Source organism: Actinomadura luzonensis, assembly GCF_022664455.2.
Taxonomy (GTDB): Bacteria; Actinomycetota; Actinomycetes; order Streptosporangiales; family Streptosporangiaceae; genus Nonomuraea; species Nonomuraea luzonensis.
The window spans coordinates 2,195,898-2,253,568 of the sequence record NZ_JAKRKC020000002.1; the positions used below are offsets into that span (position 1 = coordinate 2,195,898).

At 73.1% G+C, this 57,671-nt stretch carries 46 protein-coding genes and 1 pseudogene (2 of these 47 cut by a window edge); 24 read left to right on the top strand and 23 right to left on the bottom strand.

Annotated elements, in window-relative coordinates; genetic code table 11:
* The 5 genes from MF672_RS40620 to MF672_RS40640 form a co-directional block, all read left to right on the top strand.
* Window positions 1–1,878 carry the 3' portion of an elongation factor G gene (locus MF672_RS40620; RefSeq protein WP_242378729.1) on the top strand. The gene continues 141 nt to the left of window position 1, outside the view, so 1,878 of the gene's 2,019 nt are visible here — the last part of the coding sequence; its start codon lies off the left edge, out of view; its stop codon occupies window positions 1,876–1,878.
* Window positions 1,879–2,090: 212 nt separating this feature from the next.
* Complete coding sequence (locus MF672_RS40625; protein ID WP_242378727.1) at window positions 2,091–2,852, top strand: family 43 glycosylhydrolase; 762 nt, start codon at window positions 2,091–2,093, stop codon at window positions 2,850–2,852.
* On the top strand, window positions 2,849–6,082 hold the full coding sequence (locus MF672_RS40630; RefSeq protein ID WP_242378726.1) for a discoidin domain-containing protein: 3,234 nt from the start codon (window positions 2,849–2,851) through the stop codon (window positions 6,080–6,082). The genes MF672_RS40625 and MF672_RS40630 overlap by 4 nt, the downstream gene beginning before the upstream one ends.
* Before the next feature lie 116 nt (window positions 6,083–6,198).
* On the top strand, window positions 6,199–8,319 hold the full coding sequence (locus tag MF672_RS40635) for an ATP-binding protein (protein ID WP_242378725.1): 2,121 nt from the start codon (window positions 6,199–6,201) through the stop codon (window positions 8,317–8,319).
* A gap of 123 nt (window positions 8,320–8,442) precedes the next feature.
* Entirely contained in the window at window positions 8,443–9,660 is a 1,218-nt protein-coding gene (locus tag MF672_RS40640) for a cytochrome P450 family protein (RefSeq protein WP_242378724.1), read from the top strand.
* A 4-nt stretch (window positions 9,661–9,664) separates the two neighbouring features.
* On the opposite strand, the gene MF672_RS40645 is transcribed toward MF672_RS40640, so the two are convergent.
* Together MF672_RS40645 and MF672_RS40650 are read right to left on the bottom strand one after the other, a co-directional pair.
* On the bottom strand, window positions 9,665–10,051 hold the full coding sequence (locus MF672_RS40645) for a RidA family protein (RefSeq protein WP_242378723.1): 387 nt from the start codon (window positions 10,049–10,051) through the stop codon (window positions 9,665–9,667).
* A 23-nt stretch (window positions 10,052–10,074) separates the two neighbouring features.
* The gene (locus MF672_RS40650; protein ID WP_242378722.1) at window positions 10,075–12,327 is read right to left on the bottom strand and encodes a pectinesterase family protein; all 2,253 of its coding nucleotides are present in this window, start codon (window positions 12,325–12,327) and stop codon (window positions 10,075–10,077) included.
* A 194-nt stretch (window positions 12,328–12,521) separates the two neighbouring features.
* Between MF672_RS40650 and MF672_RS40655 the strand changes: the two genes are divergently transcribed.
* The gene (locus MF672_RS40655) at window positions 12,522–15,437 is read left to right on the top strand and encodes an endo-1,4-beta-xylanase (RefSeq protein ID WP_242378721.1); all 2,916 of its coding nucleotides are present in this window, start codon (window positions 12,522–12,524) and stop codon (window positions 15,435–15,437) included.
* 31 nt (window positions 15,438–15,468) lie between these two features.
* On the opposite strand, the gene MF672_RS40660 is transcribed toward MF672_RS40655, so the two are convergent.
* Window positions 15,469–16,728: a C39 family peptidase gene (locus MF672_RS40660; protein ID WP_242378720.1), complete on the bottom strand. Its 1,260-nt coding sequence runs from the start codon at window positions 16,726–16,728 to the stop codon at window positions 15,469–15,471.
* 115 nt (window positions 16,729–16,843) lie between these two features.
* Here MF672_RS40660 and MF672_RS40665 point away from each other — a divergent pair, with 115 nt between their 5' ends.
* The 4 genes from MF672_RS40665 to MF672_RS40680 all read left to right on the top strand — a co-directional run bounded on the left by MF672_RS40665 (window position 16,844) and on the right by MF672_RS40680 (window position 20,222).
* Window positions 16,844–17,524 carry an adenylate kinase family protein gene (locus tag MF672_RS40665; RefSeq protein ID WP_242378717.1) on the top strand — a complete coding sequence of 227 codons (681 nt, stop codon included), beginning with the start codon at window positions 16,844–16,846 and terminating at the stop codon, window positions 17,522–17,524.
* Between the two features lie 57 nt (window positions 17,525–17,581).
* A complete protein-coding gene (locus tag MF672_RS40670; protein ID WP_242378715.1) occupies window positions 17,582–18,217 on the top strand; it encodes a hypothetical protein in 636 nt (211 codons plus the stop codon).
* Between the two features lie 44 nt (window positions 18,218–18,261).
* Window positions 18,262–19,197 carry an alpha/beta hydrolase gene (locus tag MF672_RS40675; protein ID WP_242378714.1) on the top strand — a complete coding sequence of 312 codons (936 nt, stop codon included), beginning with the start codon at window positions 18,262–18,264 and terminating at the stop codon, window positions 19,195–19,197.
* 398 nt (window positions 19,198–19,595) lie between these two features.
* The gene (locus MF672_RS40680; protein WP_242378713.1) at window positions 19,596–20,222 is read left to right on the top strand and encodes a hypothetical protein; all 627 of its coding nucleotides are present in this window, start codon (window positions 19,596–19,598) and stop codon (window positions 20,220–20,222) included.
* Between the two features lie 71 nt (window positions 20,223–20,293).
* Here MF672_RS40680 and MF672_RS40685 read toward each other — a convergent pair whose 3' ends face one another.
* A complete protein-coding gene (locus MF672_RS40685) occupies window positions 20,294–21,433 on the bottom strand; it encodes an acyl-CoA dehydrogenase family protein (protein ID WP_242378712.1) in 1,140 nt (379 codons plus the stop codon).
* Window positions 21,430–24,804: an indolepyruvate ferredoxin oxidoreductase family protein gene (locus tag MF672_RS40690; protein ID WP_242378711.1), complete on the bottom strand. Its 3,375-nt coding sequence runs from the start codon at window positions 24,802–24,804 to the stop codon at window positions 21,430–21,432. Before MF672_RS40690 ends, MF672_RS40685 begins: the two co-directional genes overlap by 4 nt.
* A gap of 173 nt (window positions 24,805–24,977) precedes the next feature.
* Here MF672_RS40690 and MF672_RS40695 point away from each other — a divergent pair, with 173 nt between their 5' ends.
* A complete protein-coding gene (locus MF672_RS40695) occupies window positions 24,978–25,439 on the top strand; it encodes an Lrp/AsnC family transcriptional regulator (protein WP_242378710.1) in 462 nt (153 codons plus the stop codon).
* 5 nt (window positions 25,440–25,444) lie between these two features.
* On the opposite strand, the gene MF672_RS40700 is transcribed toward MF672_RS40695, so the two are convergent.
* Window positions 25,445–26,494: a DUF11 domain-containing protein gene (locus MF672_RS40700; RefSeq protein ID WP_242378740.1), complete on the bottom strand. Its 1,050-nt coding sequence runs from the start codon at window positions 26,492–26,494 to the stop codon at window positions 25,445–25,447.
* A 602-nt stretch (window positions 26,495–27,096) separates the two neighbouring features.
* Between MF672_RS40700 and MF672_RS40705 the strand changes: the two genes are divergently transcribed.
* A complete protein-coding gene (locus MF672_RS40705) occupies window positions 27,097–27,816 on the top strand; it encodes a class I SAM-dependent methyltransferase (protein ID WP_242378709.1) in 720 nt (239 codons plus the stop codon).
* Here the strand turns inward: MF672_RS40705 and MF672_RS40710 are convergent.
* Window positions 27,807–28,040, bottom strand: coding sequence for a hypothetical protein (locus MF672_RS40710; RefSeq protein ID WP_242378708.1), 234 nt, complete (start codon window positions 28,038–28,040; stop codon window positions 27,807–27,809). The genes MF672_RS40705 and MF672_RS40710 overlap by 10 nt on opposite strands.
* A gap of 383 nt (window positions 28,041–28,423) precedes the next feature.
* Here MF672_RS40710 and MF672_RS40715 point away from each other — a divergent pair, with 383 nt between their 5' ends.
* Together MF672_RS40715 and MF672_RS51625 are read left to right on the top strand one after the other, a co-directional pair.
* Window positions 28,424–29,302, top strand: a complete 879-nt coding sequence (locus MF672_RS40715; RefSeq protein WP_247815670.1) for a helix-turn-helix domain-containing protein — start codon at window positions 28,424–28,426, stop codon at window positions 29,300–29,302.
* A gap of 47 nt (window positions 29,303–29,349) precedes the next feature.
* Window positions 29,350–29,574 carry a DUF397 domain-containing protein gene (locus MF672_RS51625; RefSeq protein ID WP_302893361.1) on the top strand — a complete coding sequence of 75 codons (225 nt, stop codon included), beginning with the start codon at window positions 29,350–29,352 and terminating at the stop codon, window positions 29,572–29,574.
* Window positions 29,575–29,630: 56 nt separating this feature from the next.
* Here the strand turns inward: MF672_RS51625 and MF672_RS40725 are convergent, their stop codons facing one another.
* The 9 genes and pseudogenes from MF672_RS40725 to MF672_RS40765 form a co-directional block, all read right to left on the bottom strand.
* The gene (locus tag MF672_RS40725) at window positions 29,631–30,521 is read right to left on the bottom strand and encodes an alpha/beta hydrolase family protein (RefSeq protein ID WP_407654797.1); all 891 of its coding nucleotides are present in this window, start codon (window positions 30,519–30,521) and stop codon (window positions 29,631–29,633) included.
* A 97-nt stretch (window positions 30,522–30,618) separates the two neighbouring features.
* The gene (locus MF672_RS40730) at window positions 30,619–33,099 is read right to left on the bottom strand and encodes a helix-turn-helix transcriptional regulator (protein ID WP_247815671.1); all 2,481 of its coding nucleotides are present in this window, start codon (window positions 33,097–33,099) and stop codon (window positions 30,619–30,621) included.
* A gap of 169 nt (window positions 33,100–33,268) precedes the next feature.
* Window positions 33,269–33,589, bottom strand: a pseudogene (locus tag MF672_RS40735) (ATP-binding protein); the annotation flags it as partial.
* Window positions 33,590–33,599: 10 nt separating this feature from the next.
* The gene (locus tag MF672_RS40740) at window positions 33,600–33,746 is read right to left on the bottom strand and encodes a hypothetical protein (protein WP_242381154.1); all 147 of its coding nucleotides are present in this window, start codon (window positions 33,744–33,746) and stop codon (window positions 33,600–33,602) included.
* Window positions 33,747–33,771: 25 nt separating this feature from the next.
* Window positions 33,772–34,770: a branched-chain amino acid ABC transporter permease gene (locus MF672_RS40745; RefSeq protein ID WP_242381153.1), complete on the bottom strand. Its 999-nt coding sequence runs from the start codon at window positions 34,768–34,770 to the stop codon at window positions 33,772–33,774.
* Window positions 34,767–35,627, bottom strand: coding sequence for a branched-chain amino acid ABC transporter permease (locus tag MF672_RS40750; protein ID WP_242381152.1), 861 nt, complete (start codon window positions 35,625–35,627; stop codon window positions 34,767–34,769). Before MF672_RS40750 ends, MF672_RS40745 begins: the two co-directional genes overlap by 4 nt.
* The gene (locus MF672_RS40755) at window positions 35,624–36,283 is read right to left on the bottom strand and encodes an ABC transporter ATP-binding protein (protein ID WP_242381151.1); all 660 of its coding nucleotides are present in this window, start codon (window positions 36,281–36,283) and stop codon (window positions 35,624–35,626) included. Before MF672_RS40755 ends, MF672_RS40750 begins: the two co-directional genes overlap by 4 nt.
* Window positions 36,280–37,035, bottom strand: a complete 756-nt coding sequence (locus MF672_RS40760; protein WP_242381150.1) for an ABC transporter ATP-binding protein — start codon at window positions 37,033–37,035, stop codon at window positions 36,280–36,282. Before MF672_RS40760 ends, MF672_RS40755 begins: the two co-directional genes overlap by 4 nt.
* Window positions 37,036–37,038: 3 nt before the next feature.
* Window positions 37,039–38,232, bottom strand: coding sequence for an ABC transporter substrate-binding protein (locus tag MF672_RS40765; protein WP_242381149.1), 1,194 nt, complete (start codon window positions 38,230–38,232; stop codon window positions 37,039–37,041).
* A 104-nt stretch (window positions 38,233–38,336) separates the two neighbouring features.
* Between MF672_RS40765 and MF672_RS40770 the strand changes: the two genes are divergently transcribed.
* The 3 genes from MF672_RS40770 to MF672_RS40780 are packed head-to-tail and all read left to right on the top strand — an operon-like array spanning window position 38,337 to window position 41,793.
* Complete coding sequence (locus MF672_RS40770; RefSeq protein WP_242381148.1) at window positions 38,337–39,179, top strand: PaaX family transcriptional regulator; 843 nt, start codon at window positions 38,337–38,339, stop codon at window positions 39,177–39,179.
* A gap of 21 nt (window positions 39,180–39,200) precedes the next feature.
* A complete protein-coding gene (locus MF672_RS40775) occupies window positions 39,201–40,676 on the top strand; it encodes an acyl-CoA synthetase (RefSeq protein WP_242381147.1) in 1,476 nt (491 codons plus the stop codon).
* A 10-nt stretch (window positions 40,677–40,686) separates the two neighbouring features.
* Complete coding sequence (locus MF672_RS40780) at window positions 40,687–41,793, top strand: 5-methyltetrahydropteroyltriglutamate--homocysteine S-methyltransferase (RefSeq protein ID WP_242381146.1); 1,107 nt, start codon at window positions 40,687–40,689, stop codon at window positions 41,791–41,793.
* Between the two features lie 77 nt (window positions 41,794–41,870).
* Here MF672_RS40780 and MF672_RS40785 read toward each other — a convergent pair whose 3' ends face one another.
* Window positions 41,871–43,202 (bottom strand): glycoside hydrolase family 30 protein, encoded by a 1,332-nt coding sequence (locus tag MF672_RS40785; RefSeq protein ID WP_242381145.1) that lies wholly within the window; start codon window positions 43,200–43,202, stop codon window positions 41,871–41,873.
* Window positions 43,203–43,348: 146 nt separating this feature from the next.
* Window positions 43,349–43,933 (bottom strand): SRPBCC family protein, encoded by a 585-nt coding sequence (locus MF672_RS40790; RefSeq protein ID WP_242381144.1) that lies wholly within the window; start codon window positions 43,931–43,933, stop codon window positions 43,349–43,351.
* A 130-nt stretch (window positions 43,934–44,063) separates the two neighbouring features.
* Here MF672_RS40790 and MF672_RS40795 point away from each other — a divergent pair, with 130 nt between their 5' ends.
* On the top strand, window positions 44,064–45,551 hold the full coding sequence (locus MF672_RS40795) for a bifunctional aminoglycoside phosphotransferase/ATP-binding protein (RefSeq protein ID WP_242381143.1): 1,488 nt from the start codon (window positions 44,064–44,066) through the stop codon (window positions 45,549–45,551).
* 140 nt (window positions 45,552–45,691) lie between these two features.
* Here MF672_RS40795 and MF672_RS40800 read toward each other — a convergent pair whose 3' ends face one another.
* From MF672_RS40800 to MF672_RS40820, 5 genes are all read right to left on the bottom strand, one after another.
* A complete protein-coding gene (locus MF672_RS40800; RefSeq protein WP_242381157.1) occupies window positions 45,692–46,471 on the bottom strand; it encodes a hypothetical protein in 780 nt (259 codons plus the stop codon).
* Between the two features lie 846 nt (window positions 46,472–47,317).
* Window positions 47,318–48,577 (bottom strand): lamin tail domain-containing protein, encoded by a 1,260-nt coding sequence (locus tag MF672_RS40805; RefSeq protein WP_242381142.1) that lies wholly within the window; start codon window positions 48,575–48,577, stop codon window positions 47,318–47,320.
* Between the two features lie 70 nt (window positions 48,578–48,647).
* Complete coding sequence (locus MF672_RS40810; RefSeq protein ID WP_242381141.1) at window positions 48,648–49,301, bottom strand: GOLPH3/VPS74 family protein; 654 nt, start codon at window positions 49,299–49,301, stop codon at window positions 48,648–48,650.
* Window positions 49,298–50,701: an APC family permease gene (locus tag MF672_RS40815; protein WP_242381140.1), complete on the bottom strand. Its 1,404-nt coding sequence runs from the start codon at window positions 50,699–50,701 to the stop codon at window positions 49,298–49,300. Before MF672_RS40815 ends, MF672_RS40810 begins: the two co-directional genes overlap by 4 nt.
* A gap of 176 nt (window positions 50,702–50,877) precedes the next feature.
* Entirely contained in the window at window positions 50,878–52,272 is a 1,395-nt protein-coding gene (locus MF672_RS40820) for a multicopper oxidase family protein (protein WP_242381139.1), read from the bottom strand.
* A gap of 309 nt (window positions 52,273–52,581) precedes the next feature.
* On the opposite strand from MF672_RS40820, the gene MF672_RS40825 reads away from it, so the two are divergent.
* The 6 genes from MF672_RS40825 to MF672_RS40850 all read left to right on the top strand — a co-directional run.
* Window positions 52,582–52,926: a DUF6223 family protein gene (locus MF672_RS40825; RefSeq protein WP_242381138.1), complete on the top strand. Its 345-nt coding sequence runs from the start codon at window positions 52,582–52,584 to the stop codon at window positions 52,924–52,926.
* 197 nt (window positions 52,927–53,123) lie between these two features.
* Window positions 53,124–54,125 carry a LacI family DNA-binding transcriptional regulator gene (locus MF672_RS40830; protein ID WP_242381137.1) on the top strand — a complete coding sequence of 334 codons (1,002 nt, stop codon included), beginning with the start codon at window positions 53,124–53,126 and terminating at the stop codon, window positions 54,123–54,125.
* Window positions 54,126–54,148: 23 nt separating this feature from the next.
* Window positions 54,149–55,435, top strand: a complete 1,287-nt coding sequence (locus tag MF672_RS40835) for a sugar ABC transporter substrate-binding protein (protein WP_242381136.1) — start codon at window positions 54,149–54,151, stop codon at window positions 55,433–55,435.
* Window positions 55,432–56,304 carry a carbohydrate ABC transporter permease gene (locus tag MF672_RS40840; protein WP_242381135.1) on the top strand — a complete coding sequence of 291 codons (873 nt, stop codon included), beginning with the start codon at window positions 55,432–55,434 and terminating at the stop codon, window positions 56,302–56,304. Before MF672_RS40835 ends, MF672_RS40840 begins: the two co-directional genes overlap by 4 nt.
* The gene (locus MF672_RS40845; protein ID WP_242381134.1) at window positions 56,304–57,110 is read left to right on the top strand and encodes a carbohydrate ABC transporter permease; all 807 of its coding nucleotides are present in this window, start codon (window positions 56,304–56,306) and stop codon (window positions 57,108–57,110) included. Before MF672_RS40840 ends, MF672_RS40845 begins: the two co-directional genes overlap by 1 nt.
* A 12-nt stretch (window positions 57,111–57,122) precedes the next feature.
* Window positions 57,123–57,671, top strand: the beginning of a protein-coding gene (locus MF672_RS40850) for a sulfatase family protein (protein WP_242381133.1). Its footprint extends 810 nt past the window's final position; the window shows 549 of its 1,359 coding nt (coding positions 1–549); its start codon is at window positions 57,123–57,125; its stop codon lies beyond the right edge, outside the window.

The window sequence follows — 57,671 nt, forward strand, 5'->3', positions numbered from 1 at the left end:
CTGGAACGCCGGCGCGGCATCACCATCAAGTCCGCCGTGGTCTCCTTCGGCGTCGGCGACACCACGGTCAACCTCATCGACACCCCCGGCCACCCCGACTTCATCGCCGAGGTGGAGCGGGTGCTCAACGTGCTCGACGGCGCGGTGCTCGTGGTCTCCGCCGTGGAGGGCGTGCAGGCGCAGACCCGCGTCCTCATGCGGACGCTGCGCAGGCTCGGCATCCCCGCGCTGGTCTTCGTCAACAAGATCGACCGGCGCGGCGCGCGGCCCGCCGGCGTGCTCGCCGAGCTGGGCGGCAAGCTGGGGCTGCCGGTGGCCGCCATGGGGGAGGTCGCCGGGGCGGGCACGCCGGGGGCGGCGTTCGTGCCGTACGAGGGCGGCGGGCCGGGGCTGCTCGACGTGCTGGCGCTGCGCGACGACGCGTTGCTGGCGGCGTACGTGGCGGGCGGCGCGGCGGCCCTGCCGCCCGCCCGGCTGCGGGCCGCGCTCGCCGCGCAGTCCCGGCGGGGCCTGGTGCACCCGGTCTTCTTCGGCTCGGCCATCACCGGGGCCGGGGTGGACGAGCTGATCGCGGGCCTGCGGGAGCTGCTGCCCGCCGCCGAGGGCGACCCGGGCGGGCCGGTCTCGGGCGCGGTGTTCAAGGTCGAGCGCGGGCCGGCGGGGGAGAAGGTCGCCTACGCCCGCCTGTACTCGGGGACGCTGCGCGTCCGCGACCGGCTCCGCCTGCCGGGCGGCGGCGAGGCCCGCGTCACCGCGATCGACCTGCCGAACGCCGGCGACACCCCCAAAAACCCCGCACGCCGCGACGGCCGCCAGGGCCGCGAGGACCGGGACGGCCGCGACGGCCGCGTGGTCGCGGCCGGGCAGATCGCCCGGCTGCGCGGCCTGGACGCCGTCCGGATCGGCGACCCGCTGGGCGAGCCGCCGCCGCACGCCGCCGAGGGCCACTTCGCCCCGCCCACCCTGGAGACCGTCGTGCTCCCGGCCCGCCCCGCCGACCGGGGCGCGCTGCTGCTGGCCCTGACCCGCCTCGCCGAGCAGGACCCGCTCATCGGCCTGCGCCAGGACGACGCCCGCGGCGAGATCTCCCTCACCCTGTACGGCGAGGTCCAGAAGGAGGTCATCCAGGACACGCTGCGCGAGGAGGCAGGCCTGGAGGTCGCCTTCCGCGAGAGCACGACGATCTGCGTCGAGCGCCCGGCCGGCACGGGGGCCGCCGCCGAGCTGATCGGCAAGGACCCCAACCCGTTCCTCGCCACCGTCGGCCTGCGCGTCGAGCCCGGCCCGCCGGGGAGCGGCGTGACGTTCGGGCTGGAGGTGGAGCTGGGCTCGCTGCCGTACGCGTTCACGCGCACGATCGAGGAGAGCGTGCACGAGACGTTGCGGCAGGGCCTGCGCGGCTGGCAGGTGATCGACTGCGTGGTCACGCTGACGCACTCCGGCTACTACGCCCGGCAGAGCCATTCCGGCGGCGTCTTCGACAAGAGCATGTCGAGCACGGCCGGCGACTTCCGCAACCTGACGCCGCTGGTCGTCATGGAGGCGCTGCGGCGGGCCGGGACCGTGGTGTGCGAGCCGGTGCACCGCTTCACGCTGGAGCTGCCCGCCGGCACGGCGGGCGAGGTGCTGCCGGTGCTGGCCCGGCTCGGCGCGGTGCCGCGCGCGCAGGGGACGGGCCTGGTGGAGGGGGAGATCCCCGCGGCGAAGGTGCACGAGCTGGGGCAGCGCCTGCCGGGCCTGACCCGGGGCGAGGGCGTGCTGGAGACCGCCTTCGAACGCTACCGTCCGGTGCGCGGCCCGGCGCCCGCCCGGCCGCGCCTCGGCCCCGACCCGCTGGACCGCAAGGAGTACCTGCTGCGCGTGCAGCGCCGGGTGTAGCACTACCGAAACCCTTTTCGGTAAGATCGAACCGTAACCGCCCGCCCGCTCGCTGATCAGCGCCCGTGCTTCCGTGAACAACCACGTCATCCCGTATGCACCCCCGAACAGCGGCGCATTGACAGCCCCCGCTTTCTCGTTTACGTTCCCGAAAACCTTTTAGGTAGGGCTGGAAAGGCTGTTAGCGCTAACACGACAGGGAGCACACCCCCATGAGACGACGACGGGCGGCGGCCCTCGCCGCGGCACTCCTGCTCCTCCTCCTGACCACCGCGCGTCCCGCGCTCGCGGGCGCGCCGATCACCACCGCGATCTACACGGCCGACCCGGCCGCGCTGGTCGACGGCGACACCCCGCTCGGCCCCTTCCGCGACGCCAAGGGCGGCCCGCTGATCAGCGACAGCACCCCCGGCTCGTCGCCGCTCGACATCGACCCCACCGTCTTCACCGACGACGACGGCCAGGTCTACCTGTACCGGGGCTCCTCCTACGGCCTGCGCGCCGTCCGCCTCACCGCGAACATGACCTCGACCATCGGCTCCGTCATCACCCCGAGCGGCGTGACGAACTTCTGGGAGGCCCCCTGGATGTTCAAGCGCAACGGGGTCTACCACCTCGCCTACGCCGCCAACGACTCCGGCTGCTCGACCCCCGGCCACGCCTGCGTCCGCTACGCCACCGCGAGCGGCTCGTACGTCTCCCCGTGGGAGACGCCGGCCGCGGTCAACGACGGCCACACCCCGGCGAGCTCGGCCGACCACAGCCACGGCGCCTACGGCAACTGGAACCACCAGGGCACCGAGTGGGTCGAGTACCGCTGGCCCGCCGCCCAGACCGTGTCCCGCTCCGGCACCGCCGCGGACACCTTCAACGCCGTCACCTTCCCCCAGCTCACCACCACCCGGCTCCGGCTGTCCGTCACCTCGAGGACCGGATACTCGACCGGCGTGCTCGAATGGAGGGCCTTCTCGTGAGACGCGCAGTCCCGCTCGTCCTGGTGCTGGTCGCCGCCCTGCTCGTGGCGCCGGCCGCGCACGCCGACCAGACCATCGGCTACCCCGCCTTCAGCGGCCCCGCGGTCCCCGCGCCGCCCGCCGCGTTCACCGCCGGCGACACCATGCGGGCCATCTACGACGCCGAGAGCTCCGGCACCGACTTCTGGATGGACCGGCTGCTGGCCCGCCCCGGCAACGACCCCGCCGGCGCCTGGCTGATGACCCGCGGCCGGGCGCTGTTCATGAAGACGCACACGCCCGGCACGCTCGGCTTCGCCGGGCAGGTCGCGTACTGGGAGAGCATCAGCGACGACAACGCCTTCACCGTCGCCGTCACCCCCGGCACCTTCACCGAGCAGGTGGGCTCCCGCCGGCAGGCGCCCAGCCACTGGAGGAGCCGGCACACCAGCGGCTCGGTGACGATCGACCAGACCAAGTTCATCACCGGCGACAACGTGGCCGTGGCCAACCTCGCCATCACCAACGGCGGCTCCGCCTCGACCACGCTGCAGCTCCGCGTCACCTCGCCGTACGCCACCACCGGCAGCGGCGGCGAGCTGACCGGCCAGGTCAACGCCCGCAACAACCTCACCACGCTCTACCCGAGGCTCACCGGCGACGGCTTCACCGCCTCCAGCGGCGGCCTGAACCGCTCGGTCACCGTCGCCGCCGGCGCGACCGTCACGGTCAAGGTCGTCATGGGCTTCGTCACGAACGAGATCCCCGCCTCGCGCACCGAGTACGACGCCTACGCCGGCTACTCGCCCGCCACGGCCTTCGCCACCCACGTGCGCGCCTACAACCGCTGGTGGGCGGAGAACGTCCCGTACATCGACGTGCCCGAGCCGGGCATCAAGAAGAACATCTACTACCGCTGGTGGCTGATGCGCTACAACCACCTCGACGCGGACATCCCCGGCCAGACCTTCCAGTTCCCGACGTCGATGGAGGGCGTGCTCGGCTACAACAACGCCATCGTCCTGACGCAGCCCATGCACATCGACGACCTCAAGTACCTGCGGGACCCGTCCTACGCCTACGGCGACTGGCTGAGCGTCGGCCAGGTCTCCAAGAACGGCCGCTTCCTGGACAACCCGGGCGACCCGGAGAACTGGTCCAACAGCTACACCCAGTACATCGCCGAGGCCGCCTGGAAGAGCTACCAGATCCACGGCGGCCAGCCCGCCATCGCCGCCAACCTCGCCCGCTACGCCGAGCAGGACGTCAAGGGCCAGCTCGGCTACTACGACACCGACGGCAACAAGCTCATCGAGTACGACTGGGGCGCCCTGACCGGCAACGACGCCGACGCCGTCTCCTTCCACTGGAAGCCCGGCCGGATGGACCGCGCCGAGTCCGCCTACCAGTACAGCGGCGCCCTGGCCGCCGCCCAGGCGTACGAGGCGGCCGGCAACACGGCCAAGGCGAACGAGATGCGCACCCTCGCCGCGCAGATCCAGAACGCCATCGTCAGCGTGCTGTGGAACCCGAACCGCCGGCTCTTCGAGCACCGGCTGAAGTCCACCGGCGAGTGGGTGCCGTGGAAGGAGATCAACAACTACTACCCGTTCGCGGTCGGCGCGATCCCGGACACCGCGACGTACAAGCAGGCGCTGCGCCTGTTCGACGACCCCGCCCAGTACCCCGTCTTCCCCTTCTACACCGCCAACCAGGCCGACAAGGCCGCCTCGGGCACCGGCAGCAACAACTTCTCCACCATCAACTCCACCGTGCAGTTCCGCCTGCTGTCGTCGGTGCTGCGCAACTACCCGAACGAGTGGATCGACGCCACCTGGTACAAGAAGCTGCTCTACTGGAACGCCTGGGCCCAGTACATCGGCGGCGACACCCAGTGGCCCGACGCCAACGAGTTCTGGGCCGACTGGAACGGCTCGTCGATCACCTACCGCTCCTGGATCCACCACAACATCCTGGGCAGCGGCAACTGGACCGTGATCGAGGACGTCGCCGGGCTGCGCCCGCGCAACGACGCCAAGGTCGAGCTGTCGCCGATCGACATCGGCTGGTCCCACTTCGCCGTCAACAACCTGCGCTACCGCAACGCCGACCTGACCATCGTCTGGGACGACCCGGCCGACGGCGTCGTCCGCTACCCCGGCGTCCCCGAAGGCTACTCGATCTTCGTCAACGGCAGCCGGGCGGCCACCGTGTCGTCGCTGGTGCCCTTCACCTGGGACCCGGCGACCGGCGCCGTCACCACCGGCGGCGCCGTCACCTACCACGTCGCCGTCCCCGGCCTGCGCGCGCCCGCCCAGGTCGTGCAGAGCGGCGCCCGCATGGTGGACCTGCTCGCCAAGGCCGGCGTGGACCTCACCGCCGACCTGCCCAACCTGGCGGCCGGCGCCACCGCCACCGCCTCCACCACCGCCTCGGGCAGCTCCGTCGCGGGCGCCGTGGACGGCTTCCCGATCAACGAGCCGTTCTGGGGCGGCACCACCGCCGGCCAGGACTGGTACGAGCTGAACCTGGGCAGCGCGCGCACCCTCAACGAGGTCCGGCTCTACTTCAAGGACAGCCGCCCGGCCGCCGCCACCTACCGGGCGCCGGCGTCCTACGACGTCCAGTACCTCGATGGCGGCACCTGGACGAGCGTGCCGAACCAGGTCAGGACGCCGGCCGCGCCGCGCGCCAACTACAACCTGGTCCGGTTCCCCGCGGTCACCGCCCAGCGCGTCCGGGTGCTGGCCACGGCCGCGTCCGGCGCGCGGACCGGCCTCACCGAGATCAAGGTCCACAACCGGGGCGGCACCCCGCCGCCCGCCAACCAGGCCGCCTCGGCCACCCCGAGCGCGTCCTACACCTCCTCCTGGGAGAGCGTCGCGGCCGTCAACGACGGGATCGACCCGCCCTCGTCCAACGACACCGTCAACCCGCGCTGGGGCTGCTGGCCGGAGACCGGGCAGCAGTGGGTGGACCTGACCTGGCCCGCCGCCCGCACGCTCAACCGGGCCGAGGTGTACTTCTTCGACGACGACCAGGGCATCGACATGCCGGCGTCGTGGAAGCTCCAGTACTGGACCGGCAGCGCGTACGCCGACGTGCCCGGCGCGTCGGCCTACCCGCTGGGCAAGAACGCCTACAACGCCGTGACGTTCACCGCCACCAGCACCACCCGGCTGCGGGTGCTGCTCACCGGCAACGGCACGAGCAGCGTCGGGCTCCTGGAGGTGAAGGCGTACAGCCCATGACGGCTCTTGCCGACGGACGGTCAGGGTGGGAGAGTAACTACTTCCTCACTTGTGGTGACGGATCGTCGGTAAGTCGGGCAAGCTGCTGTCACAACTTCATCTGTTAGGTGGCGATCATGATGGCGGGTAAGTGGCAGGCAGGCAACCTCCCCCCGGAGCTGACCAGCCTGATCGGACGCCGCGGCGAGCTCGACCAGATCCGCCGGGCCTGCCGCCGCTCGCGCCTGGTGACCCTCACCGGCGTGGGCGGGGTCGGCAAGTCCCGGCTGGCGCTGCGCGTCGCGGCCGCCCTGCGGCCGGAGTTCGGCGGCGGGGCCTGGCTGGTCGAGCTGTCGCCGCTGGACGACGGCACGCTCGTGCCGCACGCCATCGCCGAGGCGCTCCGCCTCACCGACCAGACCACCCGGCCGATGACCGAGGTCCTGGCCGAGCACCTGGCCGGCCGCGAGGTGCTGCTCGTCCTCGACACCTGCGAGCACCTCGTGGCCGACTGCGCCACCACCGTGGAGACCCTGCTGGCGGCCGTGCCCGGCCTGCGCGTGCTGGCCACCAGCAGGCGTCCCCTGGAGGTTCCCGGCGAGCTGGTCTACGTCGTGGAGCCGCTGCCCGTCCCCGACGCCACCGGGGCCGGCAGCCGCGACGCCGTCGCCCTGCTGGCCGAGCGCGCCGCCGAGGCGCTGCCCGGCTTCGAGGTCGACGAGCGCAACGAGGCGGCCGTCGTGCGGCTGTGCCGCCGGCTGGAGGGCCTGCCGCTGGCGATCGAGCTGGCCGCCGCCCGGCTGCGCGACTACCCGGTCGAGCATCTGGCCGACCGGCTCGACGACCGGTTCGCCGCGCTCGACGACGAGGCGCCGGGCACCGGCCAGGGCGGCGCCGACCCGCCCTGGCACCGGGCGCTGCGCACCGCCGTCGGGTGGAGCCACGAGCTGTGCGAGCCCGCCGAGCGCCTGCTGTGGGCGCGCCTGTCGGTCTTCGCCGGCGACTTCGGCGCCGAGGCCGTGCGCGAGGTCTGCGCCGACGAGCGGCTGCCCGAGCAGGACATCGGGCTGCTGCTCGACGCCCTCGCCGACGAGTCCATCCTCACCTGGATGCCCACCGGCGCGGGCGAGCGCTACCGCATGCTCGACACGCTGCGCGAGTACGGCGCCGGCTGGCTGCGCGACCTCGGCGAGCAGGAGCGCTTCCGCCGCCGCCACCGCGACCACTTCCGCGCGATGGCCGCGCGCGGCGCCGCCGGCTGGCTCGGCCCCGGCCAGATGTCCTGGTACGACCGCATGGTCGGCGAGCACGACAACCTGCGCGCCGCGCTGGAGACCTCCCTGGCCGCCCAGGACGGCCCGGCGGCGGTCGAGCTGGCCGGCACGCTCGCCTTCTTCTGGTACGGCTGCGGCTACGCCAAGGAGGGCCGCCACTACCTCGCCCAGGCGCTCGACCTGCACTGCCCGCCGGGGCCAGCGCTCGTCCAGGCGCTCTGGGCCGACGGCCTGCTGGCCGCCACGCAGGGCGACGCGGCCGGCGCGGAGGCCAGGGCCGCCTGGTGCGCGGCCGTCGCCGGCGCGGACGACCCGTACGCGCGGCAGTGCGTCAAGGCGCTGCGGTCGGCGGCCGGCGTCATCCGCGGCGACCTGCTGCAGACCATGGCCGAGTCGGAGGAGGCGCACCTCACGCGCTGGAGCGGCGAGGAGCTGACCATCGCCGGGCTGCTGGCGCTGCTGTGCCGGGCCCACGCGCTCACCGTCGACGGCGTGATCGACGAGGCCATCGCCGTCCTCGACGACCTGCGCGCGCTGTGCGACCAGCGCAGCGAGCTGTCCATGCGCTCCCACGGCGACCTGCTGCGCGGCCAGGCCGAGCTGTGCAGGGGGCGGCTCGGCGCGGCGGTCGTCTACGCCCAGGCCGCGCTGCGCGTCAAGCGGCGGCTGCACGACAGCTTCGGCATCGGGCTGACCGTCGACCTGCTGGCGCTGGCGGCCGGCGCGGCCGGGCGGGCGCAGCGGGCGGCCCGGCTGCTCGGGCTGGCCCAGCGCATCTGGAGCACCCACGGCCAGGCCCAGGCCAACGTGCCCGCCTGGGTGGAGGCCCGGCGCGAGTGCGAGCGGCAGGCCCGCGACACCCTCGGCGACAACGCCTACCACGTCGCCTTCCGCACCGGCTACGACAGCGACATCGACGCCGGCATCGCCTACGCGCTGGAGCCGGAGGGGGAGGGACTGCCCAACGGCGGGCCCGTCCTGTGACGCTGGAACTCCTACGTGGCGGAAGAGGCAGGAGTCCGTTTCCCGCCCGCCACCCCCTCGGGCCCTGGCCCGCGGCCGTCCCATCACCCAGAGTGAGAGGACCGTCGCACATGGGAGACCGCCTTGCAGACCCCTCCGCTCGACCTCCCCGTCCCCGGCGAACGGTGCTCGCGCACCATCAGCCGCTACCGTGACCAGGCCGGGCCCGTCGTGCCCGTCAAGCTGCCCGGCGGCGTCGACGCCTGGCTCGTCACCTCCTACGAAGCCATCAGCGAGATCCTCGCCCACGACGACACCCACTACAGCAAGAACCCGAAGAACTTCCCCGCCCTGCACGACGGCACGATCCCGGCCGGCTGGCCGATGCGCCAGCTCATCGAGGGCGACCACCTGCTCAACAAGGACGGCGGCGACCACCGCCGGCTGCGCGGGCTGATCGCGCGCGGCTTCACCCCGGCCCGCGTCCAGGCGCTCGCGCCGCGCGTCGCGGAGCTGGCCGAGGAGCTGCTGGCCCGGATGCCGGCGGCGGGCGAGCCGGTCGATCTCGTGCGGCACTTCGCCGAGCCGCTGCCGGTCATCGTGATCTGCGAGCTGTTCGGCGTGCCGGAGGAGGACCGCGAGGAGATCCGTACGCAGGCCCGGCTGCTCGTGTCCCACGACACCGCGCCCGACGACGCCGCCCGGGCCGGGGCGCGGCTGCTCGGCCACCTGGCGGGGCACATCGAGCGCCGCCGCCGCGAGCCCGCCGACGACCTCACCTCCGCCCTGATCCGGGCCCAGGACGAGGACGGCGACCGGCTGTCCGACACCGAGATGTTGTGGATCCTGTGGCTGATGATCCTGGCCGGGCACGAGACCACCGTGCACCTGATCGGCAACAGCGTCGTCGCGCTCTGTTCCCACCCCGACCAGCTCGCCAGGGCCCGCGCGGAGGGCTCCTGGGAGCGGGTGGTGGAGGAGGTCATGCGCAGCCGCGCCTCGGTCGTCAGCGCCGTCTTCCGCTACACGCTGCGGGAGGTGACGATCGCCGGGGTCACCGTCCCGGCCGGGCAGGCCCTCGCGATCGGGTTCGGCGCGACCGGCACCGACCCGGCCAGGTTCGGCGCCGCGGCCGGCTGCTTCGACGTCTCCCGCGCGCCCGAGACGCACCTCGGCTTCGGCCGCGGCCCGCACTTCTGCGTGGGCGCGCCGCTGGCCAGGCTGGAGGGCCGGATCGCGCTGGCGGCCCTGTTCCGGCGCTTCCCCGGCCTGCGCCTCGCGGTCGAGCCCGGCGAGATCGCCTACTCGCCGTCGCTCATCACCGAGGGCCCGCTCGCCCTGCCGGTGCTGCTGGCCGGCTGACGACTCAGGCGGCGGCCACGGCCTCGATCTCCAGCAGCCAGCGGGGGTCGAAGATGCCGGCCACGACCACGGTCAGCGCCGGGCGGTGATCCCCCAGCACCTCCCGGCGCACCGCGCCGTTCGTCCCGGCGTGGGCGCGGTCCGACAGGTACGTCGTGACCTTGACCAGGTTCGGCACGTCCATGCCCGCCGCCCGCAGGGCCGCCAGCACGTTCGCCCAGACCAGCCGGCACTGGGCCTCGAAGCCCTCGGGCACCTGCCCGTCCGGCGTCTCCGGGATCTGGCCGCTCACGAACAACAACCGCGACGCGCCCGCGACCGCCAGGGCCTGCGTGTAGCCGCCCTGGGGCGCGGGGGCGTCGGACGGGTCGATCCGGTCATAGGTCGTCATGTGATCTTTGTAGCAGTTCGTCGCTAGAGACGGCGTCCCGCGCCCGCGCCGGCCGGGACGATCGCCTTGAGCGCCCGCGCGGGGTCCTTCCTGGCCACCAGCGCCGGCGTCCAGCCGGCGTCGGAGCCCAGCGAGGCCCCGTTGGCCGCGTTGTAGGCCGCCACCAGGTCCACCGGCGCGCCGTCCACGAGGTTGTCCTTCGCGGTGATGGCCGTGCCGCCGAACACGGTCAGCACCGTGGCCGCCGGGATGCCGTCGAAGGCGTTCGACTCGGCGTGAACCTTCGAGCCCACGCCGACCCCGATGCTGTAGCCGTGCGCCGGGCCGCCGGTGAAGTAGTTGTCGTAGACGTGCACCTGCCCGAAGCGCACCCGGGGCGTGCGCTGCCCGAGGCCCTCGAACCAGTTGTGGTGCAGCGTGACCTTGAGCTTGTCCTCCTCGGCGTAGCGCGCCGGGTTGTCGGTGTTGCCGATCAGCATCACCTTGTCGTGGTCGCTGAGGTGGTTCCACGACAGCGTGACGAGGTCGGAGCCGCGCACGACGTCCAGCAGCCCGTCGTGCACCTGGTGCGGCCGGCCGAAGTACAGCGGCCGGCCGGAGTCCGGGTTCGCGCCGTCGTTGAGCGTGTTGTGATCGATCCAGACGTGCGTGGAGCCGGAGACCTCGACGTTGTCGAACGAGGCGTTCCAGTTGCCCTCGGCGCCGTCGGTCGGGTCCCACTGCGGGAAGCAGTCGGCGGTGTCGGTGATGGTCAGGTTGCGCACAATGACGTTGTCGGCGTTGCTCACCCGCAGGCCGAAGCTCTTCAGCGCGGCGTCGCGGCCCACGCCGACCAGGGTGACGTTGGAGCCGATCGTGACCGTGACGTGCTCGGCCATCTTCGCGTACGACGCCTTGCGCGCCTCCTCCAGCGGCCCGGACGGCACGCTCGCCCGGCCCCACACGGCGGGATCGTAGGCGGCCAGGTAGGCGGGCAGGCTGTAGCCGTTCACCGCGTAGTCGTCGCAGGTCAGCGCTCTGCCCGTGTCGTCGGTGTCGGCGTCGACGGCGCCCTTCACGTAGATGATCCGCGGGCTGTTGTCGGGCGGGTCGGCGAGCGCGGCCTTGAGCTGGGCGCGGGTGGTGACCACGTGCACGTTCTCGGGGCGGGCGGCCGAGCCGCCGGTGGTGCCGGTCGTGGCCGCGGCCCAGCCGTCGCCGGCCGGCAGCGCCTGGCGGCCCACGCCGTACGGGTCGGGGCGCGCGGGGGAGCGGCGCACCGGGTTCCAGCCGTCGGACCCGGCCAGGTACCGCTGCGGGGTGAGGCCGGCGGCCTGCTCGGGCGTGAGCTGCGGCCGGTCGGCGTTGACGGCCGCGCCGGGCCCCTCGTCGCGGTACTCCGACAGGCGGGCGTCGCGCCAGCTCAGCCCGGACATGTCGGTCCAGGGCGCGTCCTTGACGTGCTGGCCCAGCCACGACTCGCGCACCAGCACCTGGCCGCGCGCGGTCGCCGAGCCGCCCGCCGGCCACGGGCGGCCCAGGTGCACGCTGCGCGCCGGGGCGTCGCTGACCAGGTGGCTGCGGTAGATGAGGAAGCCGTAGGGGTTGGTGATCTCGGTGCTGGCGGCGGTGACGTAGCCGTTGTTGTCGGCGCTGCCCCGGTTCAGCGACTTGATCACGCAGTTGTCGAAGACGGCGGTGGCCCGGCCGAAGATGACGTCCACGTCGCCCTCGACGTAGCAGTCGCGGAAGTACTGGCGGGCGGTGGTGGCGGCGGAGGCGGTGTTGGCGTACAGGGTGTCCTGGTTGCCGAGGAAGCGCACGTTCTCGTACACCTGGCGGTCGCCGGTGGTGCGGACGGCGACGGCCTGGCTGGGGCCGTTCGCGGCCTCGTCGTAGGAGTTCTCGAAGGTGAGGTTGCGGGCGGTGAAGTCGGGGGCGCTGATGACGTACGAGGCGCTGCCCGAGGTGCCGTAGGTGCCCGAGCCGTCCGGCTTCGGGGTGGCGGCGGACAGGCCGGACGTCAGCACCACCTCGCGCGGGTCGCGGGTGTCGCCGACCAGCGAGATGTACGCCTTGTCGGCCGGGATGACGACCTGCTGCCGGTAGGTGCCCTTGCGGACCAGGATGGTGACCGGACGGGTGTTCCCGGCGGGGACGGCGTCGACCGCGGCCTGCACCGTCGGGTGGTCGCCGCTGCCGTCGGCGGCGACGACGATCACCGTCCGCGTCCGGGCCTGCGCGGGGGGCGTGGCCGCGAAGGCCAGCAGCAGGGGGATGACCAATAGAAGTCGCATGCGCAACCTCGCAGAGGGTGGTGCGGCAATCGGTTGCATGAAACGTTCGCGTAACCCTGCTGTCACGTCAATGGATGCAGTAAAACTGCATGTTTGCTGCAACAAGCGGTTGCAGGAGTGTTGACCGGCCCCACCCGCGGCTCTACAGTCCGCCTGGAAATTATCGGGAGATCCTTGAAACTTTCAGGAGCACCGTGCGCACCCTCCTCCGGGCCCTGCTGGCCGCCGCCCTGTTATGCCTCGCCCCCGCGCTGCCCGCGGCCGCCGCCGACGCCCTCTACGACTTCGAGGACGGCACCGCCCAGGGCTGGGGCCCGCGCGGCGACGGCGTCTCCGTCACCGTGACCACCGGCGCCGCCCACGGCGGGACGAGCTCCCTGCTCACCACCGGGCGCACCGCGACCTGGCAGGGCGCCTCCCTCGCCGCGCCGTTCGTCAAGGGCGTCACCTACCGGGTCAGCGCGTACGCCCGGCTCGTCACCGGGCAGCCCGCCGCCACCGTCGCGCTCACCGTGCAGCGCACCCCGGCCGGGGGCGAGACCACGTACGAGCGGGTCGCCGCCGCCACCGTCGCCGACGGGGAGTGGGTCCGGCTGGCCGGCACGTACCTGTTCACCGCCGACTCCGCCGACCTCCAGCTCTACGCCGAGAGCAGCGACGCCACCGGGCAGTTCTACCTCGACGACGTCGTGCTCAGCCCCCAGGGCGACCCCACGCGCGAGCCGATCGCGAGCGACTTCGAGGACGGCACCGCGCAGGACTGGTCGCCGCGCGCCTCCGCCGCGCTCGCCTCCAGCGCCGACGCCGCGCACGGCGGCACCCGCAGCCTGGCCGTCACCGGCCGCTCGGCCTCCTGGGACGGCCCGGCGCTGAACGTGCTCGGCCGGATGGGCAAGGGCGACAAGTACGACCTGTCGGTATGGGTGCGGCTCGGCCCCGACACCCCCTCGGGCAAGCTCGGCCTGTCCGTCGAGCGGCACACCGCCGGCACGCCCAGCTACGAGCGCGTCGTCCCGCCGACCGACGTGCCGGCCGGCCAGTGGGTACGCCTGGCGGGCACGTACACGCTCGCGTACGACGTGGACTTCCTGGCCCTGTACCTGGAGTCCGACACCGGCACGTTCCCCTTCTACCTGGACGACTTCGCGATGACCTACGTCGCGCCCAAGCCCATCCAGACCGACATCCCCGCGCTGAAGGACCGCGTGCCCTTCACCCTCGGCTCCGCGCTCACCCGCCCCGACACGCTCGGCGTGCACGGCGAGCTGCTGGCCCGCCACTTCAACGGCATCACCCCCGGCAACGAGCTGAAGTGGGACGCCACCGAGCCCCGCGAGGGCGAGTTCGCCTTCGCCGACGGCGACGCCCTCGTGGACTTCGGCCTCCAGCACGGCATGACCGTGCGCGGCCACACCCTCGCCTGGCACAGCCAGACCCCGGCCTGGGTGTTCGACGGGGCCGACAAGCAGACGCTGCTGAAACGCCTGGAGAACCACGTCCGCACGCTCGTCACCCGCTACAAGGGCAAGATCGCCGTCTGGGACGTCGTCAACGAGGTCGTGGACGAGAACCAGCCCGACGGCCTGCGCCGCTCCCCGTGGTACAAGATCACCGGCCTCGACTTCATCCGCACCGCCTTCCGCGTCGCCCACGAGGCCGACCCGGACGCCAAGCTGTTCGTCAACGACTACAACACCGAGTTCCCGCGCAAGCGCGAGGCCCTGTACAACCTGGTCAAGCGGCTCAAGGCCGAGGGCGTGCCGATCGACGGCGTCGGCCACCAGCTCCACCTCAACATCGAGCAGCCGCCCGCCTCCGCCGTCGAGGACACCATCGAGCGCTTCGCCACGCTCGGCGTCGAGCAGCAGGTCACCGAGCTGGACGTCAGCGTCTACACCGACTTCGTCTCCTCCTACGACACCATCCCCGCCGAGCTGCTGGCCGAGCAGGGCCACCGCTACAAGGAGCTGTTCGACGTCTTCCGCCGGCAGGCCGCGCACCTCGACTCGGTGACCGTGTGGGGCGAGTCCGACGACGTGAGCTGGCTCAACACCTGGCCGATCGTCCGGCTCAACGCGCCGCTGCTGTTCGACCGCGACCTGCAGGCCAAGCCCGCCTACTGGGCCGTCGCCGACCCGTCGAGGCTGCCGCCGCGGGTGCGCCGCCTGGAGGCGCCGGCCGGCGACGTCGTCCTCGACGGGCGCCGCGACCTGCAGTGGGACCTGCTGCCCGACGCGCCGATCGCCCGCGTCGGCCAGGTGTCGGCCGGCTTCCAGGCCCGCACCGCCGCGACCGGCAGGTACGTGCTCGCCGAGGTCACCGACCCCACCGTCTCGGCCGCCGACCGGGTGACGTTCACCGTGGACGGCGTCACCCGCGTCGTCACCCGCGCGGGCGGCCCCAAGGCCGCGGTCCGGCCGACCGCGACCGGCTACCGCGTCGAGGCCCTGGTCCCCAAGGGCACCGACGTGGACGTCACCGTACGCGACGGGAGCACCGCCGTCTCCTGGACGGGGAAGGTCACCGCGGCGCCCGCCGTCAAGCTCACCACCGCCGCCCACCGCGCGCCCGTCCTCGACGGCGTCGCCGAGCCCGCCTGGCGGGCCGCGCCGGAGATCCGCACCGGCACCTGGATCCAGGGCTCCTCCGGCGCGACGGCCGCGGTCCGCGCGCTGTGGAGCGGGTCCACGCTGTACGTCCTCGCCCAGGTCGCCGACCCCGTGCTCAGCGAGGAGCCGGCGAACGCCTGGGAGCAGGACTCGGTCGAGATCTTCGTCGACCCCGGCAACGGCAAGACCAAGGGCTACACCGACGACGACGGCCAGTACCGGGTCAGCTTCTCCGGCCGGCTCACCGTCGGCGGCACCTTCGACGCGGCCGGCGTCAAGGACAACCTGAAGGCCGTGGCCAAGGTCGTGCCCGGCGGCTACGTGGTGGAGGCCGCGATCGAGCTGCCCACCGCGACCCTGCGGCCCGGCGCGCTGCTGGGCTTCGACGTGCAGGTCAACGACGCCACCGGCGCGGCCCGCACCGCCGCCGCCACCTGGAACGACGCCACCGGCCGCGGTTACCTCGACACCAGCCACTGGGGGGTGCTGCGGCTGACCTGACCCCGGCGCGGCGGCGCCGGGGCCCCGCGGCTCACCAGTTGGCGGGCAGCCCCGGCGTCGCGGCCGGCAGGGCGTGGCCGGCCGGGTGGATGACGTAGGCGATGCCGCCGCTGCTGGAGCTGCGCAGCCACACGTTCTCGAAGTCGGCGCGCGGGTACACGTGCCGCACGGCGTCGTTGGAGGGCGAGGCCGGGTCGTTGGCGATGACGTCACCGGAGGCGGTGAAACCGATGATCACCATCAGGTGGCCGTTGGTGCCGTAGCCCGCGCCCGGCAGCTCGCTCTTCTTGAACGACTGCGACGTGATGACCGGGATGCCCGCCTTGATGAACTGCTCCAGCTCGGTCAGCGAGCGCAGCCGGGTGACGAACCCGTCCAGCCCGTACCGGCCGGCGTAGGCGGTGTTGAACGGCCAGTTGCCCGCGCCCTGGTAGGCGTGGTCGTAGGTGTAGCGGGCGGCGTAGTCGACCTCGGGGTTCGGGTCGGACGGGTCCACCCACGCGGTGTCCTGGGCGCTCGGCCACTTGCCCCAGTAGCCGAGCACCATGGTGGTGGAGGTCGGGCTGCACCACGCCTCGCCGCCGCCGTCCCACTCGGGGTAGTGGCCGACGTGCACGTTCTGCGAGCGGCGCGGCACGTTCAGCTCGACGCCCCACGCGCCGCCGCCCGGGCTGACCGGCACGCTCTTGCGCTCGGGCACGTTGGAGGCCATCGCGCCGGACGTGCGCACCCGCGGCGTCAGCGCCGAGCCCGGCGTCCGGTACAGCGTCAGCCGGAGCTGGTAGGCGCTGATCTGCTTGCCCGCCGCCGCGACCAGGGTGTCGACGGCCACGCTCGCGTCGTCGTCGCCCTGCCCGGGCACCGACGTGCGCCGGATGTCGCCCTCGGCGTAGGCCCAGCGGCCCAGCGAGTACCACTTGGTCAGCCCCTCGGCGTTCCGCGCCCGGGCCTCGACCTGGAGCCAGCTCCCCGGCGGCAGGTCGGCGGTCCAGGAGGCGACCAGCTCGGTGGCGGGGAAGCCGATGACCCGCTCGGGGCCGGTCCAGCGGGCGTACTCCCAGGTCTTGGTGCCGAGCGCGTCGGTGTAGGTGGTGGTGCCGGCGGCCGAGCCGAACGACAGCCCGCCGCCCGCCGAGGTGCCGGCCGTCGTGCCCTCCGCCGTGCCGGCGGTGAAGTCGGCCCGCTGGAAGACGACGTCGGTCAGGCCGGTCGCGGCCGGTCTCGCCGCCGCGGGCGGGGCGAGGGTCGAGACCACGAGGAGGGACGACAGGACCACGGTCAGCGCGCGCATGTACCCACCTTCTCGCCAGGCGTACGGTCGGCCCGACATTAGGCACCCGCGGCCCGCCGGTCATCCGGAAATCTACGTATCGCCGCCCGCCCCTCGCCGCCTAAAGTCATGAGATATGCGCAAATACGTGATCATGGGGGTGCAGGGCAGCGGCAAGGGCACCCAGAGCACGATGCTCGCGGGCGACCTCGATCTGGTGCACATCAGCGTCGGCGACATCTTCCGCTGGCACGTCAAGCACCACACGAAGCTCGGCGCCCAGGTCCGCCGCCTGGTCGCGGCGGGGGAGCTGGTGGGCGACGACCTCGTGGAGTCCGTCGTCCGCGACCGGCTCCAGCTCCACGACTGGAACTTCGGCTTCGTCATCGACGGCTTCCCGCGCAACCGCCGCCAGGCCGAGTTCTTCCTGGAGAGCTACGACATCGACGGCGTCATCCACCTCGACCTGCCCGACGACGAGGTGCGCCGCCGCGTCCTGGCCCGCCGGCTGTGCTCGCGCTGCGGCATGGACTACAACCTCATCGCCCACCGCCCGGAGGTCGAGGGCCGCTGCGACGTGTGCGGCGGCGACCTGGTGACCCGCGAGGACGACACCCCGGACGCCCTGGCCCGGCGGCTGCGCGACTACCACGACAAGATCGACCCGGTGCTCGAGCTGTTCCGCCGCAAGGAGTACGTGATGACGGTGGACGCCCGCGCCGACAAGCTCACCGTCCAGCAGGCCATCCGCACCCGCTTCAACCTCCCCCCGTACGAGCCCGCCCCGAGCGCCGACCCCCTCCGCGCCACCGGCTGACCCGATCTCCGGCCCGGTGTGGCCGCGTGCGGGCCCGCGACGGTGGAAGCTCTTGCCATGCACAGCTTCAACGATGACGGCTCACCAGGACGGGCGGGCTACCGGCGGTCGGCGGGCTCGCCGCGGGGCGAGGCCAGGCGGCGCGAACTGCTCGAGCGCGTCACCGACGACCTCGCGGCGAACGGGCTCGTGGACTTCTCGCTGCGGCGTGCCGCACGGGCCGCGGGCGCCACGCACAAGGTGCTGCTCTACCACTTCGACGGCGTCGACGACCTGCTCAAACAGGCCATCTCCCAGCTGCGCGAGAAGCGCACCGGCAACGCGCTGGCGGCGGCCGCGGAGCCCACCGGCCCGGGACTGGCCGCCCGGGTGCGCGCCATGTGGCCGATGCTCAGCGGCGACGATCCGGGCCTGTCGGTGCTCGACCAGGCCATCGGCCTGGCCATGTACGACCCTGAGCGCTACGGCTGGCTCGGCCGGGAGGCGTCGCGGCTCTACCTTCCCTCCCTGATGTCGCTGTGCCCGGCGGACTGGGCCGACCGGCGCAAGCACGAGGTCGCCGAGATGATCCTCGCGGCGCTGCGCGGCTTTCTGGTGGAGTGGCGGACCAGCAGGGACACGGAAGGGATCGCCGCGGGCTTCGAGGCGCTCGTCAGGGCCCTGGAACGGGAGGAGGCGGCCGGCACGGCCTGACGGGCCCGATGGACAGCCTGCGAACCACGTGGTTCACTTACTGCATGGAACCAGAAGCTTCGGACGTCTGCGTGCCCACGACCGCGGAACGCGAACAGGTTCACTTCGCCAGCGGCGCCACCCGGTGCGCCGCCTGGCACTACCCGGGCACCAACGGCGCCTGCGTGATCATGGCCGGTGGCTTCGCGGTGCCCAAGGAGCCGGCCACCGACCTGTTCGCCAAGCGCTTCAACGACGCCGGTTTCAGCGTCCTCGCCTTCGACTACCGCGGCCTCGGCCAGAGCGGCGGCCGGCCGCGCCTGGTCCTGCCCGTCAGGAAGCAGCTCGCCGACTGGCAGGCCGCGATCGGGTTCGCCGCGACCCTGCCGGAGGCCGACCCCGCCAGGCTCGCGCTGTGGGGCTTCTCCGCCTCCGGCGGCCACGTCCTCCGCGTCGCGGCACGCGACCCCAGGGTCGCGGCGGTGATCGCCCAGACCCCGAACGTCGGAGGCCCGGCCGCCACCCGCAGCGTCACGGCACACCAGAAGCCGCTCGCCATGCTGCGCCTCACCGGCAAGGGCCTCGCCGACGCCCTCGGCGGGCTCGCCGGCCGCGCCCCCCTCCTGGTGCCGCTCGCCGGCGAGCCGGGCAGCGTGGCGATGCTGACCACGCCGGACGCCGGCGACGGCCCCGCCGCGCTCGACCCGGACCACCGGCACCCGCACTGGCAGCAGCAGGCCGCCGCCCGCTCCGCGCTCCGCCTCGCGTTCTACCAGCCGGGCCGCGACACCGCCCGCGTACGGTGCCCGCTGCTCGTCCTCACCTGCGACCAGGACCAGACCGCCCCGCCCGGCCCCGCCGTCCGCGCCGCGCGCCGAGCGCCCCGCGCGGAGCTGGTTCACCTGCCCGGCCGGCACTACGCGCCGTTCATGGAGATGCACGAGCAGGCCGTCGACGCCGAGCTGTCCTTCCTGCGCCGGCACCTGCTCGATCACACCTGAGCAGGGTTCCCGGGCACCACTTGGCCAGGTGCCTGCTGATCACCAGCCGCTGGATCTGGTTGGTGCCCTCGAAGCTCTGCAGCTCCGTGAGGGCTACACCCGCACCCATGACTGGCAGGCGCACAAACGCTGGTACGTCGTTCTCCACATCTCCGACGCCGTCATCATCGTGACCCTGCCCCTCTCCTCTGGTGTTGGGCAACAGCCCTGTTTGAAGGGGCCACTTGATCCTGCAATCTTGGTTGAGGAACCGAAGGCGGCAGCCACACGAAGTGGCATGCCGGCTCGGAGGCGATGCCCGTGCCTCGCCACTCGGAGGTCAACGAGCGCACGGCGAAAGGAATTTTGGAGAACTGGGAGAGCATCCTTGCTGAGGTTGCGAAGGAGCAGGAGGAGCAATGAGCAAGCGCGACACTTACACCATCACCGCCAGCAAGAGTGATGATTGGTGGGCTTTGACAGTCTCCGGACCCGGCCTCAAGCGCAGCTACCACACCCAGGTGAAGCGCTTGGAGCAAGCCGAGGAGATGGCGCGTGACCTGGTGGCCACCATGCTGGATGTGGACGTCCTCGAGATCAACGCCGACTTCGACTTGACCGTGGCTGACGATGAAGTGGCGACCGAGCTGGAGGCCACGCTGGTTACCCGCCTCGCGGCGACCCTGGTCAAGCAGAAGGCTGCCGAAGCGACGCAAGCAACGGTGGCTGATCTGGCGCGAAGAGGTTACGTTCACCGCGACATCGGTTACCTGCTGGGTATGTCACACCAGGCAGTCGGGAAATTGCTGAACGAGGCGGAGAAGGGGACGGCCGCTTCTGCGGACGATGCCGGCACACGTTCTGCGGCGCTTCCCCTCAAGGAAATGCTCGATCAGCTTCTCATGACGCGCGACACGGAAGCGCTGTTCAGGTCTTACCTGCTCGAAGTGGCCGCAGGCGATTCGACGGACCGCAAGCTGAACAGGCTGAGAGCACTGGGTGAGCAACTGCGGCACGGCAAACGGCGGCGGCTGACAGACGCCTGATCGCGGCGGCCACCCGGGCTCCGGATTCCCCCTCCGCGTTCACGCCCTCATGATGCCCGGCCCCCCAGAGGCTACTTGGCCAGGTGCCTGCTGATCACCAGCCGCTGGATCTGATTCGTCCCCTCGAAGATCTGCATGATCTTGGCCTCGCGCATGTACCGCTCCACCCGGAACTCCCGCGTGTACCCGTACCCTCCGAGCACCTGCACCGCGTCCGTCGTCACCTTCATCGCCACGTCCGTCGCGACCAGCTTGGCGACGGACGCCTGGCGGCTGTACGGCAGGCCGGCGTCGCGGCGGCGGGCGGCGTCGAGGTAGGTGGCGCGGGCGCTGTCCACGCCGGCCGCCATGTCCGCCAGCAAGAAGCCCAGCCCCTGGTGGTCGATGATCTTCTTGCCGAACGTCTGCCGCTCCTTGGCGTACGCCACCGCCTCGTCCAGGGCGGCCTGGGCCAGGCCGGTCGCGCAGGCGGCGATGCCGAGCCGGCCGGAGTCGAGCGCGCTGAAGGCGATCTGGAGCCCCTGGCCCTCCTCGCCGATCAGCCGGTCGGTCTCCAGGAGCACGCCGTCGTAGTGGGCGGCGGTCGTCGGGACGGCGTGCAGGCCCATCTTCTCCTCCGGCCGCCCGAACGTCAGGCCCTCGGCCCGGCCCGGCGCGAGGAAGCAGGAGACGCCGCGCGAGCCCGTCCCCGTGCGGGCGAACAGCGCGTAGAAGTCCGCGATGCCGCCGTGCGTGATCCACGCCTTGTTGCCGGTGACGCGGTAGCCGTCCGCGACCCGCTCGGCGCGGCACTCCAGCGCCCCGGCGTCCGAGCCGGCCTGCGGCTCCGACAGGCTGTAGCCGCCGATGAGCCGCCCCGCCAGCAGGTCGGGCAGCCAGCGGGCCCGCTGCTCCGCCGTCCCGTACGCCGCCACCGGGAAGCAGGCCAGCGTGTGCACGCTGGTCGCGACCGCGACGGCCGCCCACCGCATCGCCAGCTCCTCGACGACCTGGAGATACACCTCGTACGGCTGCCCGCCGCCGCCGTGCTCCTCCGGGTACGGCAGCCCGAGCAGCCCCGCCTCGCCCAGCGTGGCGAACAGCCCCTCCGGGTAGGTCTCGGCGCGCTCGTGCTCGTCGACCCGGCGGGCGAGCTCCTTGTCGGCGATCTCGCGGGTGAGCTCGATGAGGTCGTAGGCCTCCGGGGTGGGCAGCAGGCGCTCGACGGTCACGCTTCCTCCTGACTCTCGACGGGTGCGGCCAGTCTCGCCAGCGCGGCCGCGGCGCGCTCGCGGAACTCGGCGACGCGGGCCAGCTTGATGTCCTCGTACCCGCGGATCAGCTCCGGCAGGCCCGCGAGCTCGGCGACGGCGGCGGCGTTGCCGGGGCCGAGCCGGGCGAGGGCGGCGCGCACCAGCTCGCGGTACTCGCCGACCAGCTCACGCTCGGTCCGCCGCACCTTGGCCAGGCCGAACACGTCGAGCGCCGTCCCGCGCAGCACCCGGGCCGCGCGCAGCCCCCGGAACAGCACCGGGGCGCTGCGGCGCAGCTCGATCTTGCGCTTCATGCCCATCGCGCGCAGCACCGGCGGGTGCAGCAGCACCGACACGACCGCGTCCGGCCCGTGCTCGCGCTCGCGCCTGGCCCGCTCGGCGGGGTCGAGGTGGAGGCGGGCGACCTCGTACTCGTCCTTGTAGGCCATGAGCTTGTGCAGGCCGCGGGCGTAGGCGAGGGCGATCGCGGCGCCCGCCTCCTCGCCGGCCCGCTCGGTGGCCTCCTCGCCGACCCGGCGCACGTCCTCGGCGTACGAGCGGGCGTAGGCGGCGTTCTGGTAGCCGGTCAGGTCGGCGACGCGGACGGCGACCACCTCGTCCAGCTTCTCGGCCGGCTCCTCCGCCTGCGGCAGCGCGGCCCGGCGCACCGCCTCGGGGTCGGCGACGGCGGCCCGGCCCCAGCGGAAGGCGGCCAGGTTCTGCTCGACGGCGGCCCGGTTGAGGATGATCGCCCGCTCGATCGCGGCGGCGGACACCGGCAGCAGCCCCTGCTGGCAGGCGGCGCCGAGCAGCAGCAGGTTGGCCGGCATGTGGTCGCCGAACAGCGCCTCGGCCAGCTCGTGCGCGTCCAGGCAGAACAGGCTCCTGGTGACCTGCCTGACCCGGTCCACCGCGGCGGCGTGACCCGGCACCGGCAGGCGGCCGGTCACCATGGCGGCGGTGGGCACGACGGCCGTGTTGAGCACCGCGGCGGTGCGGTCAGGGGCGGCCACGGCCAGGTTGGCGTCCGAGGCCGCGCCCAGCACGTCGAAGCCGATCAGCACGTCGGCCAGGCCGTGCGAGGCGCGCACCGAGCCGGCGAGCGGGTGCGGCGCGATGCGCACGTCGCTCACCACCGGCCCGCCCTTCTGCGCCAGGCCCGTCTGCTCCAGGCCGGCCGCGTGCAGGCCGTCGAGGTGGGCGGCCATCTGCAGGATCTGCGAGACCGTGACCACGCCGGTGCCGCCGATGCCGGGCATCCTGACCAGCACCTCGCCGGTCGCCAGGGCCGGCTCGGGCGGGTCCACGGGCGCCGGCGGGACCGGGCGGGCGGCCCTGGTGCCGGGCTCGACCAGCAGGAACGACGGGCAGTCGCCCTTCAGGCAGCTCAGGTCGGAGTTGCAGGAGGGCTGGTGGATGCGGGTCTTGCGGCCGTACTCGGTCTCCACGGGCTGCACCGACAGGCACGTCGAGGCCTCGCCGCAGTCGCCGCAACCCTCGCAGACCCGCTCGTTCACGACCACCTTGCGGGTCGGCGCGGGCAGTTTGCCGCGCTTGCGCAGCCGCCGCTCCTCGGCGGCGCACCGGTCGTCGTGGATGAGCACCGTCACGCCGTCGAGCGCCGCGAGCTCCCGCTCCGCCTCGGCCAGCTCGTCGCGGTGCCGGACGGCGGCGATCGGCGCCAGCCGTACCCCCTTGTACGTCTCCGGCTCCGGCGTCGTCACCACGATCCGGCGCACGCCCTCCAGCGCCAGCTCGTGCGTGAGCGCGGGCACGTCCAGGCGGCCCTCGGCGCGCTGTCCGCCGGTCATCGCGACCGCGTCGTTGTAGAGCAGCTTGTACGTCATCGTCACCCCGGCAGCCACCGCCGCCCGGATCGCGAGCGAGCCGGAGTGGTGGAAGGTGCCGTCGCCGAGGTTCTGGACGAAGTGCCGGTCGTCGGTGAACGGCGACAGCCCGATCCACTGCGCGCCCTCGCCGCCCATCTGCGTGAGGCCGACCTGCGTGCCGCGGCCGTGCCCGTCCAGGGCGATCATCGCGTGGCAGCCGATGCCGACGCCGACCAGCGTGTCGTCGGCGGTGCGGGTGGAGGTGTTGTGGGGGCAGCCCGAGCAGAAGTACGGCGTGCGGGCCGCGACCAGCGGCAGGTGCCGCCGGGCGAGCGTGGTCCGCTGCCGGGGCCGCACGTCGCCGCCGAGGCAGGTGGCGACCGCCTTGGCCACGTCCTCGGCGGACAGCGTGCCGCGCGCGGTCAGCAGGTCGCGGCCGGAGACCGCCGGGGGGCTCGCGACGCCGTACAGGGCCTGCTTGACCTGCCCCTCCAGGAACGGCATCTTGTCCTCCACCACCAGCACCCGCTCCAGGCCGCCGGTCAGCTCGGCCAGGTGCGCGTGGTCCAGCGGGAACGGCATCGCCAGCCGGATCAGCCGCAGCCCCAGCCCGTCGCGGGCCCGCTCGTCCAGGCCGAGGTCGGCCAGGGCGCGCAGGACCACCGCGTACGTGGTGCCGGAGGCCACGATGCCGAGCCTCGTGCCCTGCGCGCCCGACATGACCCGGTTGAGGCCGTGCTCGCGGGCGTAGGCGCGGGCCAGGTCGAGGCGGCGGGTGAGCAGGTCGTGCTCGGCGTCCAGCGCCGCCGCGCCGAGCAGGAGGGGCGCGGCCTTCGCCGGTACGCGGACCGGCTCCGGCACGCCCGCGCGCAGCGGCCCGAGGTCCACCGTGGCCGAGGCGTCGGCGATGTCCGCGACGATCTTCAGCCCCGCCCACAGGCCCGTGGCGCGGGACAACGCCACCGCGTGCAGGCCGAACTCGATGATCTCCGCGACCGAGCCCGGCGCCAGCAGCGGCAGCGACAGGCTCTGGCACATCGGCTCGCACGAGCTCGGCAGCGTCGAGGACTTGCAGCCGGGGTCGTCGCCGATCCACGCCACGGCGCCGCCGAGCGGAGCGGTGCCCGCCGTGTTGGCGTGCCGGAGGGCGTCGGCGGCGCGGTCGAGGCCGGGGTTCTTGCCGTACCAGAAGCCGGTGACGCCCTCGTGGCGGCGGCCCGGCACCTGGCCGAGCAGCTGGGTGCCGGCCACCGCCGTGGCGGCCAGCTCCTCGTTCAGCCCCGGGCGGAACACCACGCCCTCCTCGTCCAGGAACCGCCGCGCCCGTCCCATCTCCAGGTCCACGCCCCCCAGCGGCGAGCCCTGGTAACCGGAGACGAACGCCCGCGTGTCCAGCCCGCGCTCCCGGTCCAGCCGCCGCTGCTCCAGGGTCAGGCGGACCAGGGCCTGCACGCCGGAGATCAGCACTCTGCCGTCCCGTGCCGTGTACTTGTCATCGAGCGACACAGGGGTGGGAGTCACGCTCGCGCCCACGCGTACCTCCTGGCTTCGTCCGTTGTGAGTCCCAGCACAGCAATGCGGGCTGGTATGCGCAAGTATTAGATGAGAAGGTGCGCCGAAGACGCAAACAATATGAGGGGCCCAGCCCTGACGGCCGGTCTTCTTTGCGTCCACGCTGGGGAGAGGTGGTACGCGTGCCCGACATCGACGACATCGACCACCACGTGCTGCGGCTGCTGCGCGAGGACGGACGCAGGACGTTCTCCGAGATGGCCGAGCTGGTCGGCCTGTCGGTGGCCGCCGTCAAGCGGCGCGTCGACCGGCTGCGCGACCTCGGCGTCATCAAGGGCTTCACCGTGCAGATCGACTACGCCAAGCTCGGATGGGGCATCGAGGCGTTCACCGAGCTGCGCTACCCGGGGACGACGCCGGTCAGCGAGATCGTCCGCACCGCGACCGAGGTGCCCGAGGTGCAGGCGGTCTTCACCATCGCCGGCGATCCCGACGCGCTGATCCACGTACGGGTGCGCGACCTCGGCCACCTCCAGCAGGTCATCGACCGGCTGCGGCGGGCGGGGGACGTCACGGGCACCAAGACGCTGCTGGTCCTCGGCTCGTGGACGCGCGAGTCGCTGGCGCCGCCGCGTACCCGGTGACCCCGTCAGGGAGCCCTGCCCGCCGCGCGTTCGCGCCGGCTGAAGTGGCGGACGAGCAGGCCGACCGCGAGCAGCACCGGGACGCCGAGCGCCAGCATCCACAACGACACCCCCGTCACCGGGAGCCCCGCCGCGGGGACCGCCGTCCCGTCGCCCGTCCGCCGCGCGCCGTCCCCCGCCGCCGCGGGTCGCACCGCTCCGTCCCGGTCCGGCGGCCCGGCCGCCGGCTGCCCGGGCTCGTCGTGCGGGGCCTCCATCGGCATGTCGACGATGGCGTCCGGAGGCCCGGCGGCCTGCTCGGGCGGCGGCGGGGGAGGAATCTCGGCGGGCGCGGGCGCCGGCTCCACCCGGGTGGAGGCGCAGGAACGGTTGTCCGCCGGATCCCGGTCCTGGCCGGCGAGGCGGACGACCGCGCAGTTCTCGAACGGGGCGGCAGGGCCGGGCGCGATGGCCAGCGCCAGCGTCCGCACCTCGCCGGGAGCCAGGTCGCCCAGCGCGCAGGCCACCGTGACGCCCGTGCCCGGGCACTCGGCCGCCGGGCGATCGGTGACCGTGGCGCCGCCGCCCCGGTTGCGGCTCCGCAGCGTGACGCCCTCCGCCCGGGACGGGCCGTGGTTGGTGACGGTGAGCCGGTAGCCGATGACGTCACCGGCGTTCACGGCGGGCGGGGCGGCCATGACCAGCTCGACGTCGGCGTACGCGCGGGCCGGGGCGGTCAGCAGCGTCGTGTCGCCGGGGACGCCGGCGGCGGTGGCCGCGGCCCGCGCGATCACCTCCGCGCCGTCCTGGAGCGCCGGATCCACGCGGACCGGGATCGCGTAACCGAGGGACTGCCCGGGGGCGAGGGCCGTACCCGGGCCGCCGCAGACGACGGCGCCGGTCCGCGCCGCCCGTCCGCAGCCCTGGGGGAGGTCGCCGGCGGGGACGAGCGCCGGGTCGAGCACGTCGGTGACGGCCACGTCCCGCGCCTCCGCCGCGCCGACGTTCGTGACGGTCACCCGCACCACGGCCTGCTCACCGGCGACGAGCGCCTCGGGCGTCACCTCCTGCACCACCCGCAACCGCGCCCCGCCCGGCTGCGGCCCGTCCGGCTCTTGCCCGCCCGGCCGTGGCCCGCCGGGATCCTCCGGCTGGGGCGCGCCCGGCTCCAGCCCGGAGCCGGGAGGCGGCCCGCCCGGCGTACGCCCCTCACCGGGCCGCCGACCCTGCGCCGGCCCCGGCTCACCCGGCACCCGCTTCCCCGCAACCCCCGCGCCCGACCTGCCCGCAATCTCCGCGCCCTCGACCGGCCTCCCCGGGACACCCCCGGACAGCCGGGCATCACGCCCCACCGCACCCGGCGGCGACGCGGGAGCGGAAACCGACCGGTCGGACCCTCCGCCACTCCACGGCGACCAGGACGCCCGATCCCCCCAGTCACCGCCCCCGGCCCCCAACGCTGCGAACGCGACGACCGCCGCGATCCCCGGCATGCCCATCTCGCCCCGTCCCCCCGCGCGAACGTGCCGTCGTCGTACCTGCCCGACCCGCTCGCGATCCTCCTCCGCCCCCGCCCTCACCACCCCGGACCAGACGACTCGCGTACACCCCCATGACCCACTCTTTGCCGACCGCGAACACCCCCCACCGGCCCCCCACCCCCACATACCGTCAGAAAATGACCCCCACCCGAGCCCGCTACGACGCCGTCGCCGACTTCTACGCCTCCGGCTGGCCGGACGCCATCGACGACCCGGCCTCCCTCCGCCTCCTGACCCTCCTGGAGCCGATCGCCGGCCGCCGCATCCTCGACCTCGCCTGCGGCCACGGCCGCATCACCCGCGAACTGGCCCGCCGCGGTGCCGCCCAGGTCGTAGGCGTCGACCTCTCCGCCGCCCTCCTCGAACGAGCACGCGCCGCAGAACGCGACAACCCCTTGGGCATCCACTACATCCACGCCGACGTGACCACCTGGTCCACCCCCGATCAGTACGACGCCGTGACCTGCAACTTCGGCCTGTCCGACATCGACGACCTCGACGCCGCCCTCGCCACGGCCGCCCGCGCCCTCCGCCCCGGCGGCCTGTTCGTCTGCTCGCTCCTGCACCCCTGCTTCCCCGGCGGCCCGAACGTCTCCGGCTCCTGGCCGTCAGGGGGCCGCTACCACGACGAGGGCTGGTGGCAGGCCACCGGCGAACTCTCCTCGCTCCGCCGCCAGGTAGGCGCGAACCACCGCACCCTGGCCACGTACCTCAACGCCATCCGCCGCCAAGGTCTGTGGCTGGACGAGCTCTCCGAGCCTGAACCGTCCCGCGACTGGGCGTCGGGCCGCCCGGACGCGGCCCGGTTCCCCGTGTTCCTGGTCATGCGCTGGGTGAAGGCGACGGCTCAACCCTGAGCCGGCGGGTCGGGCGGACGCACCGCGCCTGTGGCGGAGAGGTAGGCGGCGAAGCCCATGAGGACGGTCATGAAGGCTCCTCCAGCAGCCCCCAGAGCGGCGAGCGGCACTCCCCCGAGCTCTCTCGTCAGGGAGAACGAGAGCAGCCCGGCGATGAGAGCCGTTTCGAAGGCGTGTGCCAGCCAGTGGATGATGCGTTTGTTGTGCGGCATGGTGAAGAACATCTCTCCTTTCACGGCGCCAGGCACGGCGATGGGCAGTGCGTCCTGCGTACCGGCGTCGTCACCGTGAGCTTGGGGGGACGCGCTGCTTCGTCGGAGAGCGTCTTGGCTGAGTCGATGCTCCTTATGTCCTGCAGACAAAAGCGGTCGAACGGCTCAATCGGCAGAATTTCGGACTGCGGCCTGGTCGGCCGTAACTCCAACTTTCCCGTGGATCACCTCCTGCTTGCGAGACTTTCTGATGCCTTTCAGGGTATGCTAGCGGGAAGCCGAGCGGGAATCCCGCTGGGAAAAACGCAGGGAAATCTACCGAGACGGTGACATTCGGTTCGGAGGGTGCCCGCGGCCCGCTTCGGTGGCAAATGATCAATTAGGAGAGGCATCGTATGGCTCGCGGCAGCCCCACGGTCTTCCGGCGTCGCCTGGTGGCGGAGTTACGGAGGAGACGTGATGCTGTCGGCCTGAGTGGACCTCAGGTTGCTCGGGAGCTGGGTTGGTCAACGTCCAAGATCTCAAGGCTGGAGAAGGGGCAGATCGTACCGAACGTCAAGGATGTGCGAGCGCTGCTGGAGCTCTATGACATGCCGGAGTCGCAGCGGTCGCAGCTTCTTGAGTTGGTAGCTCTGTCGTCGGATGCGGAATGGTGGGAGACATACTCCGACACCATTGCGGATGGTTATGCCAGTTTTCTCGGCTTCGAAAGCGGAGCGGCGGAACGTTGGGAATGGCAGGCTCTGGTGATCCCAGGGAGCCTGCAGACGGAGAATTATGCGCGCGCGGTCGTCGGCGGCGGCTACTTCGGCGAGCTGACGCCACGACAGATTCGGCGGCGCATCGACCTTCGTATGGCGCGATATAACAGACTCATCAACGACCCATTGGTTGATTCCAGAGTGATCATCGACGAGTCCGTCCTATTGAGGAAAATGGGAGATAGGACGATCATGTCCGAACAGCTGAATCACCTACGTGAATTGGCTGAGCATCCTCAGATCCATCTCCAGGTCTTGTTGCACGATCAAGGGCTTGTCGCTCCCGTGCCCAGTTTCATCCTGCTGAGATTCTCCACATTGGATGGCCTCGGAGAGCTTTACCCCGACGTCGTCTATCTGGAGGATGCGGCGGGTGGTTACCTCGACGAGGATGAGTTGCTCACGCACCGGTACCTTGTCCTGTTCAACAGGATCTCGGAAGTGGCCTTGAGCTCTGAGGAAAGTATGCGCTTCGTCGAGGAGCGGGCGAAGAGATGGGCGCAAGCCGCCTAGCGGACCGGCCATGATGCTTCTCCTTCTCGCTGAGAAGGAGCGATGTGATGCAGAGCCCCAACGAGCCGGTAGGCGCGGGATGGCGCAAGAGCCGGCGGAGTCTGTCTAATGGAGAGTGTGTCGAGGTCGCCATGTTCGGCGATGGCCGGATCGGCATCAGAGATTCGAAGAACCGTACGGCCGGGACGGTCTTCGTCTCCTCCGATGACTTTCAGAGGCTCCTCACCGACATCAAACGAGGAAACACGTTTCCCTCGTCGAACAAGGTCTAGTACGCACTGACGGCGGCCGCCCGGCTGGGCGGCCGCCGTCGTGTCGTTCAGGGGGGTCAGCCGTTGGGGCAGGTGTCGCGGTACTCCGAGATGGCGAGGCTGCGGGGGGCGGGGCAGAGGAAGGGGTCGTAGCGGGTGTCGTCGTCGACCCAGCGCTTGAGCCAGGCGACCATCGACTTGGCCATCGTGGTGTTCACCGTCTGCGGGAAGAAGTGGCTCGCGCCCGTCAGCTCCAGGTACGCCTTCTCCGACGAGGACGGGATGCTCGAGTAGAAGAGCTGGGAGTGGGTGGCGACCGGGGCGATGGTGTCGGCCTGGCCGCCGATGATCATGGTGGGGACGCGGACGCCGGACCAGGTCTTGGTGAGGTTCCAGGGGGCGATGGGGACGGCGGCCTGCAGGGACGGGCGGTCGTTGGCGGCTTCGAGGGTGCCGCCGCCGCCCATCGAGTGGCCGGCGACCGCGAGGCGCGAGCTGTCGATGCGGCTGCGGATCGTGGACGGGCTGCGCTGCGTCAGGTAGTCGAGGGCGGCAAGGAGCTGGCGGCCACGGCTGTCGGGCTGGTCGTAGATGGTGTTGGTCTCGATGCCGATGACCACGAAGCCGTGCGAGGCGATGCGCGGGCCGAGCCAGGCCAGGCTGGACCAGGTCGCGGTGTAGCCGGGTGAGATCGCGATCGCGCCGAACGTGCCCTGGCTGGTGTCGGTCGGGTAGTAGATCACGCCGCCGCCGAAGCCGCTGACGCTGAGCGAGGAGACGCTCTGCTGGGCGGTGGCGAACGGGCCGCGGACGGCCTCCAGCAGCGCGTCCGTGGGGTTCGGGCCGCGCTCGTACGGGCTGGCCGCCTGGGCGGGCGAGGCGGTCGCGACGCCGCCGGCGACGAGGGCGAACGCGAGGGCGAGCTTGGTCAACGTTCGCGCGCCGCGGTGGGGGGTGGAGAGCTGCACGTCGTCATACTCCCTGCTCGTTGGGGGGTTACTGCCGTACCTCGCCATTGTTGGGACGGGCAGTCAGGTGTGCATCGGTGAAATCACCGGTTCACGTTCAGGAAATGAACAGGCGGGTCAGCTCGACGCGGGAGCGGATGCCGAGGCGGCTGAAGATGTTGCGCAGGTGGTGCTCGACGGTGCGGCGGCTCAGGAAGAGCTGCTCGGCGATCTCCTTGTTGGTGGCGCCGGCGGCGACCATGCGGGCGATCTGGAGCTGCTGGGCGGTGAGCGCGGTCGTGGCGTCCGGGGGCGTGGTGGCCGGGGCCATGGCGGCGGTGGGGCGGGGGGTGTCGCCGGAGGCGCGGAGCTCGGTCCTGGCCTGGTCGGTCCAGAGGCGGGCGCCGTACCGCTCGAAGGTCTCGAGGGCGGCGTGCAGGTGGGTGCGGGCCGCGCCCGGGCGGCGGTCGCGGCGCAGCGCGCTGCCGTACAGGAGGCGGGTGCGGGCCGTCTCGAACTCGCACAGGCCTTGCGCGTGCAGGTCCAGCGCCTCGCGGAACAGCTCCTCGCCCTCGCCGGGCGGGGCGAGCAGCGCGCGGCAGCGGGCCACGAGGGCGCGCAGGTCGGGGCTGCGGGTGCTGCCGACCCAGCGTTCGAGGACGCGCAGCGCCGACGCCGCCTGCTCGTGCTCGCCGGTACGGGCGCACGCCTCGATCAGGTGGGGCGTGGCCATGACCCGGATGACCACGTGGTTGTTGCGGCGCTGGGCGCGCAGCCGTTCGGCGGCGTCGGCCGGGCGGCCGGCGGCCAGGTCGAGGCAGGCGAGCGCCCAGTTGCCGATGGCGCCGGCGAGGCCGAGGTCGTGCGCGTCGGCCAGGTCGATGGCGGCGTCGGCGCGGACCCGGCAGGTCTCCTGGTCGCCCTCGACGGCGGCGGTGATCGCGAGCCAGGCGAGGTGCTGGGCGGCGGTGTTGAGCTGGCCGGTCTCCTGGGCCAGGCGCAGCCCGCGGGAGGCCGTCTCGGCGAGCGAGGCGTAGCGGCCCGTCCAGTAGTCCGGGTAGATCATGTACTCGAGGAGCTGGGGGACGGCGGAGGCGGCGCCGCGCAGCCGCGCCGACTCGACGGCGCGGGCCGACAGGCGGTGGGCGATGGCGTCCTCGCCGAGCAGCATGCTCGCCACGCACGCCCACACCAGCACGGACGGGTCCCGTACGGACTCGGCCAGCTCGACCACGCGCCGGAGCGGGCCCGCGGCCTCCTGGTGGGAGCCGCTGAAAGTGGCCGCCATGCCCGCCAGGTACTCGAACATCAGCTCCGTCGGGGCCGTCTCGTCCGGGCGGCGGAGGGCGGCGGCCTGGCGGGCGATCGCGATGAACGCCTTGTTGTCGCCCGCCCGGTAGCTGGCGTCGGCGGCCCTGACCAGGGCGCGGACGCCGAGCATGCGGTGGTCGGCGGCCAGCAGGCGGCCGGCGGCGGCGAGCAGCTCCTCGCGGGCGTTGCCGGTCTCGCCGACCAGGAGCTCCAGGCTGCCGTGGAGGAACTGGACCTGGCCGCGTAGTTCGTCGATGGCGGGCGGGAGGGGGAGCGCGGGGGTGGGCTTGAGGGGGGCGAGGGAGCGGAGGCGGGCCAGGAGGGAGCGGGCGGCCTGGGGGCGGCCGGAGGTCCAGGCGTGGCGGGCGGCGGCGGCCAGGCGCTCGGCCTTCAGTACGGGGCGGTGGGTCAGGTCGGCGGCGCGTTCCAGGGCCAGGTACGGCTCCGGGTGGTCGTCCAGGGGGCGGGTGGCGAGGGCGGCGGCGGCCAGGTCGTCGGCCAGGTCCTCGGCGGGGGCGTCCAGGGCCCAGGAGCGGTGCCAGGCCCGGCGCAGCCATCTGCCAGGAAGGTCGGGAAGGTCGGGAAGGTCGGGGAGGTCGGGGTGGCCGGGGAGGGTGGAAGAGTCCGGGGAGTGGGGGAGGGCGGGCGGAGCGGGGTGGTCCGGGCGGGGAGCGGGGAGGAGGGCGGCGAGGAGGTGGTGGGCGTGGCGGCGTTCGGACAGGGACGCGTCGTGGTAGGCGACCGCGCGCACGGCCGGGTCGCGGAAGGCGTACCGGTCGCCGGTGGCGTGCAGGACGCCGGCGTGCTCGGCCGGTTCGAGCGCGGTCAGGGCGCAGGCGGGGCGGGCGGCGCGGATCAGGGTGGCCACGTCCAGGGCGGGGTCGGCGGCGATGAGGAGCAGCAGGCGGCGGGTCTCCTGGGGGAGGGCGGCGAGGAGGGCGGCGTGCTCCGACCACAGGCGGCCGGTGCGGGGGAGGGTCGCGGGCGGGGCGGCGAGTCCGGCGAGCTGGTCGGGGGTGAGGGAGGTGATGAGCTCGGTGAGGGCGAGCGGGTTGCCGCGGGCGATGCCGTCGAGCGCGGCGAGCAGGTCCTCCGGGAGCCGCCGGTCGGCGGCCGGGTCGGCGGTGGCGGGCGCGTCCTCGAGGCGGTGGGGGAGCAGGTCGGCGGCGAGCTCGCGGACGGCCTCCGCGTCCAGGCCCCGGAGGGTGCGCGCGGGCACCCCCTCCAGGCCGGGGCAGGCGGCCGAGGACGGCCGGGACCGGCTGGTGAACACCAGGGCGGCACGCACCCGGCCCACCCGGCGGGCGGCGAACGCGAGCGCGTCCCGGCTGGCCGGGTCCAGCCGGTCCACGTCGTCCACGCGGGCGAGCACCGGGCCGCTCGGCGGCGACCGCCGCCAGCAGGCCGAGGACGGCGGCCGGCAGCGCGAGGCCGGGCCCCGCCGTCCCGGACTCCAGCGCCGCCCGCAACGCCGCGGCCTGCGCGTCCGGCAGCCCGGCGGCGGCCCCGGCCACCGGCCCGAGCAGGCCGTGCAGCCCCGCGTACGGCAGCCGCGACTCCGCCGCCACGCCCGACACCCGCAGCACCAGGAAGTCCGGCCGGGCGAGGGCGGCGGCCAGGTCGAGCAGCGCGGTCTTGCCGATGCCCGCCGCACCCGCCAGCACGAGCGCCCCGCCCCGTCCGGCGCGGGCGTCGTCCAGCAGCCGTCGCAGCGTGCTCTCTTCCTCGCCGCGCCCGCGCAGCAGGGGGAGGCGCGGGAGGTTCAGGCCCGGTGACACGCCCTAAGTGTTACGCGCGCGTGTCATCACTGAAAGGGGGCAGGGTCAGGAGACCGGTGATTTCACTGATACGAAGCTTGATCGCGTTCTCGGTCTGCCGCTGAGCGCGCGCCATGCCCTCCAGGTCCTTCTCGGCCTCGGCGGGGATCCTGGGCATTGGTCATGTCCCAGGTCATGGCAGGTCAGCGGGTCGCGGGAGGGCGTTCCCTGGACAGGCGGCGGCCGATCGCCGGGACGAGGCCGTCCGGGAGGAAGAGGACGACGACGATCAGGACGAGCGCGTACACCGCGTACGACAGCACGCTCGGCGCGTACGACGGCATCCCCGGCAGGTTCGCGAGCTGGTCGAGCCCCTGGACGAGCAGCGTGATGGCGGCCGCGCCGGCGACGGCGCCCCAGATGGTGCCGAGGCCGCCGACCACCGCCATGACGATGTACTGGATCGAGATCAGCACCGGGAACGAGCCCGGCGCCACGTACCCCGTGTAGAAGCAGTAGATGCCGCCGGCGAGGCCGGCGAAGGCGGCGGACAGGGCGAAGACGACCAGCTTGTAGCGGCCGACCGGGATGCCGGAGGAGGCGGCGGCGGTCTCGCTGGTGGCCAGGGCGCGCAGGGCGCGGCCCGGGCGGGAGGTGATGACGTTGTGCGTGACCAGCATGACCAGGGCCAGGCCCGCCCAGGTGAGGTACGCGTACGCCGCCGCCCCGCTCGCCTCGAACGAGCCGGCCGAGAACTGCGGGATGGCCTGGAGGCCGATGTCGCCGCCGGTGAAGGTGAGCTGGCCGGCCAGGGAGAGCAGGATGAGCTGGGTGGCGAGCGTCGCGAAGGCCAGGTGGTGGCCGCGCAGCCGCAGCAGCGGCAGGCCGAGGACGAGGGCGGCCAGGGCCGCCGCGACCGGGGCGGCGACCAGGCCGAGCAGCGGCGGCAGGCCGTTCAGGGCGAGCAGGGCGGCGGTGTAGGCGCCGACGCCGTAGAAGGCGCCCTGGCCGAGCGAGACTTGGCCCGCGTACCCCATGAGCAGCGACACCCCGACGGTGACCATGGCGGCCAGGCCGAGCAGGACGTAGACGGCGAGCGCGCTGTCGTCGAGCACGGCGGGCAGGGCGAGGGCGACGGCGGCGGCGAGCGCCCCGGCCGCCCACCGGACGGCGCCCCGGCGGCGGGTGGTCCGCGTGGTCATGTCTGCTCCTGGGAGAGCGCCGAGCGTCGGCCGGCCTGGACGATCATGACGACGAGCATCAGCCCGAGCGCGATCTCCAGCTGGTGGGAGCCGTAGCCGTACCCGGCGGCCATGGTCTCGGCGACGCCCAGCAGCAGCGCGCCCGCCAGCGTGACCACCGGCCGGGTCAGCGCGCCGAACACGGCGGCGGCGAAGCCGTTGACGATCAGCGTGACGTCGGTGTCGAACGAGATCGGCCGCAGCGGCGTCACCAGCACCCCCGCGATCCCGCCCAGCAGCCCGCCGAGCGCGAACGCCAGCAGCCCCATGCGCCGCACGTCGATCCCGACGACGCGGGCCGCGTACGGGTTGGAGGCGCACGCGGTGAGCGCCTTGCCCAGGTACGTCCGGCCGAAGAACAGCGCGAGCGCGACGAACGCCAGCGCCGTCACCGCGATCACCAGCAGGTGCTGCGTCTGGATCCGCGCCCCGGCCAGGGTCACCGAGCCGGCCAGGCCGGGCGCCGAGCGCGGCTGGTCGCCCCAGAGCACGATCTCGACCGCGTACGCCAGCACGCCGGCCCCCAGCGTGACGATCAGCGACGACAGCGGCGTGGTGCCCGCCCGGCCGACGGCCGCGAGACCGGTCAGCAGCCCGGCGGCGGCCGCCGCCAGCACCGCCGCCAGCTCGCTGACGCCGTGCGGGAGCCCGAGCCCGAGCAGGGACGCCGTGCACAGCCCGGCGACGACGGCGAACGTCCCCTGCGCGAAGTTCACCACCCCGGTCACCCGGTGGATGACGACCAGGCCGCTGGCGATGAGCGCGATCGCGCACCCGACCGCCAGCCCGTTCAGCAGGTACGTCAGGAACGCGCTCACGTGACCGCACCCCCCAGGTAGGCGCCGGCCACGCGCGGGTCGCCGGCCAGCGCCGCCGACCGGCCCTCGGTCACCAGCCGCCCGGACTCCAGCACGTACGCCCGCCCGCACAGCTCGAACGCCAGCCGCGCGTTCTGCTCGATGAGCAGCACCGCGAGCCCCCGCGACCGGTTCAGCTCGGTCAGGTGCGCCGCCAGGTCGGCGGTGACGGCGGGGGCCAGGCCGAGCGACAGCTCGTCCACGACCAGCACGTCCGGGCGGGACATCAGCGCCCGCCCGAAGGCCACCATCTGCTGCTCGCCGCCCGACAGCACCCCGGCCTTACGCTTGGCCAGCTCCGCCAGCCGGGGCAGCACGTCGTAGACGGCGGACGGGTCGCGCGCGCCGGAGCGCCAGCCGCCGAGCGCCAGGTTGTCGGCGACGGTGAGGTCGGGGAAGAGCTGGCGGCCCTCGGGGATCAGCGCCAGCCGGCCGCCGGTCGTGACCGTGCCGGAGGCGGGCCTCAGCAGCCCGGCGAGGGTGTTGGCGAGGGTGGACTTGCCCGCGCCGTTCGGGCCGAGCAGGGCGACCATCTCGCCCGCGCCGACCTGGAGGGTGACGTGGTCGAGGGCGACGGCGGTGCCGTAGGCGACGACGAGGTCCTCAACGGCGATCATGCGCTCTGCCCGAGGTAGGCGGCGAGGACGAGCGGGTCGGCGCGGATCTCGGCGGGCGGGCCGTCGGCGATCACCTGGCCGAGGTCGAGCACCACGATCCGGTCCGCGAGCCGGGTCACGAACGCCACGTCGTGCTCCACGAGCAGGATCGTCAGCCCGTCCGCGCGCAGCTCCTCCACCAGCTCGGCGAGCCGCTCGCGCTCCTTGCCGCGCAGCCCGGAGGCGGGCTCGTCGAGCAGCAGCAGCCGCGGCCGGGCGCACAACGCGCGGGCGAGCTGGAGCGCCCGCTGCTGCCCGATCGGCAGCCGGTCGGCGGGCCGGTCCGCCCAGTCGGCGAGGCCCACCCGGGCCAGCGCCGCGTCCGCCTCGGCGGCGATCTCGCGCTCGTCGCGCCGGTGCCGGGGCAGCCGCAGCGCCGCCGCGGCGAACCCGGCCGAGGTGCGCCCGTGCAGCCCGACCATGACGTTCTCGCGCACGGTCATGCCGCGGAACACCCGGGCCGCCTGGAAGACGATCGACATGCCGAGCCGGGCCCGCCGGTGCGGCGCGAGCCGGTCCACGCGGTGCCCGAGGAAGGAGATTTCGCCCCGGTCGGCCGCCAGGTGGCCGGTGATGAGGTTGAACAGGGTGGACTTGCCGGCGCCGTTCGGCCCGATCACCCCGCAGACCTCGCCGTCCGCGACGTCGAGGGTGACGTCGCGGACGGCGTAGACGCCCCCGAAGGAGCGCGAGACCCCGTGGACGGACAGCACGCGTCACCCCAGCGCGCTGACGGTCTTGGTGAGCTGCTCCATCGCCCACTCGGTCGGGACGAACTTGCCGCCCTTGACGGTGTTGACCGAGATGTACTCGGGGGACAGCCCGGAGTGGTCGGTGGCGGAGTAGCGGAAGCGGCCGTTCGGCGTGATCAGGTCCATGGCCTCCAGGGCCTGCTGCACCTTGGCCTTGTCGGTGCTCTTCGCCTTCCTGATCGCCTCGAACAGCAGCAGGCTCGCGCTGTAGCCGTCCTGGGCGAACTGCGGCGGCGGGTAGCCGTGCTCCTGCTGGTACGGCCCCGCCATCTGGTCGATGACCTGCTTCTGCTTGCCGGCCGGCAGCGCGTCGCCGACGACGCCGATCGCGCTCTGCACGGTCATGCCCTCGGCGGCGGCGCCCATCGGCTCCAGCCACAGCTTGCTGGCCTGCGAGGCGGTCAGGAACAGCGGCGTCTTGAGCCCGGAGGCCACGTACTGCTTGGCGGCGGTCACGCCGGGCGCGCCGGAGCCCCAGAACACCAGCGCCTCGGCGGGGGAGTCGCGTACGTGCTGGAACAGGGCGCTGAAGTCGGAGTTCGTGGTCTCGTACGGCTCGTCCACGGCGATCTTGACGCCGTACTTCGCGGCGAGGGCGGTCATCGACCGGTGGCCGGAGACCGAGTACGCGCTCTTGGAGTCCCACGCCACGGCGATCGTCTTGATGCCCTTGGCCTGGATGTACTGGAGGTAGCGTTCGGCGTACATGCTGGACAGCGCGGGCGTGACGAAGATGTACGACTTGACCGGCTCGACCTGCTCCTGTGCCGGGGCCAGCGACAGGTACGGCATCTTGTCGCGCTGCGCCAGCGGCTCGACTGCGAGGGCCGCGTTGGAGAACACCGGCCCGATGAGCGCGTCGATGTCGCCCTTGATCTGGTTGTAGGCCACGATGCCCTGGTCGGGGGCGGTCTTGTCGTCCCGCGTGACCAGCTCCACCTTGCGGCCGAGCAGCCCGCCCTGGGCGTTGACCTGCTTGACCGCCAGCTCGACGGCCTTCTTGTCCTCGCTGCCCAGGGGCGTGTAGTTGCCGGTGAGCGAGACGATCAGGCCCACCTTGATCGGGCCCTGGCCGCCGCCGGAGCCCGCGTTCCCGCCGCCGCCGCACGCCGCGACGGCGAGTACCACGCCCACCAATGAGGGCAGAAACTTGCGCATTCAGGGCCTCCTGACTGCGATGTGGCCCTGAATGTAGGCATGTACATTACGGCTGTCAATAGAGTGCCCAACATCCGGGGGAGGGCTCCATGCGGCCTCAATCGGTGATTCTCACCTTTCTCGGAGATCACGTATACGGGCGCGGGATCTGCGTCTCCTCACGCAGCTTCATCGAGGCGTTCGCGAAGGTCGGCGTCTCGGAGGAGGCCACCCGCTCGACGCTCACCCGCATGGTCCGCCGCGGCCTGCTGCGCCGCCGCCGCCGCGGCCGGCGCATGTACTTCGGCCTCACGCCGGCCAGCGCCGACGTGCTCAGGGACGGCGAGCGGCGCATCTGGCACAGCGGCGTCGTCAACGACGCGGCCGAGGACCGCTGGACGCTCATCGGCTTCTCGCTGCCGGAGTCGTGGCAGCGGCAGCGGCACGAGCTGCGCTCCCGGCTGACCTGGGCCGGCTTCGGGCCGCTGCAGAACGGCCTGTGGATCGCCCCCGGCGAGGTGGACGTGACCGAGGTGATCGACGACCTGCGCGCCGACCTGGGCGCGAACGTCAAGGTGTTCGCCGCCGAGCCCCGCCGGCCCACCGACATGCAGGCGCTGGTGCGGGAGGCGTACGACCTGGAGGGCCTCGGCCGGCGCTACCACGAGTTCCTGTGCCGCTGGGACCGGCCCGACCCCGCCCCCGACGCCCCCGACGACCTGGCCCGCTCGCTGACGCTGCTGACCGGCTGGCTGCAGATCATCCGGGCCGACCCCCGGCTGCCGCTCCGCCACCTGCCGCCCGACTGGCCCGCCGAGCGGGCCCAGCGGCTCTGCCACACGCTGCACGAACGGTTCCGCCCGGAGGCGGCGGCGATCGCGGAACGCCTTCTCGACACCATCCCCGACGACTCCGCAGCGGAGCCAAATATCGGGCACAACGGTGACAGCGATCACGAAGTGGCCTAACTTGAGGGCTTGGGAGGCCCGATGCGAAATCAGGGGATCGGCTCGTGGCCGGCGCGCAGGGCCCGCATGACGCCCGGCCGTGTGGCCCTGTCGGCGCGAGGACGCGACCACACCTACGCCGAGCTGCGCGACCGCACCCAAGGGCTGGCCGCCGGGCTGGCCGCCATGGGCGTGCGGCGCGGCGACCGGGTCGCCTACCTCGGGCCCAACTCCCCGGCCCTGGTCGAGACGTTCTTCGCGGCGGGCCTGCTGGGGGCGGTGTTCGTGCCGCTCAACACCCGGCTCGCCGTGCCCGAGCTGCGCTTCGTGCTGGAGGACGCCGAGCCGGCCGTGCTGCTGCTCGGCGACGGGCACGACGGCGCGGGCCTGCCCGGCCGGCACGTCCGCGCGGAGGCGTACGAGGACCTGGTGGCCGGCGGCCCGCCCGGCCCGATCGACGAGCCGGTCGGCCTGGACGACGTCTGCCTGATCATGTACACCTCCGGCACCACCGGCCGCCCCAAGGGCGCCATGCTCACCCACGGCAACCTCACCTGGAACGCGGTCAACCTGCTGGTGGACGTCCCGCTCGGGCCCGACGAGGTGACGCTGGTCAGCGCGCCGCTGTTCCACATCGCGGCGCTGGCGCAGACGCTGGTACCGACCGTGCTGAAGGGCGGCCGGTGCCTGCTGGAGCCGTCGTTCGACGTGGAGCGCACGTTCGAGCTGATCGAGCGGGAACGGGTGACGGTGATGTTCGGCGTGCCGTCGATGTTCGGCTTCCTCACCCGCTCGCCGCGCTGGGCCGGCGCCGACCTGTCCAGCCTGCGCCACCTGCTGTGCGGGGGCGCGCCGGTGCCGCTGCCGCTGATCCGCGCCTACCAGGAGCGCGGGCTGACCTTCCTCCAGGGCTACGGCATGACCGAGACCGCGCCGGGCGCGCTGTTCCTCGGGGCCGAGCACTCGGTGGACAAGGCGGGCACGGCCGGGGTGCCGTGCTTCTTCTCCGACGTGCGGCTGGTCGCCCCCGACGGCTCCCTCGCCGCCCCCGGCGAGCCCGGCGAGGTCTACGTGCAGGGCCCCAACGTGATGCCCGGCTACTGGCGCCGCCCGGAGGAGAGCGCGCAGGTCCTCGACGGCGACGGCTGGTTCCGCTCCGGCGACGTGGGGGTGGCCGACGAGGACGGCTTCGTGCGCATCTCCGACCGCATCAAGGACGTGATCATCTCCGGCGGCGAGAACATCTACCCCGCCGAGGTGGAGAGCGTCCTGTACGGGCACCCGGCGGTCGCCGAGTGCGCGGTGATCGGGGTGCCCGACGAGCGGTGGGGCGAGGTGGGCAAGGCCCTCGTCGTGCCGCGGCCGGGCGCCGCCGCCGAGCCGGAGGAGCTGATCAAGCACCTGGACGGCCGGCTGGCCCGCTACAAGATCCCGAAATATCTGCAGTTCGTCCCCGAGCTGCCGAAGAACGCCGCGGGGAAGCTGCTCAAGGCCCCGCTGAGAAAAATGTACGGATAGGAGCTGACATATGCGTACCGCACCGCCGTTCCGCGCCGACCACGTCGGCAGCCTCCTCCGCCCCGCCGAGCTGCTGCGCGCCCGCGACACCCTCCAGGGCGACGAGCTGCGCGAGGCCGAGGACGCGGCCATCAGAGAGGTGGTGCGCAGGCAGGAGGAGACCGGCCTGCGGAGCGCGACGGACGGCGAGTTCCGCCGCGCGTCCTGGCACATGGACTTCATCTACCGCCTCGGCGGCGTCGGCCAGGCCGCCGACGAGCGCATCACGGTCCGCTTCCACAACGCCCAGGGCGACCTGGAGTACACGCCGGCCGCGCTGCGCGTCACCGACCGGATCAGGCTCGGCGAGACCATCTTCGCCGACGACTTCGCGTTCCTGCGCGACACGGTGACCACCGCCGTGCCGAAGCTCACCATCCCCTCGCCCAGCATGGTCCACTACCGGGGCGGTCCGGCCGCCATCGACCCGAAGGTGTACCCGGACGCCGAGGAGTTCTGGCGCGACCTCAGCGCCGCCTACGCCGAGCAGGTCCGCAGGATCGGCGCGCTGGGGTGCACGTACCTGCAGTTCGACGACACGAGCCTGGCGTACCTGAACGACCCGGCGCAGCGCGCCGAGCTGACCTCGCGCGGCGACGACGCCGAGCACCTGCACCTCCGCTACATCAAGCAGATCAACGCCGCCCTCGCCGCCAAGCCGGCCGGGATGACCGTCACCACGCACATGTGCCGCGGCAACTTCCGCTCCTCCTGGGCCGCCTCCGGCGGCTACGACCACGTGGCCGAGGCGCTGTTCGGCGAGCTGAAGGTGGACGGGTTCTTCCTGGAGTTCGACGACGAGCGCTCCGGCGGCTTCGAGCCGCTGCGCTACGTGCCGCCGGGCAAGACGGTGGTGCTCGGGCTGGTCACCACCAAGCGCGGCGAGCTGGAGTCCAAGGACACGCTGAAGCGGCGCATCGACGAGGCCGCCAAGTTCGTCGACCTCGACCAGCTCTGCCTGTCGCCGCAGTGCGGCTTCTCCTCGACCGTCGAGGGCAACGAGCTGACCATCGACCAGCAGTTCGCCAAGCTCCGCCTGATCGTGGAGACGGCGGAGGAGGTGTGGGGGTCGCGCTAGCCGCGCGCGGCCCGGTGATGCGGCCCGGTGGTGCGGCGAGAGCCCGGGGGACCCTGACCGGGCTCTCGCCAGCTCGGTCAGCGGACGACGAGCGTGGTCAGCGTCCGCGGCTGAAGGGTCACCGTGCGGCCGGTCACCGGTGACGGGGTGAGGGAGTTGTCGTTGTTGGTCACGTACGCCGTCGCGTGGCCGCGCACGCCCTGCCAGGTGACCGCGGCCGTCCCGGTGTTGAGCACCTCGATCACCCGCGAGCCGTCCGGGTTGCGGAAGGCCGACACCTTCAGCGCCGGGTCGGCGGCCGTCGCCTCCAGCCGGACCGCGCCCGGGCGGATGAAGCGGCTGTAGGCGGCCAGGGCCCACAGGCGCTTGGAGACGCTGTAGGTCTTGGCGACGTCGTCGATCTGGAGCAGCGCGCGGGTCGCGCCGCGCGAGGCGCCGAGCCAGTAGACGTAGCCGCTGACCTGGCCGAGGGTGAGCGCGTCGTGGATGGCCGAGGCGATGGTGATGCCGTCGAAGCCGCTGCCGTCGTCCCAGGCGGTGTTCCAGCGGTCGCCGTTGGGGTTCCACTCCGACATCCACGTCTTGCGGTGCGTCGGCAGCGGCGCGTCCACCGGGCTCGCGTAGGTGTGGCCGGTGTGCGTCTTGACCCAGCGGCGGGCCTCGGGGTCGGCCTCGATGGCCGCCGTGTACGCCTTGGCCTCGTTCCAGCCGAAGGAGTCGCAGCAGGCGACCTTCACGCCGGCGCGCTGCGCGAGCGGCCCCAGCACCTTGACGAACTGGGCGGCCTGCTCGGGGGTGAAGCGCATGGAGGCGTAGCTGGCGGTCCAGTCGGGCTCGTTGGTGAACCCGAGGTCGGTGATCTTGATGCCCTCCTTGGCGTAGAACTTCGTGTACGCCACGAGGTAGTTCGCGTAGGCGCGCTGCCACTCGGGCAGCAGGGTGCCGCCGTTCTTGTCGTCGCCGTTGTCCTTCATGTAGCCGGGGGCGCTCCAGGCGTCGGCGTAGAAGCGCCGCACCCCGTAGCGCTGCGCCTCCTTGGCCACCCAGACCTGGCTGTTGTCGTCGCCGTCCCAGACGTACTTGGGCGGGGCGTCCGGGCCGCCGGGGTTCTCCGGCTGGATGGAGACCATGTGGTCGTACGGGCTGCCGGCCGGGGAGGAGCCGATGCCGAGCCGCAGGATGCTCATCCCGGCGCCCTTGTCCCGGTCGAACCACAGGTCGAGGATCTCCCGCTGCTGCGCCTCGGGCAGCGCCTCGAGCAGCTCGTTGCGGCGGAAGGCCTGGGAGACGCCGAAGCCGTCGATCTCCTGGTGCCGGACGTGTTCGTCGACGGTGACGGGCGGGTGCGCCGGGCCGGGGGTGGGGGCGGGCAGGCCGAGCAGGGCGATCGCGACGATGCCTCGTAACATGGCGACTCCGAAAGTTTCGGAAGCATGGCGATATGTTTCGCCGATCGCCGGAACGTTAAATGCCGGAAACGTCTCCCGTCAACACCACAGCGGCGCCGTCTCCGGGTTTTTCCCCGTGAACGACGCCGCCGCGGCGCGACAGCCGGTCAGGCGGTCGCCTCGGCCCGCTCCTTGACGGTCAGCATCCGCCGCCGCATCGCCACGAAGTCGGACAGGTCCATCCGGGCCAGGTAACCGACGCCGCCCAGGCCCGGCTCGGCCCTGATGCGGACGCGGAAGACCATCCTGGTCCGGTTGTCCGGCAGCTCCCGCAGCGCGATCGAGCAGGACGCGACCGCCTCCGCGCCGCGCTGCGCCAGCACGAGCGTGTGCGGCGGCTCGGCCCGCTCGACCACGGCGTCCTGGACGCCGGGCAGCGCCTCGCCGGCCTTGAGATCCGGCTGCTCCCCGCCCTCGCCGGGAGCGGGACCGGTGTACGCGCCGGGGACGTAGCCGCCGAACCTGACCACCCAGGGCCAGACGGCGGCCGGCGGCGCCTCGACCGTGACGGCCCGGGTCGCCTGGTACTGCGGCACGGTGACGAGGTCGTCGCCGGCCATCTCGCCGTGCACCTCGGCGTCGTCGGCGCCCCAGCGGAGGTGCCAGGGGCGCACCGCGAGCAGGTAGCCCGCCGCCGCCCCCGCCGCGAACCTGAACATCGAGCGGGGCAGTAACCGCGGGAGGAACAACATCCTGTACTCCTTCGCTTCGCTGATCGGTCGGGACTGCCCAGTCTCCGGCCTCGCGGCCCGCTTGGATAGGGGCCTTTCGGCCCTGGCGTCGCCCCTGGCGGTGATCTCCACTGAAAGGGGAGGTGGCGTCATGTACACCACGACCAAGGAGACGCACGCCGCCGTGGTGTTCCTGCTCGGCGAGCACGCCTACAAGCTCAAGAAGCCGGTCGACCTCGGCTTCCTCGACTTCAGCACGCTGCGGGCCCGCCGCTGGGCCTGCGAGCAGGAGGTGGAGCTCAACCGGAGGCTGTGCGACGACGTCTACGAGGGCGTCGCCGACGTGGTCGGCCCCGGCGGCGAGGTCTGCGAGCACCTCGTCGTCATGCGCCGCATGCCCGAGGAACGCCGCCTGGCCACGCTGGTCAAGGCCGGCAAGCCCGTGGACGAGCACCTGCGCGCCGTCGCGCGCCGCCTCGCCGCGCTGCACGCCGGCGCCCGGCACGGCCCGCAGATCGACCGCGAGGGCGGCCTGGACGCGCTGCGCGCCCGCTGGAACGCCAGCTTCGAGCAGGTACGCGGCCTGCCCGGCCGGACCGTCGACCCCGCCGTCCTCGACGAGACCGAACGCCTCGCCACCCGCTTCCTCGACGGCAGGCGGGCGCTGTTCGACGCCCGCGTCGCGGGCCGCCGCGTCGTGGACGGCCACGGCGACCTGCTGGCCGAGGACGTCTTCTGCCTCGACGACGGGCCGCGCATCCTCGACTGCCTGGAGTTCGACGAGCGGCTGCGCTTCCTCGACGGGCTCGACGACGCCGCCTTCCTCGCCATGGACCTGGAACGGCTCGGCGCGCCGCGCCAGGCCGAGCGGTTCCTGCGCTGGTACGTCGAGTTCTCCGGCGACCCCGCGCCGCCCGCCCTGTGGCACCACTACGTGGCCTACCGCGCGTTCGTCCGGGCCAAGGTGGCGTGCCTGCGCCAGTGGCAGGGCGAGACGGACGCCGGCTGGGAGGCGCGCCGGCTGTCGGAGCTGGCGCTGCGCCACCTGCGCGCCGGGGCCGTCACGCTGGTGCTGGTGGGCGGCTCGCCCGGGTCCGGCAAGTCGACGCTCGCCGGCGGCCTGGCCGACCGGCTCGGCCACACGCTGCTGCGCAGCGACCGGGTGCGCAAGGAGCTGGCCGGGCTCGACCCCACGCGCGCGGCCAGCGCCCCCTACCGGCAGGGCATCTACGACCCCGCGCACACCGCCCGCACCTACGCCGAACTGCTCGTCCGCGCCGAGCGGCTGCTCGGGCAGGGCGAGCCGGTGATCATCGACGCCTCCTGGGGCGACCAGCGGCACCGCGCGGTGGCGGCCGAGGTGGCCGCGCGCACCAGCAGCGACCTGGTCGCGCTGCGCTGCACCGTCATGCCGCAGGTCGCGGCCGAACGGCTGGTCACCCGGGAGCCCGAGCTGTCGGACGCCGACGAGGAGATCCGCAGGAAGATGGCCGCGGACGCCCCGGACTGGCCGGACGCCGTCGAGATCGACACCGGGGTGGAGCCGGCACAGGCCCTGGAACGGGCGCTGGCGGCGGTGCGGCCTGACGGGCGCGAACGGTCGTGGCGCTTCCAGCGTTCACGCATCGAGGCCGGCTGAGAACGCGGCGCAACGCGACGCGGCCCGGCCGCGGCACGGCCCGGCACGACGCGGCACGGCGCGGCGCGGCTCCGGCCGGACGGACCGGCAGATCTGGTCGGGTCGGACAGGGGGCAGGTGTGGTCCGCCGGTCGGGGCCGTCAGATCTGGTCCGGGCGCCAGGCGGTGAGGCCGTGGGTCTCGGCGATCGGCCGCCAGGCCGTGGCGAAGCGCGTCTTGGCCTTGCGGGCGTCCTGCGAACGGGCCAGGCCCCGGCGGTAGTCGCGGTCCCCGGCCACCGGGTCGGCGCAGCCGGCGGCGACGTGGCGGCGGGCCCAGGTCAGGAACGCGGCGTCGGCGTCGAAGGAGGCGTCCAGGGCGGCGACCAGCGACCTCTTCAGCGCGGCTCCGCCGGGGAGCGCGTCGGCCCGGAGCGCGCGGGCGGCGGCGAGCTGGTCGCGGCGGGCGGCGGTGATCCGCTGGATCGTGTTCAGGCCGGCGCGGCGGCAACGGGTGGCGTCCGAGATGGCGTCGGTGAGGCCGGCGTGGGCGGCGTTGCTGCCGGCCAGGAGGGCGTTCACGGCACGCGCCTGAACGGCGGCCTCGCCGGCGGGCGCGGGCCCGGTGGCCGTGGGTGCGGTGGCCGCGGGTCCGGTGGCTGCGGGCCCTGCGGACGCGGTCGTGCCGGGTGCGGCGGGCTTCGCCGAGGCGGCGGGCGCCTGGTCGGACGCGGCCTGCCGGCCGGACGGGGCGGCCGACGGGACTGCGGCCGACGGGGCTGCGGCTGAGGGAGCTGCGGGCGACGGGGCGGTGGCCGATGGGGCCGGGACGGCGGTTGCCACGTCCGTGGCGACGGCCTGCCAGGGCGTAGGGGTGCGGGTGGCGACGACCCACCAGACCAGCCCGGCGGCGAGCACGGCCACGCCCACGGCGACCAGCACCGACGCCCGCCACCACCCCGGCTGCCCCTCCGGCGGACGGGCGCCGCCCTGAGGCCCGGGCCGCCCGGGCGAACCGGGCCGAGAGGGGTCGAAGACGGAGGGGCCGGACTGGGGCCGGGGGAAGGACGCAGGGCCGGAGCGGGGCTCGTCAAAGGGCGAGGGACCGCGCGGGGGCGGGCCGAAGGGCGAGGGGCCGTGGGAGGCCTGGTCGGGGGGCGAAGGGTCACGCCGGGGTGGCTCGAAGGGCGAGGAGCCACGCGCGGGTGGGTCGAAGGGTGAGGGGCCGCGCGGGGGCTCGTTGGTGGGTGAGGGGTCGCGGGGGGGTGGGTCGAAGGGTGAGGCTCCGGGCCGAGGCGTGGTCGGGTTCGGGCGCTCGGGCGGGGGCGTGCCGGGACGGGGCCGGCCGGGCTGGGGTGCGGGCGGGCGGGGGCGGCCGGGCCGGGACGCGCTCGGGTAGGGGTGACCCGGCTGCGACCGGCTGGGACGAGGGCGGCCCGGTCGCTCCGGACGGGCCGACGCCGACCCCGACCCCGACGCCGGTGGCGGTGGTGGTGGCGGCGGTGAAGCGGCGGAGCGGGAGGGCCCCGCCGCAGGCCGGCCGTCCCGGGACGGGCCCGATTGGGGCCGCCCCTCTTGAGGCGCACCGGGCCGCGCGGGGCCCGGTTGGGGTGGGTCAGGCGCCGGACCCTGCCGGGGCGAGGCGGGTGGGGCGGTTGGGGTCAGGTCGGGTGGGGATGGGCAGTGGGGGCAGGTCGGGAGGGGGTCGATGGGGGTGCCGCAGCGTTCGCAGAGCCGTTCGGCGTCCGGACCGTGCACCATGTGCGCCCTCCCGAGGCAGCCTGCGGGTCAGCGGCCGAAGCAGATCGTCCGCCCCGCGCGGACCTGGTCGGCCTTGTACGTCACCTGGTCGATGGTGGTGCCCGCCTCGTCCACCAGGACGAGGCCGTCCCCCTGGTTGCCGAGCCGCAGCGCCGCGCCGGGCGTCACCCGCAGCGTCGCCCCGCCCGCGATCGAGCCGCTGAGCGCCAGGCGCCCGCCCCCGGTGTCGGACAGCGACCACCCGGAGAGGTCCACCGCGTCCGGCGTGAGGTTGAGCAGCGTGACCGACTCGGCCCCCCGGTCGGCCCCGGCCGGGTCGGGCAGGGCGGCGACGATGAGCAGGTCGCCGGCGGCGATGAGCGGCGGCCGGACCGGCGCGCCGGGCGGCGCGGGGTCGGGGTCGATGACGAACCGTTCGGGCCAGACCGTGAGCTGCACCTGCTGCCCGGAGGCGCGCACGACGTCGTGCAGGTTGCCGCGTTCCAGCTTGTCGAGCAGGAAGAGCTGGTCGTCGCGGTGCACCGGGTCGGCCCGCAGCCAGGCGTCGAAGTGGGAGAAGTCGGTGAACCCCTCCGCCAGGTACGGCACGATGCGCCGGAACAGCTTCGGCCACATCACGAGCTGCTCGGCGGCGGTCAGGCCGGCGATCGTGGCGGGGCCGTTCGGGTCGCCGGTCGAGCGCGGCCAGATGCCGCTGGGCAGCGCCTTCCGCCGGGCCTGCGCGGAGACCTCGGCGAGGTGTGTGCGCAGCTCGGCGGGCAGCGTCGCGTAGAAGGCCGGGTAGACCAGCCCGGCCGACAGCAGCGCCGCGTTGACCGAGCCGTCCGCGAGGGGCCCGTCCAGGAACACGGCGGAGCCGTCGGGGCCGGGGTGGTCGCCGGCGTAGGCGAACGCGATGAGCCGGCCGTTGGCGTCGATTCCGTTGCTCAGCACGTGGCCGCGCAGCTCGTCCTGGTCGGCGGAGCGGACCGTGTTGGGCAGGTCGTCCCAGAAGGTGACGTTGGTGAAGCCGAGCAGGCGCAGCAGCTCGTCCCGGGCGGCCAGCGCGCCGGCCGGCTCCTGGTGGGTCTCGGCGAAGTGCGTCTCCAGCGCGTCGATGGCCTCCAGCCGTACGGAGACGCCGCGGCGGTTGATGCCGGGCGGCCGTCCGGAGTGCCGGGCCAGCCGTTCGACCAGCGCCGGGTTGTCGGGCCGGAACTTGACGGTGTCGCCGTCCGGCTCGGGCCCGCGCCGGGGCAGGTCGGGGTAGCGGATGACGAAGGTGCCGCGTAACAGGGTGTAGCTCATCAGGATCCCCCTTGGCTCGGCGAGCGGAGCGTAGCTCGCATAAGGGGCATCGTCTACAGGTCTGGGTTAATCACCGGTAAACGGCTACCGCCGCCTCCCCGACCAGCGTCTCCACGACGCCGACCAGCTCGGCGACCTCCCGTGAGCCCTCGCGGGCGATCTCCCGCAGCCGCGCCGCGAGGCGGCCGGACGGCTGGTCGAGATACAGCTCCTCCTCCAGCCGCAGCGCCGCGACCAGCCCGCACAGCGCGGCGCAGCGCGCGTCCGGCTGCCGCCAGCCCTCCACCGCCGAACGGGCCCCGGACGAGGCCCGCACCACGGAGGCGATGTCCGCGATCAGGTAGCGGGTGGTCGGCAGCAGCCCCATCACCCGCTTGGTCGTGCGCCGCAGCACCCCGGCGGCGACCAGCGCCTCGCGGGTGCGCTCGTAGGCGGCGCCGGCCGCCTTCTTGACCGGCGTCCGCACGTCGCCGGGCTCCCGCGTGACGAGCGCGAGCAGGTCGCCCGAGAAGTCGTCGGCGGCGTCGGCGGGATCGGCGGCGGGCCGGGACGGGACAGAGGCCGCCACCCGCCCCCTGGCCACCGCGACGCGGCCGGCCAGCGCCAGCTCCAGCATCGCCGCCCCGGCCAGCCCCAGCCCCATCGAGGCCGGGTGGACCAGCAGCTTGCCGGACTGGTCGTGCGCGATGAGGTACAGGTCCTGGTGCAGCGGCAGCCGGTTCACGACGCCTCCGTCGCGGCCGGCGGACGCCGGGACGCCGGGACGCCGCCCAAGGCCGGACGCCGGCCGAGCGCGTACAGGGAGATCAGCATCAGCACGCCGGCGGCCAGCCAGGCGAGCCCGACGACCTGCGCCAGGACGTTCGCGTTGATCACCACGAGGATCAGGATGCCCATGCCGGCCAGCGGCGCGACCAGGTGCGGCCACCACGCCCGCGAGCCGCCGCGCACCACGTAGTGCACGATCACCGACACGTGCAGGACGATGAAGGCCACCATCGCGCCCATGTTGATGAGGCTGCTGAGCAGGTCCACCCCGTCCCGCCGCACGGACATCCAGACCCCGAGCCCCACCGACAGCGCCGACACCAGCACGATCGCGTTGGCCGGCACCGAGTGCCGCACCGACACCCGGGCGAGGAACGACGGGAGCTGCCGGTCGCGGGCCATCGCGTACAGCAGGCGGGAGACGGCGACCTGCGCCACCAGCGTGTTGGCCAGCCCCCAGGACAGCGCGGTGGCGGCCGAGGTGACGTGCCGCAGCCACTCGCCCCCCGCCACCGCGGCGGCGTCGTAGAAGGCGGTGCCGCTGCCGGAGCGCAGCAGCCCGTCCGGGTCGGGCACGAGCAGGGCGGCGACCCACACCTGCGTGACGAACAGCACCCCGGCTAGCACCAGCGCCATCCGCATGGCCCGCCCGACCTGCTCCGAGCCGCCGGTGGACTCCTCCACCAGCATGCTGATCCCGTCGAAGCCGAGGAAGGACAGGACCGCGACCGAGACCGCGGCGAAGACCACCGGCCAGGAGAACGTCCCGGCGTTGAACAGCGGCTCCAGGCTGAACCCGCGGCCCTTGCCCTGCAGCAGCGCCCAGATCCCGACCAGCAGGAACAACGCCAGCACGACCAGCTCGGCGACGATCATCACCCGGGTCAGCCGGACCGTCATCCGGATGCCGCGCAGGTTGATCGCCATGTTGACGGCGACGAAGCCGACCAGCCACGCCCACACCGGCACCGCCGGCACGATGTCGTGCATGGCGATGGAGGCCACCAGGTAGAGCAGGCTCGGCACGAGGATGTAGTCGAGCAGCACCATCCAGCCGGTCAGGAAGCCGACCGGCGGCGCGATGCCCCGCCCCGCGTAGTTGTAGACCGACCCCGACAACGGGAACGCCCTGACCATCTGCGCGTACGACGAGGCGGTGAACAGCAGCGCCACCATCCCCACCAGGTAGGCCAGCACCGGCATGCCCCCGGAACGGGAGTAGACCAGGCCGAAGATGGCGAACGGCGCGATCGGCACCATGAACACCAGGCCGTAGAAGACGAGGTCGGTCAGCCCGACCCCGCGCCGTAACTCCTGGCGGTAGCCGAACTGCTCGATGCTCTCCTGTGTGCGCACGACAGCCTCTCCATGTCGTCATGCGGCAAGCGCGGGGGGTGTCTCGCCGGGCGGGGGGCGGGGGCGGGGGCCGACTCGGTGATCCTTCCGTAGCCCGGGGTCACGTCGCAAGGGGCCCCCGGGGCTCACCGCGCCTGTCGGGGACGGTGAGCCCGGACGTCAACGCCCAGGGCGGGTCAATGGTGACCGTGCGCGGCCCGCCGCCGGGGCGGCCGGCCGTAGCCGAGCACGCCCATCATGCCCTGCTCCTGGTGGTACAGGTTGTGGCAGTGGAACATCCACTCGCCCGGGTTGGCGGTCAGCACGTCGAACTCGACGCGCTCGCGCGGCTTGACGTTCACCGTGTCCTTGTGGGGCCCGCTCCCGTTCGGCACGCGGAGCTGGAAGGTGTGACCGTGCAGGTGCATCGGGTGCCACATGGGCGACTGGTTGTCCAGCACGACCCGGATCGTCTCGCCGCGGTCCACCCGCAGCCGGAACGGGTCGCTCGCCAGCCGGTCGTTCATCGTCCACTCGTTGCCCGACGGGCGCATGCCGAGCGTGACCAGCACCGTCCGCTCCGGCTTGGGCAGGTCGGGACGGGTGCGCGCCTGGAGGTCCCGGTACGCCAGCCGCCGCCCGTCGAGCTGCGGCACCTTGGCCTCCGGCCCCGGCGCGCGCCCGCCCGAGGTCCGCACCACGGCGAACGCCCGCGCCCCCTTGCCCTCCGCCATCGCCACCAGCGGGAACACCCCGTCGCCCAGCCGGACCAGGAAGTCGTAGCGCTCGCCCATCCCGACGAGGAACGTGTCGACGGTGACCGGCCGCACCCCGCACCCGTCGGCGTGCGTGACCGTCATGCGGTGCCCGCCGAGCGCCACCCGGAAGGCGGTGTCGGCGGCCGCGTTGATCACCCGGAACCTGACCCGCCGCCCCGGGCGGGCCGAGAACGTCGCGGGCGCCTCCGGCGGGCGCCCGTTCACCAGGTAGAGCGGGTGCCGGACGTCGCCGGTGACGCCGCCGAGCAGGTCGCTGCGCAGCGTGTCGTCGTGGTCGGTGCTGGCGTTGAGCCGGCGCAGCACCTCGTCGGGGGTGCCGAGCAGGCCGTCGAGCCAGTCGTCGAGCACCACCGTGTACTCCTCGTCGTAACTCAGCGGCTCGCGCGGGTCGTGCACGATGAGCGGCCCGTACAGGCCGCGGTCGGCCTGCATGCCGACGTGCGAGTGGTAGAAGTACGTGCCGGGGAACGGCACCCGGAAGACGTAGGGGAACTTCCCGCCCGGCGGGGTCGCCTTCTGCGAGTACCCCGGCGCGCCGTCCATCCGGTGGTCGAGCTGGATGCCGTGCCAGTGCACGGTCGTCGCCTCCGGCAGGTCGTTGACCAGCGTCGCGTGCACGATGTCGCCGGTGGAGGCGCTGATCGTCGGGCCCGGCAGCTCGTCGTTGTACGTCCACGTGCGGACCCTGCGGCGGCCGAGGGTGACCGTCGAGGGACGGGGCCGCAGCACGGCCGGCCCGTGCTGGGCCGCCGCAGGGGGCGCGAGCCCCGCCGTCAGCGCCGATCCGGCCGCGAACGCCCCGGTGACCAGCAACCCTCTGCGTGAGAAGGTCCCCCCGGACCATGGCGTTTGTGTCACTGTCATGCTCCCCCCGTTCACCTCGCAAGGTAACGGACAGTAACGGGAGATATCCGTTCGCCACGCGGGACGTCAGCGGGACGGCGGGCCCTGGTGATCGCCGGCCCTTGCCGGGCGGCGGCCGTACGACGACGGGTGTAGCCGGGCGCGGGCCGGCTACGCGGCAGCGCGTACCGGGTGACGCCGTGCGGCGGAGGCGGCGCGGGCCCCGGCGGCGCGAGGATCGATGGCGCCTGTCGTTCGCCCCGGACCGAAGGGACCCTCATGTCCGTCCATCACCTGCTGGCCGCCGCCCTGGCCCAGCCCGTCGGCGCGTACACCCTGACCTCGGGGCGGCTCTGGTCGTTGGTGGCCGTCCTGCTGGGGCTGATCGGCGTGGTCGCCGGCGGGCTGGCGCTGGCCCGCGCCCGGGCCCGGAGAAGAGGAGCCGTCGTGGCCCTGGCGGCGGGGCTCGCCTGCGCGGTCATCGGCGGGCTGGTGGTGGCCGCCGCCGAGGGCGGCCCCGGCACCGGCTACGGGATCGTCGGCGGCTGGGCCGCCCTGGGGCTCGGGCTGCTCGCCGTCGCCCTCGGCGCGCTCACCCTGATCCGCTCCCGCCGCCCCGCCTGACCCCGCGCTGCTGATCCTCAAATGGCGGTTGAACCGGAGTGAGGTGGAGGAGTACGGTCGAAGGACCGGTCCATGTTAATCGTTTAACACGGCGGCCACGACACCTCTCCGATCTCGATGCTCTGTGCCCGCATCCCCACCTCAGAGGAGACCATTACCGTGTATCCCTGTAGGGAATGCTAGGTTATTCGACTAGCATGAGACCCACAGCACGCCAGGTCGCCGAACTCGCGGGCGTCTCCGTCGCGACCGTCAGCTACGTCCTCAGCGGCCGCGACCGCCCGGTCGGCGCCGAGACGCGGCAACGCGTCCTCGACGCCGCCAGGCAGCTCGGCTACACGCCCAACCAGGCCGCGCGCAGCCTGCGCAAACGCCGCACCCAGCGGGTCTGCCTGGTGCTCAGCACGCTCGGCGGCGTCCCGTCCGACGAGCGGCTGGCCACCGACCTGCACGAGATGGCCGACGCGCGCGGCTACTCCGTCATCACGCTGGCCGTCTACAGCGAGGCCCGCGCGAAGGCGGCCGTGGACGTGCTGCGCGGCGGCATCGCCGACGGCGCGCTGGTCAACGTCGTCGGCGACCACCTCACCCGCGACATGCTCAACGACCTGGCCGCCGCCGGCCTGCCGCTGGTGGTGCTGAGCAACGAGGCCGGGCTGGAGGGCTGCGACGTCGTCAGGACGCCGCAGGCCGAGGCGTGCGAGGAGGCCGTCGAGCACCTGCTGGCGCAGGGCCGGCGGCGCATCGCGTTCCTCGCGCACCGCCACGAGCTGCACCGGGAGCAGCCCGAGGGCCGGCTCCTCGGCTACACCAGGGCCCTCGACCGGCACGGCGTCACCGAGCGGATCATCACCACGGGGGCGGATGACCGCGTGGCGGCTTACCAGACGGCCACCGAGCTGCTGCGTTCCCCCGACCGTCCCGACGCGATCTTCGCGGCCTCCGACCGGGCCGCGATCAGCGCGATCTGGGCGGCCAGGGACGCGGGGCTGCGCGTGCCCGGCGACGTCGCCGTCGTCGGCGCCGGCAACATCGACGAGGGTCTCATCACCAATCCGCAGCTCAGCACCGTCGGCCCGCTCAGGCACGACTACACCGACGTCGCCCGGCTGCTGTTCGACCGCCTCCAGGCCGAGGAGGCGCCGCCCGCCCGCGAGATCGTCCGCTCCTGGACCTACCTGCGGCGCGGCTCCTCCTGAAAGCCCCAGAAGGGAAAAGCGAGATGTCCCCCACTCTCAGCCGCCGTGACCTGCTCCGCCTGGCCGGGGCCGCCGCCACCGCGTCCGCCGCCGTGCCCGTCCTCACGGCCTGCGCGGGCGCGCCGCCCGCGCCCTCGGCCGGCGGCGGCGAGCCGGGCACGTTCACCGTCTACTGGAACGCCGGCCACGACTACCAGGCCTACCGGAAGGTCGTCGCCGAGTTCGAGCAGGCCAACAAGGTGAAGGTCAACCTGCAGAAGTACCAGTGGCCGGACCTCCGCACCCGGCTGCTGGCCGACTTCGCCTCCGGGACCGTTCCCGACCTGGTGGAGGAGCCCGGCGGGTGGGTGCAGGAGTTCGCGATCTCCGGCAACGCCCGCTCGTTGCAGGACTTCGTGGACCGCGACGGTGAGGCCATGGGCTTCCCCGCCGACTGGCAGCCGGTCACCGTGGAGCGCAACTCCTACCAGGGCAAGGTGTACGGGGTGCAGCTCCACCTGACCTGCAACACGCTGCTCTACAACAAGGCCATGCTGCGCGAGGCCGGCGTGGAGGTGCCGTCGACGTGGGAGGAGTTCCTGGCGGCCGCCCGGAAGCTGACCAAGGACGGCGTGTACGGCGTCGCGCTCAACCAGGACTACACCTACCTGTGGCCGTGGATGGTGCAGGCCGGCGTCACCCCGTACGAGCCGGGGAGCGGCGCGATCATGGAGCCGCGGGCGGCCGCCGTCGAGGCCCTGCAGTTCCAGGCCGACCTGATCCACAAGCACAAGGTCGCCCCGGTGCCGGTGTCGAGCACCGACTACTCCGGCCCGCAGAAGCTGTTCTCCGCCAGGCGCGCCGCGATGATCCTCACCGGCCCGTGGGACCTCGACCCGATCAGGAAGACCAGCCCCGACCTGGAGCTCGGCGTCGCGCCGCCGCTGAAGCACCGGACGCGGGCCACGCAGGCGGCCGGGGTCAGCATGTTCGTGCCGGCCAAGGCCGCCCGGCCCGAGCTGTCCTGGGACTTCATCAAGCGCGTCACCGCGCTGGAGGTCGAGCAGGCCGCCACGAAGGAGACCGGCATGCTCATGCCGCGCAAGTCCTGGTCCGACCTGCCGGAAGTGCAGTCGGACCCGGACATCAAGGTCTTCGCCGACGCGCTGCCCACCGCCCAGGACTCCTCCCAGCAGGTGCGCCTGACCGGTCAGCTCGGCAAGTGGGAGGAACAGCTCAAGGTCATGTACCAGCAGGTGCTCATCCAGAACCAGCCGGCCGCCGAGGCCCTGGACGCCTTCGCCAGGTCCGCCGAGGGCTACCTCAAGTGAGGCCCCGCACGCTCCAGGGCCGTTACGCGCGGACGGCCTACCTGTTCCTCCTCCCGGCCATCCTGTTCTTCGGCGCCTTCTTCTACCTGCCGATCGGCAACGTCGTCGCGACCAGCTTCCGCACCGGCCCGCAGGCCGACCGGTGGACGGGGCTCGGCAACTACGCCGAGGCCCTGGGCGACCCGGCCGTGCGGCACTCGTTCCTGGTGACGGTGGCGTTCGCGGTGCTGGTGGTGATCGGGTCGATCGTGCTCGGGCTGGCCCTGGCGATGGCGCTGGACCAGCCGCTCAGGGGCCGGGTGGTGTTCCGGGTGCTGCTGCTGGTGCCGTACCTGACGTCGGTCGCGATCGTCGGGCTGCTGTGGCGCAACATCCTCGACCCCGAGCTGGGCGTGCTCAACCGGGTGCTCGGCGCGCTCGGGCTGCCCGAGCAGCAGTGGCTCAACACCGCGCCGCTGCTCACCATCGCCGGCGTCACGCTGTGGCAGAGCGTCGGCTACACGATGGTGCTGTTCCTCGCCGGGCTTCAGGGCATTCCCGAGACCTACCACGAGGCCGCGCGGATCGACGGGGCCGACGCCTGGCGGCGGTTCTGGCGGATCACGCTGCCGCTGCTCGCGCCGACGACGCTGTTCGTCTCGGTGATGGCGGTGATCTCGGGGCTGCAGGCGTTCGGGCAGGCGTACATCATCACCAACGGCGGGCCCGGCGACGCCACCGACCTGTCGGTCTTCCACATCTTCAACGTCGCCTTCCGCACCCGCGACTTCGGCTACTCCTCGGCGCAGTCGGTGCTGCTGCTCGTCGTGATCGTCGCGTTCACGCTGGTGCAGCTGCGGGCCGGGCGGCGCGGGGAGGTCACCTACTGATGCGCAAGGCCCTGCTCCACATCACGCTCGGGCTGGCCGCCCTGGTCACCGTGGTGCCGCTGCTCTACATGGTGTCGCTGTCGCTCCAGACCGAGGCCGAGACGCTGGCCGCCGACGCGGTGCTCGTCCCGGACTCGCCCCAGTGGGGCAACTACGCCGAGCTGTTCACCCGCGCGCCGTTCGGCGACTTCATCGTCAACAGCCTGGTCGTGGCGGGCGTGATCACGCTGGCGCACCTGGTGTTCGACCCGCTCGTCGGGTACGTCTTCGCGAAGTTCCGCTTCCCGCTGCGCAACACCCTGTTCGTGGCGCTGCTGGCCACGCTCATGGTGCCGTTCTTCGTGCGGATGATCCCGCTGTACGTGCTGATGGCCAACCTGGGGTGGCTGAACACGTACCAGGGGCTGATCACGCCGTTCCTCATGGACGCCTTCGGGATCTTCCTCATGCGGCAGTTCATCCAGCCCATCCCGGACGACCTCATCAACGCCGCCCGCATCGACGGCGCGTCGGAGCTGCGCATCTACCGCAGCGTCATCCTGCCGCAGACCCGGCCGGCGCTGGCCGTGCTCGCCCTGTTCACCTTCGTCTTCCAGTGGAACGAGTTCCTCTGGCCGCTGGTCGCCACCACCACGCCCGAGATGCGCACCATCCCGGTCGGGCTCACCCTGTTCAACCAGGAGTACTTCACGCTGTGGCACCTGACGGCCGCGGGCTCGGTGATCCTCTTCGTGCCCACCGCCGTGCTGTTCGTCCTCACCCAGCGCTACTTCGTCCGGGGCATCGCCCTGACCGGCCTCAAATAAGGAGCCCTCGTCTTGCGTCCGAACGTGATCGTCGTCCTTACCGACCAGCAGCGGTGGGACACCGTCGGCCCGCTCACCCCCAACCTCGACAGGATGGCCAGGAACGGCACGCAGGCCACGGTCGCGCTCACCCCGCAGCCGGTGTGCGCGCCCGCCCGCGCCGCGCTCCAGACGGGCCGGTACCCGACCACGACCGGCGTGTACCGCAACGGGCGCGTCCTGCCGCCGGAGGAGCGCACGCTGGCGCACCACTTCGGCGCGGCCGGCTACGCCACCGGCTACATCGGCAAGTGGCACCTGGCGGGCAGCGAGCCGGTGCCGGAGGAGCAGCGCGGCGGCTACCGGTCCTGGCTGGGCGCGAACGCGCTGGAGCACACCTCCGACGCCTACCGCACGATCGTCTTCGACGAGGCGGGCGAGCCGGTGCTGCTGCCCGGCTACCGCTCCGACGCGCTGATCGACGCCGCGATCCGGTTCGTCGCCGACCACCACGACGAGCCGTTCTACCTGTTCGTCTCGCTGCTGGAGCCGCACCACCAGAACGAGGTGGACGACTACCCG

Bases quoted from the DNA above. Each gene is read 5' to 3' on its own strand.
- MF672_RS40830 (WP_242381137.1), top strand. From the start codon at position 53,124: ATGAGACCCACAGCACGCCAGGTCGCCGAACTCGCGGGCGTCTCCGTC.
- MF672_RS40780 (WP_242381146.1), top strand. From the start codon at position 40,687: ATGCGTACCGCACCGCCGTTCCGCGCCGACCACGTCGGCAGCCTCCTC.
- MF672_RS40765 (WP_242381149.1), bottom strand. From the start codon at position 38,232: ATGCGCAAGTTTCTGCCCTCATTGGTGGGCGTGGTACTCGCCGTCGCG.
- MF672_RS40680 (WP_242378713.1), top strand. From the start codon at position 19,596: ATGAGCAAGCGCGACACTTACACCATCACCGCCAGCAAGAGTGATGAT.
- MF672_RS40660 (WP_242378720.1), bottom strand. From the start codon at position 16,728: ATGCGCGCGCTGACCGTGGTCCTGTCGTCCCTCCTCGTGGTCTCGACC.
- MF672_RS51625 (WP_302893361.1), top strand. From the start codon at position 29,350: ATGCAGAGCCCCAACGAGCCGGTAGGCGCGGGATGGCGCAAGAGCCGG.
- MF672_RS40825 (WP_242381138.1), top strand. From the start codon at position 52,582: ATGTCCGTCCATCACCTGCTGGCCGCCGCCCTGGCCCAGCCCGTCGGC.
- MF672_RS40785 (WP_242381145.1), bottom strand. From the start codon at position 43,202: ATGTTACGAGGCATCGTCGCGATCGCCCTGCTCGGCCTGCCCGCCCCC.
- MF672_RS40835 (WP_242381136.1), top strand. From the start codon at position 54,149: ATGTCCCCCACTCTCAGCCGCCGTGACCTGCTCCGCCTGGCCGGGGCC.
- MF672_RS40670 (WP_242378715.1), top strand. From the start codon at position 17,582: ATGCACAGCTTCAACGATGACGGCTCACCAGGACGGGCGGGCTACCGG.
- MF672_RS40645 (WP_242378723.1), bottom strand. From the start codon at position 10,051: ATGACGACCTATGACCGGATCGACCCGTCCGACGCCCCCGCGCCCCAG.
- MF672_RS40665 (WP_242378717.1), top strand. From the start codon at position 16,844: ATGCGCAAATACGTGATCATGGGGGTGCAGGGCAGCGGCAAGGGCACC.
- MF672_RS40705 (WP_242378709.1), top strand. From the start codon at position 27,097: ATGACCCCCACCCGAGCCCGCTACGACGCCGTCGCCGACTTCTACGCC.
- MF672_RS40625 (WP_242378727.1), top strand. From the start codon at position 2,091: ATGAGACGACGACGGGCGGCGGCCCTCGCCGCGGCACTCCTGCTCCTC.
- MF672_RS40740 (WP_242381154.1), bottom strand. From the start codon at position 33,746: ATGCCCAGGATCCCCGCCGAGGCCGAGAAGGACCTGGAGGGCATGGCG.
- MF672_RS40710 (WP_242378708.1), bottom strand. From the start codon at position 28,040: ATGTTCTTCACCATGCCGCACAACAAACGCATCATCCACTGGCTGGCA.
- MF672_RS40775 (WP_242381147.1), top strand. From the start codon at position 39,201: ATGCGAAATCAGGGGATCGGCTCGTGGCCGGCGCGCAGGGCCCGCATG.
- MF672_RS40795 (WP_242381143.1), top strand. From the start codon at position 44,064: ATGTACACCACGACCAAGGAGACGCACGCCGCCGTGGTGTTCCTGCTC.
- MF672_RS40635 (WP_242378725.1), top strand. From the start codon at position 6,199: ATGATGGCGGGTAAGTGGCAGGCAGGCAACCTCCCCCCGGAGCTGACC.
- MF672_RS40745 (WP_242381153.1), bottom strand. From the start codon at position 34,770: ATGACCACGCGGACCACCCGCCGCCGGGGCGCCGTCCGGTGGGCGGCC.
- MF672_RS40650 (WP_242378722.1), bottom strand. From the start codon at position 12,327: ATGCGACTTCTATTGGTCATCCCCCTGCTGCTGGCCTTCGCGGCCACG.
- MF672_RS40790 (WP_242381144.1), bottom strand. From the start codon at position 43,933: ATGTTGTTCCTCCCGCGGTTACTGCCCCGCTCGATGTTCAGGTTCGCG.
- MF672_RS40715 (WP_247815670.1), top strand. From the start codon at position 28,424: ATGGCTCGCGGCAGCCCCACGGTCTTCCGGCGTCGCCTGGTGGCGGAG.
- MF672_RS40805 (WP_242381142.1), bottom strand. From the start codon at position 48,577: ATGAGCTACACCCTGTTACGCGGCACCTTCGTCATCCGCTACCCCGAC.
- MF672_RS40755 (WP_242381151.1), bottom strand. From the start codon at position 36,283: ATGATCGCCGTTGAGGACCTCGTCGTCGCCTACGGCACCGCCGTCGCC.
- MF672_RS40845 (WP_242381134.1), top strand. From the start codon at position 56,304: ATGCGCAAGGCCCTGCTCCACATCACGCTCGGGCTGGCCGCCCTGGTC.
- MF672_RS40675 (WP_242378714.1), top strand. From the start codon at position 18,262: ATGGAACCAGAAGCTTCGGACGTCTGCGTGCCCACGACCGCGGAACGC.